General features: G+C 27.0%; 42 protein-coding genes and 1 other annotated feature (1 of these 43 only partly in view). Of the genes, 27 read left to right on the top strand and 15 right to left on the bottom strand.

The features are described 5' to 3' along the window. On the top strand, nucleotides 1–770 hold the 3' end of the coding sequence (locus AC07E4_RS18975) for a hypothetical protein (RefSeq protein WP_478217190.1). It extends 772 nt beyond the left edge of the window; 770 of the gene's 1,542 nt are visible here — the last part of the coding sequence; the start codon falls outside the window, past its left edge; its stop codon occupies nucleotides 768–770. Between the two features lie 37 nt (nucleotides 771–807). Here AC07E4_RS18975 and AC07E4_RS18970 read toward each other — a convergent pair whose 3' ends face one another. Continuing rightward, entirely contained in the window at nucleotides 808–3,789 is a 2,982-nt protein-coding gene (locus tag AC07E4_RS18970) for a vitamin B12-dependent ribonucleotide reductase (protein WP_478217189.1), read from the bottom strand. 478 nt (nucleotides 3,790–4,267) lie between these two features. Between AC07E4_RS18970 and AC07E4_RS18965 the strand changes: the two genes are divergently transcribed. From AC07E4_RS18965 to AC07E4_RS18955, 3 genes are all read left to right on the top strand, one after another. Further along, complete coding sequence (locus tag AC07E4_RS18965) at nucleotides 4,268–4,780, top strand: gamma carbonic anhydrase family protein (RefSeq protein WP_040330129.1); 513 nt, start codon at nucleotides 4,268–4,270, stop codon at nucleotides 4,778–4,780. Nucleotides 4,781–5,192: 412 nt separating this feature from the next. Next, complete coding sequence (locus tag AC07E4_RS18960; RefSeq protein WP_478217188.1) at nucleotides 5,193–5,678, top strand: GAF domain-containing protein; 486 nt, start codon at nucleotides 5,193–5,195, stop codon at nucleotides 5,676–5,678. 28 nt (nucleotides 5,679–5,706) lie between these two features. After that, nucleotides 5,707–6,546 carry a CvfB family protein gene (locus AC07E4_RS18955; protein WP_040330131.1) on the top strand — a complete coding sequence of 280 codons (840 nt, stop codon included), beginning with the start codon at nucleotides 5,707–5,709 and terminating at the stop codon, nucleotides 6,544–6,546. A gap of 30 nt (nucleotides 6,547–6,576) precedes the next feature. On the opposite strand, the gene AC07E4_RS18950 is transcribed toward AC07E4_RS18955, so the two are convergent. Beyond that, nucleotides 6,577–9,237, bottom strand: coding sequence for a cation-translocating P-type ATPase (locus AC07E4_RS18950; RefSeq protein WP_478217187.1), 2,661 nt, complete (start codon nucleotides 9,235–9,237; stop codon nucleotides 6,577–6,579). 647 nt (nucleotides 9,238–9,884) lie between these two features. On the opposite strand from AC07E4_RS18950, the gene AC07E4_RS18945 reads away from it, so the two are divergent. Together AC07E4_RS18945 and AC07E4_RS18940 are read left to right on the top strand one after the other, a co-directional pair. Further along, a complete protein-coding gene (locus AC07E4_RS18945) occupies nucleotides 9,885–11,219 on the top strand; it encodes an MFS transporter (RefSeq protein ID WP_040330133.1) in 1,335 nt (444 codons plus the stop codon). Between the two features lie 696 nt (nucleotides 11,220–11,915). Then, the gene (locus tag AC07E4_RS18940) at nucleotides 11,916–13,247 is read left to right on the top strand and encodes an MFS transporter (protein ID WP_040330134.1); all 1,332 of its coding nucleotides are present in this window, start codon (nucleotides 11,916–11,918) and stop codon (nucleotides 13,245–13,247) included. 54 nt (nucleotides 13,248–13,301) lie between these two features. On the opposite strand, the gene AC07E4_RS18935 is transcribed toward AC07E4_RS18940, so the two are convergent. Beyond that, a complete protein-coding gene (locus AC07E4_RS18935; protein WP_040330135.1) occupies nucleotides 13,302–13,823 on the bottom strand; it encodes a chromate transporter in 522 nt (173 codons plus the stop codon). Continuing rightward, a complete protein-coding gene (locus AC07E4_RS18930) occupies nucleotides 13,824–14,360 on the bottom strand; it encodes a chromate transporter (protein WP_040330136.1) in 537 nt (178 codons plus the stop codon). 221 nt (nucleotides 14,361–14,581) lie between these two features. On the opposite strand from AC07E4_RS18930, the gene AC07E4_RS18925 reads away from it, so the two are divergent. Next, nucleotides 14,582–15,004, top strand: coding sequence for a YaaR family protein (locus tag AC07E4_RS18925; RefSeq protein ID WP_040330138.1), 423 nt, complete (start codon nucleotides 14,582–14,584; stop codon nucleotides 15,002–15,004). A gap of 37 nt (nucleotides 15,005–15,041) precedes the next feature. Here AC07E4_RS18925 and AC07E4_RS18920 read toward each other — a convergent pair whose 3' ends face one another. After that, entirely contained in the window at nucleotides 15,042–15,665 is a 624-nt protein-coding gene (locus AC07E4_RS18920) for a flavin reductase family protein (RefSeq protein WP_478217186.1), read from the bottom strand. A gap of 672 nt (nucleotides 15,666–16,337) precedes the next feature. Here AC07E4_RS18920 and AC07E4_RS18915 point away from each other — a divergent pair. Beyond that, complete coding sequence (locus AC07E4_RS18915; protein ID WP_478217185.1) at nucleotides 16,338–17,075, top strand: AIR synthase related protein; 738 nt, start codon at nucleotides 16,338–16,340, stop codon at nucleotides 17,073–17,075. A 274-nt stretch (nucleotides 17,076–17,349) separates the two neighbouring features. Here AC07E4_RS18915 and AC07E4_RS18910 read toward each other — a convergent pair whose 3' ends face one another. Next, a complete protein-coding gene (locus tag AC07E4_RS18910) occupies nucleotides 17,350–18,945 on the bottom strand; it encodes a DEAD/DEAH box helicase (protein WP_430829893.1) in 1,596 nt (531 codons plus the stop codon). Between the two features lie 685 nt (nucleotides 18,946–19,630). Here AC07E4_RS18910 and AC07E4_RS18905 point away from each other — a divergent pair. The 3 genes from AC07E4_RS18905 (at nucleotide 19,631) to AC07E4_RS18895 (ending at nucleotide 23,576) form a co-directional block, all read left to right on the top strand. Continuing rightward, the gene (locus AC07E4_RS18905) at nucleotides 19,631–20,875 is read left to right on the top strand and encodes a M16 family metallopeptidase (protein ID WP_430829894.1); all 1,245 of its coding nucleotides are present in this window, start codon (nucleotides 19,631–19,633) and stop codon (nucleotides 20,873–20,875) included. A gap of 610 nt (nucleotides 20,876–21,485) precedes the next feature. Beyond that, nucleotides 21,486–22,316, top strand: coding sequence for a recombination regulator RecX (gene recX, locus AC07E4_RS18900; protein ID WP_430829895.1), 831 nt, complete (start codon nucleotides 21,486–21,488; stop codon nucleotides 22,314–22,316). A gap of 75 nt (nucleotides 22,317–22,391) precedes the next feature. Further along, nucleotides 22,392–23,576: a transglutaminase-like domain-containing protein gene (locus AC07E4_RS18895; RefSeq protein WP_478217184.1), complete on the top strand. Its 1,185-nt coding sequence runs from the start codon at nucleotides 22,392–22,394 to the stop codon at nucleotides 23,574–23,576. 15 nt (nucleotides 23,577–23,591) lie between these two features. On the opposite strand, the gene AC07E4_RS18890 is transcribed toward AC07E4_RS18895, so the two are convergent. Then, nucleotides 23,592–23,957 carry a tetratricopeptide repeat protein gene (locus AC07E4_RS18890; RefSeq protein ID WP_040330145.1) on the bottom strand — a complete coding sequence of 122 codons (366 nt, stop codon included), beginning with the start codon at nucleotides 23,955–23,957 and terminating at the stop codon, nucleotides 23,592–23,594. Nucleotides 23,958–24,169: 212 nt separating this feature from the next. Next, nucleotides 24,170–24,383, top strand: a binding site (T-box leader). Between the two features lie 89 nt (nucleotides 24,384–24,472). On the opposite strand from AC07E4_RS18890, the gene AC07E4_RS18885 reads away from it, so the two are divergent. The 3 genes from AC07E4_RS18885 (at nucleotide 24,473) to AC07E4_RS18875 (ending at nucleotide 30,129) form a co-directional block, all read left to right on the top strand. Continuing rightward, nucleotides 24,473–27,118, top strand: a complete 2,646-nt coding sequence (locus AC07E4_RS18885) for a valine--tRNA ligase (RefSeq protein WP_478217183.1) — start codon at nucleotides 24,473–24,475, stop codon at nucleotides 27,116–27,118. A gap of 500 nt (nucleotides 27,119–27,618) precedes the next feature. Then, on the top strand, nucleotides 27,619–28,938 hold the full coding sequence (locus AC07E4_RS18880; RefSeq protein ID WP_040330148.1) for a bifunctional folylpolyglutamate synthase/dihydrofolate synthase: 1,320 nt from the start codon (nucleotides 27,619–27,621) through the stop codon (nucleotides 28,936–28,938). 327 nt (nucleotides 28,939–29,265) lie between these two features. Continuing rightward, entirely contained in the window at nucleotides 29,266–30,129 is an 864-nt protein-coding gene (locus AC07E4_RS18875; RefSeq protein WP_040330149.1) for a YncE family protein, read from the top strand. Nucleotides 30,130–30,195: 66 nt separating this feature from the next. Here AC07E4_RS18875 and AC07E4_RS18870 read toward each other — a convergent pair whose 3' ends face one another. Continuing rightward, on the bottom strand, nucleotides 30,196–30,729 hold the full coding sequence (locus AC07E4_RS18870) for a DUF4364 family protein (protein WP_040330150.1): 534 nt from the start codon (nucleotides 30,727–30,729) through the stop codon (nucleotides 30,196–30,198). A 323-nt stretch (nucleotides 30,730–31,052) separates the two neighbouring features. On the opposite strand from AC07E4_RS18870, the gene pdaB reads away from it, so the two are divergent. Continuing rightward, nucleotides 31,053–31,799, top strand: coding sequence for a polysaccharide deacetylase family sporulation protein PdaB (gene pdaB, locus AC07E4_RS18865; RefSeq protein ID WP_478217182.1), 747 nt, complete (start codon nucleotides 31,053–31,055; stop codon nucleotides 31,797–31,799). A gap of 166 nt (nucleotides 31,800–31,965) precedes the next feature. Beyond that, the gene (locus AC07E4_RS18860) at nucleotides 31,966–32,691 is read left to right on the top strand and encodes a single-stranded DNA-binding protein (RefSeq protein ID WP_040330153.1); all 726 of its coding nucleotides are present in this window, start codon (nucleotides 31,966–31,968) and stop codon (nucleotides 32,689–32,691) included. Nucleotides 32,692–32,757: 66 nt separating this feature from the next. Here the strand turns inward: AC07E4_RS18860 and dapD are convergent, their stop codons facing one another. Continuing rightward, nucleotides 32,758–33,468, bottom strand: coding sequence for a 2,3,4,5-tetrahydropyridine-2,6-dicarboxylate N-acetyltransferase (dapD, locus tag AC07E4_RS18855; protein ID WP_430829899.1), 711 nt, complete (start codon nucleotides 33,466–33,468; stop codon nucleotides 32,758–32,760). Between the two features lie 568 nt (nucleotides 33,469–34,036). Between dapD and AC07E4_RS18850 the strand changes: the two genes are divergently transcribed. Together AC07E4_RS18850 and AC07E4_RS18845 are read left to right on the top strand one after the other, a co-directional pair. Beyond that, nucleotides 34,037–34,576, top strand: coding sequence for a cob(I)yrinic acid a,c-diamide adenosyltransferase (locus AC07E4_RS18850; RefSeq protein ID WP_478217181.1), 540 nt, complete (start codon nucleotides 34,037–34,039; stop codon nucleotides 34,574–34,576). Between the two features lie 32 nt (nucleotides 34,577–34,608). After that, nucleotides 34,609–35,760 carry a pyridoxal phosphate-dependent aminotransferase gene (locus AC07E4_RS18845; protein WP_040330157.1) on the top strand — a complete coding sequence of 384 codons (1,152 nt, stop codon included), beginning with the start codon at nucleotides 34,609–34,611 and terminating at the stop codon, nucleotides 35,758–35,760. Nucleotides 35,761–35,774: 14 nt separating this feature from the next. Here AC07E4_RS18845 and dapB read toward each other — a convergent pair whose 3' ends face one another. The 3 genes from dapB to AC07E4_RS18830 form a co-directional block, all read right to left on the bottom strand. Further along, the gene (dapB, locus tag AC07E4_RS18840) at nucleotides 35,775–36,527 is read right to left on the bottom strand and encodes a 4-hydroxy-tetrahydrodipicolinate reductase (protein ID WP_430829900.1); all 753 of its coding nucleotides are present in this window, start codon (nucleotides 36,525–36,527) and stop codon (nucleotides 35,775–35,777) included. 16 nt (nucleotides 36,528–36,543) lie between these two features. Continuing rightward, nucleotides 36,544–37,422: a 4-hydroxy-tetrahydrodipicolinate synthase gene (gene dapA, locus AC07E4_RS18835; RefSeq protein WP_430829901.1), complete on the bottom strand. Its 879-nt coding sequence runs from the start codon at nucleotides 37,420–37,422 to the stop codon at nucleotides 36,544–36,546. 155 nt (nucleotides 37,423–37,577) lie between these two features. Next, entirely contained in the window at nucleotides 37,578–38,576 is a 999-nt protein-coding gene (locus tag AC07E4_RS18830) for an aspartate-semialdehyde dehydrogenase (protein WP_478217180.1), read from the bottom strand. Between the two features lie 1,293 nt (nucleotides 38,577–39,869). Between AC07E4_RS18830 and AC07E4_RS18825 the strand changes: the two genes are divergently transcribed. The 9 genes from AC07E4_RS18825 (at nucleotide 39,870) to AC07E4_RS18785 (ending at nucleotide 55,192) form a co-directional block, all read left to right on the top strand. Beyond that, the gene (locus AC07E4_RS18825; protein ID WP_478217179.1) at nucleotides 39,870–41,561 is read left to right on the top strand and encodes a peptide ABC transporter substrate-binding protein; all 1,692 of its coding nucleotides are present in this window, start codon (nucleotides 39,870–39,872) and stop codon (nucleotides 41,559–41,561) included. Nucleotides 41,562–41,636: 75 nt separating this feature from the next. Beyond that, nucleotides 41,637–42,572 carry an ABC transporter permease gene (locus AC07E4_RS18820; protein WP_430829904.1) on the top strand — a complete coding sequence of 312 codons (936 nt, stop codon included), beginning with the start codon at nucleotides 41,637–41,639 and terminating at the stop codon, nucleotides 42,570–42,572. A 12-nt stretch (nucleotides 42,573–42,584) separates the two neighbouring features. Beyond that, nucleotides 42,585–43,529: an ABC transporter permease gene (locus tag AC07E4_RS18815; protein WP_040330163.1), complete on the top strand. Its 945-nt coding sequence runs from the start codon at nucleotides 42,585–42,587 to the stop codon at nucleotides 43,527–43,529. Nucleotides 43,530–43,545: 16 nt separating this feature from the next. After that, nucleotides 43,546–44,589: an ABC transporter ATP-binding protein gene (locus tag AC07E4_RS18810; RefSeq protein ID WP_040330164.1), complete on the top strand. Its 1,044-nt coding sequence runs from the start codon at nucleotides 43,546–43,548 to the stop codon at nucleotides 44,587–44,589. Next, a complete protein-coding gene (locus AC07E4_RS18805) occupies nucleotides 44,589–45,578 on the top strand; it encodes an ABC transporter ATP-binding protein (RefSeq protein WP_051540472.1) in 990 nt (329 codons plus the stop codon). The genes AC07E4_RS18810 and AC07E4_RS18805 overlap by 1 nt, the downstream gene beginning before the upstream one ends. A 540-nt stretch (nucleotides 45,579–46,118) precedes the next feature. Continuing rightward, the gene (locus AC07E4_RS18800; protein WP_430829905.1) at nucleotides 46,119–47,819 is read left to right on the top strand and encodes a peptide ABC transporter substrate-binding protein; all 1,701 of its coding nucleotides are present in this window, start codon (nucleotides 46,119–46,121) and stop codon (nucleotides 47,817–47,819) included. Between the two features lie 481 nt (nucleotides 47,820–48,300). Continuing rightward, nucleotides 48,301–50,055 carry a peptide ABC transporter substrate-binding protein gene (locus tag AC07E4_RS18795; RefSeq protein ID WP_478217178.1) on the top strand — a complete coding sequence of 585 codons (1,755 nt, stop codon included), beginning with the start codon at nucleotides 48,301–48,303 and terminating at the stop codon, nucleotides 50,053–50,055. 1,288 nt (nucleotides 50,056–51,343) lie between these two features. Next, on the top strand, nucleotides 51,344–53,092 hold the full coding sequence (locus tag AC07E4_RS18790; RefSeq protein WP_478217177.1) for a peptide ABC transporter substrate-binding protein: 1,749 nt from the start codon (nucleotides 51,344–51,346) through the stop codon (nucleotides 53,090–53,092). Nucleotides 53,093–53,509: 417 nt separating this feature from the next. Further along, nucleotides 53,510–55,192 carry a peptide ABC transporter substrate-binding protein gene (locus tag AC07E4_RS18785; protein ID WP_430829908.1) on the top strand — a complete coding sequence of 561 codons (1,683 nt, stop codon included), beginning with the start codon at nucleotides 53,510–53,512 and terminating at the stop codon, nucleotides 55,190–55,192. Between the two features lie 32 nt (nucleotides 55,193–55,224). On the opposite strand, the gene hslO is transcribed toward AC07E4_RS18785, so the two are convergent. From hslO to AC07E4_RS18770, 3 genes are all read right to left on the bottom strand, one after another. Continuing rightward, complete coding sequence (gene hslO, locus AC07E4_RS18780; protein WP_478217176.1) at nucleotides 55,225–56,112, bottom strand: Hsp33 family molecular chaperone HslO; 888 nt, start codon at nucleotides 56,110–56,112, stop codon at nucleotides 55,225–55,227. A 46-nt stretch (nucleotides 56,113–56,158) separates the two neighbouring features. Beyond that, entirely contained in the window at nucleotides 56,159–56,896 is a 738-nt protein-coding gene (locus AC07E4_RS18775) for a class I SAM-dependent DNA methyltransferase (protein ID WP_430829910.1), read from the bottom strand. A 188-nt stretch (nucleotides 56,897–57,084) separates the two neighbouring features. Next, nucleotides 57,085–57,327 (bottom strand): alpha/beta-type small acid-soluble spore protein, encoded by a 243-nt coding sequence (locus AC07E4_RS18770; RefSeq protein WP_040330171.1) that lies wholly within the window; start codon nucleotides 57,325–57,327, stop codon nucleotides 57,085–57,087. Nucleotides 57,328–57,671 lie beyond the last annotated feature (344 nt).

Genomic DNA, 57,671 nt, shown 5'->3' with positions numbered 1-57,671 from the left:
AAGTTGTGACAGAAGAAAAAATTTATGATGACATACTAATATCTCCTTTAGAAAAAGAACAGAGAAGGATTGCATTAGAAAGTGTATTGAAAACAAATAAGAGTTTTTATGCTTCAACAGAAATAAATTTCATATGTAATGACTATGTTAGTATAAAAGCTTATTCAAGTATTTTAAGCGAAGAGGGAATAGGAAAAAGTTATGAAGATATAAGTATAATACCAGTAGATACTATTTATGCTGGTGATGTAAAAGATATAACAGCGTCAAAAATCTTAAACAAGGATGGAATGAAAGTTCTTGAGAAGTCTATAATAGGAGCATTAAACCAAGGATATGATAATAAAAATGTTAACATAGAAAATTTTACAAGTATGTCAGTAGAACGAGTTCCAGGAAAGTGGTCACTTAATGGAAGAATAAGTACTACAAATAGTAACTTTGATTATGTAGATTTTTGTATACCTATAGAAATACCTCAGACAATATTGAGATATGATTCGGTGTACTTGCCATTGAGTAAGGTTAAAGATCAAGTACCTAAATTAAAGGATATAATATTTTCTCCTAATAAAAGCTTAGCAGTAGGATTTACTAATGATAAAATGCTTATTTATGAAGTTAAAGGAAGTAATATACAAGAGGAAGCATTAGCTGAAATAGATTTAAAAAGTAATGAAAAAATTATAATGGCTGAGTGGGCTACTGATGAGTATGTTGATAATTGGAGTAAAGAAGTAAGTAAAGTTACAAAAGAGTTAAATAAATAAGAAGGAAATTTTCAAATGAAAATTTCCTTCTTATTTTTTAGCTACATCCTGTAGTGGTTCCGCAATCTTGACAAACCTTACAAGTACCATTTTTAACAAGGTGAGTACTTGAACAATTGGAACAAATTTCTGAGTAAATTCTTTCACCTTCAATAGTGCTACTTGAAATTTCATCAGTAACAGTAGCCTCTAAATTAGTTTTATGAAAGTTAATTTTTAAGTTAGTAAGTTGAGGTTTTACTTGACAACGAGAAAAGTCCCCAAGTTCAATATCTATAATTTTACTTATTAAATCTGAAATAGAAGTTACACTTTTAATATAAGGATGCTTTTGAACAAATCCATAAGGTTCATATTTTTGACCACGTAACATTTTTGAAATATCTGATGCTGGAACATGATATTGTAACATCACAGATATAGATTTAGAAAGTGAGTTTAAAAGTCCAGTAATAATAGTACCTTCTCTATCTGTAGTAATGTAAATTTCAGTTATATCGCCATTAACATTTCTATTGACTGTAGTATAAATTTTGACATCATCTATTTGAGCTGGATGAGTTGTTCCATATCTTATACCTTCAGGTTTCTCACGACTAGATATATGTGTTTTAAATTCTAAACTTTTAGCTTTATTTAATAGTTCAGTATAAGTTAAGTCTTCTAAATTTAACTTTTTATCATCATTTAAAGTAGTATTTAATGGCTGGCTTGCTTTACATCCATCCCTATATAACGAAATACCTTTTACACCAAGTTTCCAAGAGTCAATAACAACTTTTTTAAAATCATCTATAGTTGCATTATTAGGTAAGTTAACGGTTTTAGATATAGCACCTGAAATCATAGGAGTTATACTAGCCATCATGAATACATGACCTTCTGGTGTTATATATCTTTCACCTGAACCACATTTATTTGCAGTATCAAATATAGCAAGATGTTCAGGTTTTAAATGTGGAGCACCTTCAATTTTGCCATCAATTATCTTTTCATATTCAAAACCATCTTCATTTACAATTTCTTTTCTTAAGATATAATTTAAAATATCATTTACTTCGTTTTTATCATATCCTAAGTTTTTAAGGCTAGCTTCAATAACTGGATTTACTATAGTCATAAATCCACCACCAGATAATTTTTTATATATAAAGTGTGAAAAATAAGGTTCAATAGACGTAGCACCACAGTCCATTGCAAAAGAAATAGTTCCAGTAGGCGCAATAACAGAAACTTGAGCATTTCTATAACCATATTTTTTACCTAAAGAATACGCATTAAGCCAAGATTCTTTCAAGCAATTACTTACGTTAGATAATCCCATTTTATCTAAAAGTGCATGATTAACTTCTAATGGAGTATAGTTTAAATCTTCATACTTAGTATTTAAAGCTTTAGCTGCTCTACAATGATTTCTAATTACTTTTAACATATGTTCTTTATTTAGTTCATACTTTTCAAATGAACCAAGTTTTTTAGCCATCATTGAAGAAGTAACATAAGAATTAGAAGTTAATATACCAATTAAACTAGCTGAAAATGCTCTAGCTTCTTCAGAATTATAAGGATATCCCATAACCATAAGTAATGATGCCAGATTAGATATTCCAAGTCCAGTTGTTCTGAAAAGATAAGTTTTTCTTGCTATATCTTCTGTAGGGAATTGGCCCCAATGGATTGAAGCTTCTAAAGCTAATTGAATAATAGAAACTAAATGAACATATCCTTCTAAATCAAAATGGTTAGTAGTTTCATCAAAAAACTTATAAACATTTATTGATGCTAAATTACATGAAGTATCATCTAAAAATGCATATTCCCCACAAGGATTAGTAGAATTAATTCTATTATATTTGGCACCATAAACACCATCTTCTCCACAAGGACATGTATGCCATGCATTAAAAGTATCATCAAATTGAGGGGCTGGGTCTGCACATTTCCACGCGCTAGTATTAAACTTATCCCAAAGAGTTTTTACTTTAATAGTCTCATTAACTCTGTTATCAACTCTTCCTACAAGTTCTATTGTTTCATCTTGATTATTAGGTAAATTGTCTACTTTTTTCATAAATTCATCACTGAAACGTATAGAATTATTTCCATTTTGACCAGAAACAGTTTCATATGCTTCACCTTCAAAGCTTGCATCATATCCCATTTTGCCAAGAGCCTTAACTTTATCTTCCTCTTTAGACTTCCATTCGATAAAGTCCACTATTTCAGGATGATTTATATCTAGTGCAACCATTTTAGCAGCTCTTCTTGTAGTTCCACCAGATTTTATAGCACCCGCATTTCTATCTAGTCCTTTTAAAAAGCTCATAACTCCAGAAGAAACTCCACCACCAGATAATTTTTCACCTTTAGCTCTTATTGTTGAGTAATTAGTGCCAGTACCAGAACCACCTTTGAATAATTTAGTTTCGGTAACATATTGCTCAGAGATAGAATGATTACCTAGCAGTTTATCCTCAATAGAAAGAATAAAGCATGCAGAAGCTTGAGTTCTAGTATAAGCATCCTTGCTTTTTAATACTTTTTTTCCTTTAGGGTCAAAATAGAAAGTATTTAGTGAATTACCATGTATGTCATAAGAATGTTTTAATCCAGTATTAAACCATTGGGGAGAGTTTGGAGCATACATTTGATTTAAAAAACAATAAGCAAGTTCATCATATAAAATTTTATGTTCATCACCTGTACTTATTAAGCCTTCATCAATTAAAGCTTCACACCAAAAATTTACAATTCTGTGAACAACCATTTTTAGGCTGTTTTCATATCCACAATCATTAGGTACTAATGCTTTTCTGAAATATTTTGAAGCTATTATATCACATGCATTTTGTGAATAATGAGAAGGAAATTCTAAATCCTTCATATCTATCAAAATTTTATTAGTTTTATAATCTTTTAAAAACACATCAACTTTTTTCCATTGAAATAAATCATATACAGTAAGTTTAGTGTTGTTTTCTAATTCTTTAGTAAAATATCTTTTTAATATATTATTCATTATCATTGCTGAATGCTAAAAATAAGCATATAACAGCATTGTCACCTCCTAAAACTAAACACACTCATACACTATATGTAGAATAAGTGATATTTGAGTGCACTACATGTTGTATTATATAATAAGGGTGATTTATAATCAAGAAATATTATTATGTAAAAATCATAATAAATAACGATAAAATAACAAAATTCGTTTAAAACCTCTTGTTTATATATAAATATAAAATAAATATATAATATAAAATGTAAATGTATAGATTTTTTTAATGTTATAAATTAAAATGTTATAGAGAATATTAAATGATATAATAAGATTTTATAGAAGTAAATTTTAAACAACACAAATTAGTTTTTACTAATATTTTAAGTCTATTCTTAAAATATTTTTCAAATATATAGTAATTTAAGAATAAGAAAGTATTTAAATCCCATTTTAGATGAAAGATACAAATTTATTAAATAAAGGAGGTTTTTTTATGATAAAATCAGTAATGGGGAAAACTCCAATAGTACATGAAAGTTGCTTTATTGCGGAGAATTCTGTGATAGTAGGAGACGTAGAGATAAATGAGGACGCAAATATATGGTATGGTGCTGCTTTAAGAAGTGATATGAGTTATTTAAAAGTTGGCAAGAATACTAATATACAAGAAAATTCAACAGTTCATAATGATTTTGGATTTCCTACAATAATAGGAGAGAATGTTACAATTGGACATAATGCAATAATACATGGTTGTAAAATTTCAAATAATGTCCTAATTGGAATGGGTTCAATAATACTTAATGATGCAGAAATAGGTGAAAATACTATAATAGGTGCAGGCAGTTTAGTTACACAAGGAAAAAAGATTCCTTCAGGTGTTTTGTGTATGGGATCACCAGCCAAAGTTATAAGAGAACTTACTAAGGAAGAAATAGAAAGTATTGATAAATCAGCAAAAGAATATGTAAAACTTTCTAAAAAACATAAAATGGGAAATTTATAGGAATACAAGTTGAAACTTAAAATTATTTTTATTTCAGTTGAGAAAGAGCAATTTGAAATTTTGTACAAAAATTAACGATGAACAATTAACAATGAAGGATAAAACTGAAGTATCAGTTTTTTAAATCAATTTTTATAATGAGTTGCAAAGCAAATGATTTAAACATCATATAAAAACATAGTTTTTAAGTATTTTTATTTTTAGATATTAGGAACAAAGAGAGTAATATCAACCATCACTTTTCACTCTTACTTCTTACTTAGTTCCAAATATAAAAATAGGAATAACTTATAACTCTAGAATTATTATTTGATAAAGATATTATTTTAAATTTGAGCTTAGAAAACTATAATAAGTGTGTATAAACTAAAAACTTATAGTTGGAACGTATATGATGATTGGGGATGGAAATATGTTTAAGCTTAGCAATATAGAAAAGATGACTAGGGAAGAAAGATATAAATTAATGATAAATTTTGTTACATCTCAAATGAGTAGTGAAAATGATATATTAGCAAATTTAAGCAATATCAGTGCTATAATATATGTTATGGTTGATGATATAAATTGGAGTGGATTTTACCTAAAAAGAGGTGATGAATTAGTTTTAGGGCCATTTCAAGGTAAACCGGCATGTAACAGAATAAAAATAGGACATGGAGTTTGTGGAACAGCAGCTAAACTAAGAAAGATACAAAGAGTAGAGAATGTAGAAGAATTTCCGGGGCATATAGCTTGTGACTGTGAATCAAAGTCTGAAATAGTAATACCAATTATTAAAAATGATGAATTGTATGGTGTTTTAGATATTGATAGTCCATTCTTAAAAAGATTTTCAGATTTAGAAGAAAAGTATCTAGTTAAGTTAGTAGATAAATTAGTAGAGTATATGAAATAGGAAAAATATAAAAATTAGGAGAATTTAAATGATAAAAATTGGAGAAATAAATAAATTAAAAGTAATAAGAAAAGCGGAGTTTGGATATTATTTAAATGCAGAGACAGGAAACACATCTGATGATGTGTTATTACCTAACAAGAGTGCATTAGGACAAAAAATAGAAATTGATGATGAAATTGAAGTATTTATATATAGAGATTCAGAAGATAGAATAATTGCAACTATGAATATGCCATTGGTAACAGTAGGAAATATAGCATATTTAGAGGTTGTTGATAAAGCTAAAATTGGTTCATTTGTAAATATAGGATTAGAAAGAGATGTGTTAGTTCCATTTAAAGAAGTTACTAATAAATTAGAAGTTGGTGAAAAATATTTATTTGCCTTATATTTAGATAAAACAAATAGGCTAGCAGCAACCATGAAGATTGACAAATATTTACATGATACAAACTCATATGATATAGGACAAGAATTAGAAGGAACAGTATATGGATTTCAAACAAATGGCTCAGCAGAAGTTGCTTTAGAAAATACTTATAGGGGTGTAATACTAAAAAATGAGTATTATGGAAGATTAAAAGTTGGAGAAGAAGTTAAAGTAAGAGTTAAGAAATATTATGAAGATGGAAAAGTTGGAGTTTCATTAAGAAAAGTTAGATTAGAAGAGAAAAAAGATTTAGAAACTCAGATATATGAATATCTTAAATCTAACAATGGATTTATGACTTTAAATGATAAGTCAGCACCACAAGATATTGAAAAGATATTTAAAACAAGTAAAAATGCATTTAAAAGAGCTTTAGGTGGGCTTATGAAAAGAAAACTTATAGTTCAAGATTCAAATGGAACAAAGCTTTTGTAATTAGGTTATTGTAAATAAGAAAACACTCATTTATGAGTGTTTTCTTATTTTAGATCTTTTAAATATTTTAATAAGCTCATTTGAAATTATTGGAATTAGGCTTATAATTATAACAAAAATCCAATCATTAATAGTAAGTCTATAGACACCAAATAAAGAAGCTATAGGTGGAATAGTTATTACAAGTAATTGAAGTAAAAATCCTAATAAAATAGCACCTATTAAGTATTTGTTAGAAAAGACACCAATTGAAAATATTGATTTACTTTCATTTCTCATATTTAAAGAATGAGCTAGTTGAGTTCCACTTAAAACGGTGAAAGCTAGAGTTTGAGCATGAATTAATACCTTGGCACTTACATTAGATAAAGTCATAGTACTACCGCCATAAACCCTAACACCATATATAAATGCAACCAATGTTAATATACCAATTAAAAATCCATTGAAAATAAGTGATAATATAGAGTTTTTAAACAGACTATCTTTAGGATTACGAGGTTTTTTATTCATTACTTCTTTATCACCAGGGTCAATACCTAAAGCAAGAGCTGGAAAAGTATCTGTAATTAAATTTACCCATAATATATGAGTAGCACTTAGTGGTGATGCCCACCCAAGTAATATTGCTAAAAATAGTGCGACAATCTCCCCAGCATTGCATGAAATTAAGAAAATTACTGATTTTTTTATGTTATTAAAAATATTTCTTCCTTCTTCAATAGCTGAAACTATAGTAGAAAAATTATCATCAGTTAAAATCATATCAGAAGCACCTTTAGCTACATCTGTACCTGTTATACCCATAGAAACACCAATGTCAGCAGCTTTTAAAGAAGGGGCATCATTTACACCATCACCAGTCATAGAAACAATATTTCCCTTTGATTTAAAAGCTTTTACAATTTTAACTTTATGCTCAGGTGAAACTCTAGCAAATACTCTTAAGCTATCAATTTTATTTGTCAATTCGTCATCAGATAAATTATTCAATTCTGATCCAGAAATTACTTCATCAATATTTTCAGCTATGTTTAATTCTTTAGCTATAGCGAAAGCTGTATTTTTATGATCACCAGTTATCATTATAGTTTTTATACCAGAATTTTTACAAAGTGCAATAGAATCTTTAACCTCAAGTCTTGGTGGGTCTATCATTCCAACTAAACCTATAAAAATTAAATCTTTTTCTATGTCTGAATCAGTCAATGTATTAAAATCAGAAATTTCTTTAAAGGCTGCACCTAATACTCTTAATGCATCATCTGACATTTTATAAGATGCATTTAAAATTTCTTCTTTAAGAGATTCAGTAAAATCTAAAATATCATTATTAATATAAATTTTATTACACAAATTTAAAAGGTTATCTGTAGCACCTTTTGTAAAAATATAGTAAGCGGAATCATACTTATTTATAGTGCTCATAAGCTTTCTATCAGAATCAAAAGGTAATTCTCTAACACGAGGATGTAGATTATTAAGTTCAGATTTTTCTATATTGTAATTATTACCCACATCAATTAGAGCGACTTCAGTTGGATCACCAGTTTGATTGCCATTATTAGATGTTGCATCATTACATAAAACTAAGTTTTCAATTAATAATCTTTCTATAGAATTATTAAGATTAAGACTGTTAATATCTTTTAATAAATTGTTAGCATAAAATTTTTGTACAGTCATTTTATTTTGTGTTAATGTTCCTGTTTTATCAGAACAAATTATATTTACTGATCCTAGAGTTTCAACAGCAGGAAGCTTTCTAATAATTGCATTTTGTTTAATCATTTTTTGGACACCAATTGCAAGTACTATAGTAACTATAGCAGGAAGACCCTCTGGGATTGCAGCTACAGCTAAACTTATAGAAGTTATAAACATATCTAACATGTTTCTTCCTTGAATCATTCCAACAATGAACATTAAAACACTTATGCCAACAGCTAAGAAACCAAGGTATTTCCCTAGTTGCTCTAATTTTATTTGAAGTGGTGTTTGTTCATTTTCACTTTCATCTAACATTTTAGCAATTTTGCCAATTTCAGTATTCATGCCAGTAGAAACTGCGATACCGATTCCTCTGCCATATGTAGCAAGAGTTGACATGAAAGCCATATTTTTTTGGTCGCCTAAAGGAACATCATCACTACTCAATGTTATATTTGCGTCTTTATTTGTAGGAACAGATTCTCCAGTTAGAGCAGATTCTTCTATTTGTAAATTTGCACTTTCTATAAGACGCAAATCACAAGGAATATATCTGCCAGCATCTATTATAACTATATCACCCGGAACAACTTCTTCAGATGGTATTTCATATATAGAATTGTCTCTTTTTACTAGAGCCTTAGGTGTAGATAATTCTTTTAAAGCTTCCAATGCTTTTTCAGCTTTAGATTCTTGAATCATACCAACTATGGCATTAATAAGAATTACTATAGCTATAATTATAGTATCACTGACCTCGCCAACTAAAAAAGATAATATAGCTGCTATTATAAGTATATAAATCATTATGTCATTTAGTTGAGCAAAAAACATTTGAAGTTTTGTTTTAGATTTTTTGGTAGAAAATTTGTTTAAACCATATTTAGTTCTTTGTTCTGCAACTTGGCTAGATGTAAGTCCCATATCTAAATTTGAATTTAAATCTTTAACTACATCTCCAATACTTTTTTTAAACCACATTAAATAATCACCTCTATTAATGGTATTTATTATATCTTATGATTGAAATAATATTATTAGCATAATATTTAGTATCAACTAAAAAAAGAAAAATATTTATAGATTAAATTATATGTTGTATTAAATTTTGTATTAATTTTTAATTCATAAATTCAATACAATATATAAAATATTGATTAGTGATGGGTGAAAAACAAATAAATATTAATAAAATATTAACGGACTTAAAAAGAAGATTAAGTTTAATTTAATATTTAAAAGAAAATATTATTTTAAAAAATTAAAAATAATAAAAAAATATAACACAAAAAACCCTAAGAATATAGAAAAATATACTAAAATAGCCAAAAAAATAATAAAATAAGACATAAAAAGTCAAAAATACAGAAAATTATTAATAGTATTAATTTTTTTTAATGTGTTGCTTTTATAAAAAGTATGTATTATATTATTAATTGTGAGATTGATATATTAACAAAATGTTAATAAGAAAAATAAAATTAATAATTTTCTTTTGGCCAAAAAATAAAAATATTAATTACATAAAATAAAGCAAAATAAAATCAATTACATAATAACATTTTGAATAATCTCAATATTTATAAAAGAAATTATAGTTTTAATTCGAACAATAGGAGGAATATTTAATGAACGAAGATTTACAAAAACGTTATAAACATAACAGTAATATGTTTTTAATTAGTTACATATTCATGGGAATAATGAGTGGTATGGCTTTTGACGTACTAGTTACATTCTTAAACCAAGTAGCTCCAACAGTTGCAAAAAGTTATTCAGTTTGGATGGGTGCTGCAACATTATTAACAGCTTTAATGGTTGCATTAGCTCCAAAAATTGGTTATAAAAAAATAATAATATCAGGACCAATTATATCAATAGCGGCACTTGTATTAGTTAAATTTTCAGATAATACATTTTCATCAATAGCAATAACATTAGGATTATTAATAGGTGTTGTATTATTTGATGCTATATTACCACCATTTTTAACACAATATACAACGGTAGAAAATAGAGATAAAGTTTTCTCAAGAGTTATGTATACTAACGTTATGGGTATGGCACTAGCTAGTTTTACAGGCGGTATGTTAGTTGTTTATAGATTTGCAACAAGATTAGGTATATCATACTCAGAAGCAAAAGCATTATCAGGAAAAATTGCAGAATTTACAAAAGAGCAAAACTTAGGATATACACTTGCACATAAAGATGCATTATTAATGTTTATAATAGTATCAATTGCAGCATTAATACCACTATTCTTATTAAAAGAAGTAAAAGAAGATTATGCAGCTAAAGAAGAATCTGGTAAAAAGAAATTTGATTTAAAAGTACTTGCAAACAAATATGCATTATTATACTTAGTTTATAACTTCTTAATAAGATTTGGTGCAGGACTTATTACTCCATATTTCGCAATATTCTTAGGTAGTTTAGGAATAGATAGAGCTACAGTTTCAATGCTTGTTACATTACAAACATTAGCAATGTGCATATTCATGATGTTCTCACCATGGCTTGTTAAAAAGTTTGGTAGAGTTGTATCAATTGGAGGACTTGCATCAATATCAATACCATTCATGTTAATCATAGGAAACGGAGATAAATTTGGTAGCATGATGGTACTTGCAGTAGGAGCAGGATTATTCTTTAGATCAGGATTCATGAACGCAGCAAATCCAATAGTACAATCATTACCAATGGAATTCGTTACAAAAGAGTTAAGACCGGCATATAGTTCAATAATATTCGTATCACAATCAGTTGCAACTACACTTGCAGGTTTCTTTACAGCAGGTTTCTTATTTAATGATAAGTTCTTTGGAAACTCAGGATATAGAATAGCATACTATGTAACAGCTGTAATGTATACTATAGCTATAGTAATTATGCTAACTCAATTTACTAAGAAGTTTAATAGACCACAAACAGACGATAAAAAAGAAGAAAAGGCAGCATAATAATATATATTATTATGAAGCAATAAAAATTTGATATAGTTCACAACGTTTACATTGTTTTAAAAAATACCAATCATTTTGATTGGTATTTTTATTTTATGGAAGTTTAAACTTTTACTAATAAATCAAAATGTAATTAAGCATTGAAATTAATATATCTAAAATTAGATTATAAATGTATAAAATGAAAATTTAGAATAGAATTTTATAATGCTTTAATATAAGATAGCTGCAATAAAAAACAGAAAATTAATAAAAAAAAATAAATTTATAATATAATTAAAATTTTTAATATAGGTAAAATATATTTAAGTTCAATTACATCATATTATTGTAATAAAACTAAATAATTGGTAGTGATTACAGTGATTTATATGAAATATAATAATTTTAATAAAATTAAGTGTAAGGATAAAAAAAGAATATAAAAGTTTAATTTATAAAAACACAAAGAATAAAATTGAAAATTAAGAATATTTTTAATTTTAAATAATGTCTTGATTTTAGCATTTGTGTATATTATATTACTAATTGAGCGAAATTATTAATAAATTATGAATTATTTAATAATATGTATACAATTCTGGCCGGAATTTTATAAAAATTTAATAAAGGTTAATTTAAAAATAAAAATTAATTAATAGTAAGCTTAAAATTAGAAATTATTAATATCTCATAAAGCAGGGGGAGAATTTAATGAACGAAGAGTTATTAAAGCGTTATAAACATAATAGTAGAATGTTCTTTTTAAGTTATTTATTCATGGGTATATTAAGTGGTATTGTTAATGATACATTAATAACATTCCTAAAACAAGCTCAACCAGGAATAGCAAACAGTTACACAATATATTCAGGAATAGCAACTTTATTAGCAGCAGCATTAGTTGCAGCAATAAGTAAAGTTGGATATAAGAAAATATTAGTTTTTGGTGGAGCAGTTTCAATAGCTGGATTAGTACTAGTAAGTTTTACTAGAAGCTGGATAGCTGTAAGCTGTATAACACTTGCATTATTATTAGGACTATTATTATTTGACTGTGTATTGCCACCGTTCTTAACACAATACACAACAGAAGAAGAAAGAGATAAAATGTTCTCAAGAACTATGTACTCAAACGTTGCAGGTATGGCAGTAGCTAGTTATACTGGCGGTATGCTAATCGTTTGGAGATTTGCAGCAAGAATGGGAATAGGATATGCAGAAGCAGAAGCTTTATCAAGTAAAGCAGCAGAATTTACATCAGCACAAAATACAGCATACATATCAGCACATACAGATATACTATTAATATTTGTAGTAATGGCTATTTTAGGAACAATTCCACTATTACTACTAAAAGAAGTAAAATCAGACTATAGAGCTGAAGGCAAAAATGGTGAAAAAGTTAAAACTGATTGGAAAGTTTTATGCAATAAATATGCATTATTATACTTAATATACAATAGTTTAATAAGATTTGGTGCATCTCTTATAGTTCCATACTTTACTATATTCTTAGGAACTCTAGGAATTGGTAGAGCGGTAGTTTCTAAACTTGTTGCAGTACAAACACTAGCAATGGTTATATTTATGGTATTCTCACCATGGTTCTCTAAGAAGTTTGGTAGAGTTACATCAATATCAGTATTATCACTACTTTCAATACCATTCATGTTAATCATAGGAAATGGTGATAAGTTTGGTAGTATGATGGTACTTGCTGTAGGAGCAGGATTATTCTTTAGATCAGGTCTTATGAATGCAGCTAACCCAATAGTACAATCATTACCAATGGAATTCGTTACTAAAGAATTAAGACCAGCATATAGTTCAGTTATATTCGTTTCTCAATCAGTAGTAACTATACTTGCAGGTTTATTCACAGCAGGATTCTTATTTAATGATAAGTTCTTAGGAGCTTCAGGATATAGAATAGCTTACTATGTTACAGCAGTTCTTTACCTTATAGCAATAGGAGTTCTAGCAACTCAATTCACTAAGAAATTTAATAGACCACAAAGTGAAAATAAAGAAGACGTAGCATAATAAAAAATGAAAGCAATATCAAAAAGAAAGTAAAATCTTTTTGATATTGCTTTTTTAATAAAATATTATTCCTAAGATAGCAGAAAATACAATTATTAATATAGGATGTATCTTGGTCTTGAATAATAGAATAGCAATTATTCCACCAATAATTAAACTTTTAAAATCTATATATGAGGTTTTACTAAGAGAAATAAAAACTCCAATTATTAAACCTATTAAAGCAGGTTTCATTCCAGAAAGTGCAGAAGTTAATAATTTAGATTCTTTAAATTTCTCAAAAAAGATATATGCAAGTGTTACTAGTATGAAAGAGGTTGTTACAACACCTAAAGTAGCAACTATACTTCCGAGTACACCATATACTCTATATCCAGCAAAAGTAGCACAATTTATAGCAACAGGTCCAGGCGTCATTTGAGAAATACCTATTATATCAACAAACTCACTAGAACTAAGCCAATGATTGTTTGTAACTACTTCTTTTTCTATAAGTGATAATATTGCATATCCACCACCAAATCCAAAAGTTCCAACTTTTAAGAAAGCTAAATAAAGTTTTAAAAGAATAGGCATTTAAGACACCTTCTTTCTATTATAAATTATGCCATATATAGCAGATAATATAATAATTATTACAGGGTTAATATCAAATAAAACTACTAAAATTACAGTAAATATAATTATAAGTATATTATTGATGTTTTTCTTTATAGATTTACTAAGACTGACAACTGCAACTAACACTAATAATGGAACAGCAGCATTTATACCTTTAAACATTCTTTCAACAATATGTAAACTTCTAAATTTTTCAAAAAACATTGCTATAAGGACTATTATAAAAAAAGATGGTAATGAGACCCCTAATAATCCTAGTATGGCTCCTGGAAGTTTGCCTATCTTATAGCCTATAAAAGTACAAGTATTAATAGCAAGAGCACCTGGGAAGCTCTGAGCTATAACTAGTATATCTAGAAATTCTTCCTTGGTAAGCCAGTTATGATTTTCTACAACTTCTTTTTCAATTAAAGGAATCATTGCATAACCACCACCAAATGTAAAACTTCCTATTTTGAAGAAAGTCCAAAACATTTGAAATAAATTTTTCATAAAATAATTCACCGCCTTTTATAATATTATTTACTAATGGTAATAAAAAAATGAACATAAAATAATAAACATTATATACCATTTTGAAAAAAATTACCAACAACATATTTTTTTATTAGCTTTCAATTAATAAAAGTTTTGTATATAAATTAAAATACCTATATAATATATGTAAGAATACAATCTAAAATTTTATTTATACATATAAGTGGAGGAGTTAAATGGAAATATCTAAAGTAAGGAATACACCGCAGTTGCAACAAGAAAAAAGTAGAGTTAGTAGGCAAATGGATTTTTCACAGAATTTTAACTTTGCACAACAAAAAAAATCAGAAGAAGAATTAAAAAAAATGCTTAAGGGCATAAAAAACAAAGGATTAAAGTTGGTGGCAAGTAAAAGTTATGCTGATGTTAAAGCATATAAAAGAGAAATAAAAGCATACTTAGAATCTGTTTTGGCATTTATGTATTCAGTTAAAAGAGATACAAGCTTTTGGCAAACTCAATATTTTTTAACTGTTGAAACTATAGATAAAAAATTAGAAGAATTAACTATAGCTTTAATAAATGAAGAAAAAGAAAATTTAGATGTGGCAAGCACTGTAGATGATATAACAGGATTGATAGTAGATGTATATAAATAAAATCAATGACATACTCAAATGAAGTATGTCATTGATTTTATTTATGCTTAGAAGTTTTATTTTTATGTTTTTCTGAGTTTTTGCGTTTAGCTGTTTTCTTTTTCATAACAGAATATCCAAAAGAACCTAAAGAATTAGGTTTTATTTCAAAGTATTCTCCATGAGCATATGTAATTAAATTTGCCTTTTCAAAGTGAATTTTCCCTTTTTCATCTATTAATGTATCATCAACATAAGATGACAGTATTTCAGCTAAAAATAAATCATGTGTACCTAGTTCTGTAATGGATTTTACTTTACATTCAAGTGTAATAGGACAAGATTCAATCATATCAACACTGATATTATCACAAGGAATCATATTAAAGTTACACGCTTTTATTTTGTCTATAGATCTTCCAGAGCGAACTCCACAAAAGTCTACTTCTTTAACTAAGTGCTTTGAAGGGATATTAACAACAAATTCCATTGTGTCCTTTATATATTCATAAGAGAGACGTTCTTTTCTAATTGCAACAGTAATCATAGGTGGCTTAGTACATGCAGTTCCAATCCAACCAACAGTAAAAACGTTTTGAAGGCCAGCTTTATTTTTACAACTAATAAGAACTACTGGCACAGGATTAAGCATAGCACTTCCTTTAAATTTTGTTTTGTTCAAGTTTTTCACATCGCTTTCCATTTGAAAATTACAAATTAGATTATAACATACAATTAATCGGAATACTTATTTTCAAAGAAAAGAATATTTGATATATTTGAATTCAATGGTGTAATATAATTATACTATTGAATTTAAAGAAGCTAACATATATAGGAAAGCAAGATCAAATGAAATTACTTTTATTTCAGTTAAGAAAGAGAGCGTTAAAGTATTGCACAAAAATTAACAATGAAGGATAAAATTAAAGTATCAGTTTTTAAAAATTAATTTTTATAATGATTTGTAAAACAAATTATTTAACGAGTATATAGAAACTTAGTTTTTACAAAATATCCAAAGTAATATTTATATTTACTATTAAACCTATATTTAGTCAGAAGATTATAATGGGGAATTTATTCTCCAAAATGAATTTTTTATGGATAAATATTATATTAATTTTATTTGAAGTACAAATAAAACATTGTAGCGGGGATTTCAATCCCAAGGATATTTACCATCATTGTTAATTGCTAACTGTTAATTGGTTCAAAACATAACAATGGAATAAACTGCAATATTAGTAGTATCATTTGAGAAAGCTATTATTTTGAATTTAAGCTTGGAACCCTATATATAAGAACAAACAATTTATTAGAAGAATTTATAGGCATGAAAGTAGGAGATTATATGAAAAGCAGAAAAGTAAGAGATTTAGTTATTGTTGATATAAATGAAAAGGAAAGAATGGTTATAGCTTGTGATAGTTCAGGATCTATTGGAAATAAAAGATATGATCTACTACAAGTAGAACCTTTTATTACAGGAAAGTATACTGTTAGAGTAGGATTATTAGAAATTTTATGTAGTGGTGCAGAAGTCATAACAATAGTTGATAATGTTTGTGCTGAAATGGAACCTACAGGGCGTGAAATTATAAGAGGAATTAATAGTGAACTAAAATTAGCTAAAATTGATGATGTACCTTTAACTGGTAGTACAGAAGAAAATTTTGAAGTATTTGCTACAGGGGTAGGAATTACTGTGATAGGTATAATAGATAAAGATAAGTTAAAAGTTAATAATATAAAGTCAAATTCGGTAATATATTCCATAGGTATTCCTAAAGTGGGAGATGAAATTGATTTTTATAATGATAATGATATATTTGGATATGAAACTTTGTATGAAATAAAAGACTTAGAAGGAGTATATGAAATAGTTCCAGTAGGATCTAAAGGTATATTATATGAAGCTATTGGTCTAGCTACTAATAATGGAAAAAAATTCATTCAAAATGAAAATTTAAACGTGGATATAAAAAGAAGTTGTGGGCCAGCTACAGTGGTAATAGTAGCTATTGATAAATCTTTAGAGGATTATATAAAAGGAATAAAAAATTCTTGTAAAATTGGAGAAATAATATAAAAAAATAATCATACTATAAATTTAATACAAGCATGATTATTTTCCTAAAGTATATAATATGAATACTAATATGTATTCTAATATAAGTGTAATTGTGAGAATAAAAAATAACTTTTTAAAAATTTTCATACATACCTCCTAGTATAGAATTAAAATTATATAATCCTATATTATAAGGTATGATATTTAAGTTGAAAAAGTTACTTAATATGTAAATTTAAATGTAACAAAATTTTAAATAAGGATGTTATCAAATTTGATAACATCCTTATTTTTATCTTCTATGAGAAACTTCTATTCTCACTTTTCTCATATTATTAATTTTTTTGCCAGAACTTTTTTCGATTATTACATCAACTAATTGTGATGGAACATCTATAAAAGTAAATTTATCTAATATATCAATTCTACCAAGTTCTTTAGATTTTACACCAGCTGTATTATCTAAAAACTTAACTAAATCTAAAGTGTTCACTTTATCTAATCTACCAACAGATAAGAATAAACGAGAAATATCAGCATTATTGGCATTATTAGTAGAAGTATTATTTTGCATAGTATCTTCTGTGTAATCAAAGTTTGATTCTTTATCGAAAATTAATTTGATTAAAGAAGCAGAAACATCTTCAGCACCATATTCAGTTATAAGGTCTTTAGAAATTTGTATGAATTGCTCATATGAATTAGCTTCTAAAGTTTCCTTTATAGAATCTATTATAGCTTCAGATTTTGATGCATATATGTCAGCTAAAGTAGGTATTTGTTTTCTTAACATTTTGCTTTTTGTTGTATTTTCAATTTGTCTTATCATAGACATTTCTTTACGACAAGCAAAACTGTAAGCAGTACCTTCTTTATTAGCTCTTCCAGTTCTACCAATTCTGTGAACATATGATTCAGAGTCTTGAGGTAAATCATAATTTATAACATGAGTTACATCTTCAACGTCTATTCCACGAGCAGCAACATCTGTTGCAACTAAATAGTTTAATTTTCCAGATTTAAACTTATTTAATGTGTTTAATCTTTGGATTTGTTTCATATCTCCGTGCATACCTTCAACTATGTAACCTTTACTTTGCATAGATCCAACTAATTCATCTACACCTTTTTTCGTTTTACAGAAAAGAATAGCCGATTTTGGAGCATCAACATCTAAAATTCTGCAAAGTGCTTCAAGTTTATTTTTAGGACTAACTTCAAAGTAATATTGTTCTATTTTAGAAACTGTTAAAGACTTTTTAGCTATAGCTATATGTTGTGCATCTGGTTTCATATAATTTTTAGCTAAGTTTTTGATTTGTCTTGGCATTGTTGCAGAGAATAACATTGTTTGTCTAGTTTCTGGTAAGTTGTGGATTATTGCTTCTATATCTTCAATGAATCCCATATTTAACATTTCATCAGCTTCATCTAAAACTAAAAAATTAGCATTTTCAAGTCTTAAAGTTTTTCTGTTTATGTGATAAAGAACTCTTCCAGGAGTACCAACAACAATGTCAACTCCTTTTCTTAAAGGTGCAAGTTGTTTATCTATAGATTGACCTCCAAATATTGGAAGGATTTTAAACTTAGTATATTTATTAAGTCTTCCTAATTCTTCACTAACTTGTATAGCAAGCTCTCTTGTAGGTGCTAATATTATAGCTTGAACTTTACCATTAGAAGGCTCCATACGACTTAAAAGTGGTGCTCCAAAGGCTAAAGTTTTACCAGTACCGGTCTGAGCTTGACCTATAAAATCTTGTCCCTCTAAGCTTACAGGAATACTTTTAGCTTGTATATCCGATGGATTTTCAAATTTCAAATCATTTATTGCCTGTAAAACATCTGGGTTAAGATTTAATTCTTCAAATTTTATTTTATTCATTAACATTCCTCTTTCTATTATTGGTTTAGTATAAAAATTTTAAATAAGTTATTATCAATTAAGTAAGGGTATGACGTTGAAGTTCTAATATGAATTTTCAATATGAAAAGTTACCCTTTAGAAATCCAACAAAATGAATAATTAAACTTTGAAGCCGGATTTCTATATATGAAAATTTACTAATGAAATTTTTTATTTAAAGTTAACATACAATTCATAGTACCACAATATTAATATAATAGCAATCAATATATTTAAAAATATTAAAAAAATACAAGAAAAAATATGGCATATATGAATATAAGTGCTATATTTTTAGAGTGTAGATTACGTTGATTTACTATAGCCAATATATTATAGTATTCTAGAGAGTAATTTGCTTAAGACATTTCATTTATAGAAAAGCAAATTTAAAAATTAACTTAGTATATTTAAGTTAAAATCAAAAATTAGAACTAATGTTTTTTTTATTTAGGTTCAATTATTATATAATGTAGAGTTTAAAATAAATCTTTTAAATTATTAATTTCCAAACTTGGACACTATTAATAGTGAATTTAGCTTAGAAATATTTTTACTACATATATATTATATTGTTTCTAAATATTAGTTTATTTATACATTAAAGTTATATTATTTATAAATAAATTTTATTAGAAGATTTAATCTAAGAAGAGGAGGCAGTATGGCAACTTATAAATTTGATACAAGAGATATTATATTAGAAAATGGAATAAGACTTATAACAATAAAAAGAGATACTCAAATAGCATCTGTTCATGTTGGTATTAATATAGGAGCTTTATATGAAAAAAAGGATATGAGAGGTATTGCACATTTCGTAGAGCACATGCTATTTAAGGGAACAAAAACTAGAAGTAATGAAGAATTAAATTATGATTTAGAGTGCTTAGGTGGAGAATATAATGCATATACAGATTATAAATGCACTGTATACAATACAACAACATTAAATGAAGAGGTAGAAAATTGTATAAAAATTCTAGGAGATTTGGTTACAAATTCTATCTTTCCTGAAGAACAAATTGAAAAAGAAAGAAATGTTATTATATCTGAAGTGAAAAGTGGAAAAGATGATTTAGAAGACTTAAGTTTTAATAAAATAAATAATGCAGCATTTATTCATAGTCCATTAAAATGTGATGTTATAGGAAAGGAAAGTCACATAAAAAAATTTAAAAAGAAGGATTTAATTGATTTTTATAAGAGATATTATGTTCCTAATAATTGTGTTATATCAATTGTATCTAATTATGATCATGACTATATAAAGAAAGTGGTAGAATTAGAATTTGGAGGATGGATTAAAAATAATTTTGAAAGACCGGAAGTTAGTTTTGAAAAAAATGCAAATAAAACAATTGTAAGTCATAAAAAAGATATAGAACAAAGTACAGTAGTATATCTTTTTGCTTTTGATAAACTTACTAAGAAAGAAGAATTAGCACTTAGAGTTTTAAATCATAAATTAGGTGAAAGTGGAAACTCAATATTATTTAGAAGGTTGAGAGAAGAAAAAGGACTAGCTTATGATGTATATACTTCTTTAGATTTAAGTGAAAAATTAAAATCACTATATATTTATACTTCAATTTCAGAAGAAAATGTAAATGAAACATTAGATAGTATTGATGAATGTATTGATGATATTATAAATGAAAGAATTTCTTTTGATGATAAAAGTATAGAGCTTATGAAAAAAGTTTTTAAGACAGCAGTAGCATCTACTTTAGAAGATTCAACAGATCTTGGAAATTATGTTGTCCATCAAGCTATGGAAGGTGAAAACATCTATGAATTTGTAGATGAAATGGAGAATTTGAACAATATAAATCAGGATGACTTATATGATGTAGCTAGAAAAATATTAAAAAAACCTACTATTCATGTATTATTAAGGGAAGAATAGAGTATAACTTAGAGATGTGTGCGTAAAGTTAAATTACAAAGATTTCATAGAACAAAATAAATAAATTAATTTAATTGAAAAAATTGATTTTAAAAGTGATATTGAAGATTTTAATTCTCCGTGATATTCATTAGTATTATTAACTGTTAGTTTAGTTAAATATAAAAATATGAATAATTATGGACAACTTTACGCACAAAGGGCTATGAAAATAGGAATAACTTGTAACTCTAGAATTATCATTTGATAAAGATGTTATTTAAACTTCAAACTTGGAACTCTATATAGGAATTCAAATTAAAACTTTAAGGCATTCATGTTTCAGTTGAGAATTTTAACTCTAAGTTTTAATCTATATTTTTAAAATTAGCAATTGACATCGGACAGCTTTAGATATTAGGAACAAAGTGAGTAATATCAACCATCACTATTCACTCTTACTTTTTACTTGGTTCAAAATATAAAAACAAGAATAAATTATAACGCTACCAATATCATTTGATAAAAGGATTACTTTGAATTTGAACTTAAAGCTCTATATAATATAACGATTATATAAGTTTAAAATTAAATATTGAATTCTATATAAATTATTAGAAGGAAAGATGTTATGGAAAGTAAAATTACAAAAATTGAAACACAAAAAAATAATAAGGATAGAGTAAATATATATATAAATGAAGAATATGCATTTTCATGTAGCTCAGAACTTGTATATTATCATAAATTAGAAAAGGGAAAATTAATAGAAGAAAAAAACTTAAATGAAGTACTTAAAGAGGATGATTATATTAAAGCTAAAAGTGCTGCTTTAAAGGTTATAGAAAAATCATTTAAGACTGAAAAAGAAATTTATAAAAAACTTAGTAGTAAAGGATATAATGATGACATTATTGAAAGAGTACTAAAGTTTTTAAAGGAATATAAGTTTGTAGACGATAAAAAGTATACAGAACTATATGTTAAGGAAAAATCTAGATGTCAGGGTAAGAATAAAATTAGAAATTCACTTTTAAATAAAGGTATAAATGAAGAGTTTATAAATGACAAAATTTCAACAGTATCAGAAGAAAAGGAAGTAGAAGTGGCGCTAGTTCTAATTAATAAAAAATACAAAATATTGATAAAAAATGAAGATAATATATTAAAAGTAAAAAGAAAGTTATATGATTATTTGATTAGAAATGGATTTAATGGAAATGTTATAAACAGTGTTATATTACAGACTGTTAAAGAAGAAGATTTCATAAAAGAAGAAAATGAAGAAGATAAAGAAAAAAGTTTAAATGAATTATATACTTTAACAGAAAAAAGATTAAAAATAGTACAGAAATCTGAAAATGATGAACAAAAAATAAAAAGAAGAATATACGATTATTTATTAAGAAGAGGATATAAATATGATGATATAAAAAGAGTATTTGAAGATTTGTATTCTTAATCTTTAAATTTATGCTATACATTGTAGATTTTACAATTTGTGCAATTCAATATGTATGGGGAAAGGGGTGGATTTTTGAAATATAATATAATTACTATAATTTTAGTGGCTTTTTTTATTTACCCTATAATAAAAGGTTTTTTATTTAAATATTCAAGCAAAGCATTAAAGAATACAATAAATTCTATATTTGGAAGTATTGCATTGATTTTATCTATTATAATAACAAGTAAAAATATAGGAAAAGTATTTAATTTAAATAACATAGGAAAGTTTGATAAGTTTTATAGTTATATTCCACAAAAAATATTAGAGTTGGCAAGAGAGAATCCGTTAATAACTAGAATAATAGTAACAATATTTTTTATATTATTGATACAAGGAATCATAATTTTGATTTTTTATATGTTCAATAGTATTATTTTTTATCCATTATTAAATCTTATGGATGAAAAGTTGAAAGGGAAAAGCAATATAACAAGAAGAATATGTGGAGCTATATTTCAACTACCTAAATCAATATGCTATATAATATTAATTACTTTTCTGTTAACAATTACAGGCATGTTTAATAGAAATGAAAACTATTTAAAGGCTTTAGAGGATTCTGAACTATATACTTTGATATCTGAAAAAGTTGTGAAACCAATTACTAAATCAGATATAGTAAGAAGTCTTCCAAAGGTAGTTAATGATTCATTAAAAATTATAGTTGAAAATGATGATGTATCAAAAAAAATAGATAATAATATTTTAGAAAATTACTTAGAAAAGAAAGTTACAGTATATTATAATGGTATAACTTTAGATGAGGGGATAAAATCAAACGATACTATAAAAAACAAGACTTTAAGTATAACAAATAGTAAAAGTAGTACGTATGACAAAGCATATTCTATATATGAATGGATAGGAAAAAATATAGATTATGATGATGGAAAGGCAAATGATGTTATAAATAATAGTAAAGATGTTAAATCCGGTGCTATTGAAGCTTTTAAAACAGGTAGAGGTGTTTGTTTTGATTATGCATGTTTATTTGTGGCTATGTGCAGGGAAAGTAATATAAAAGTAAGGATGGTAATAGGAGAAGGATTTAATGGGAAAGAATGGGTGAATCATTCTTGGAATGAATTTTATGATGATGATAATAATAGGTGGATAAATGTAGATTCAACTTTTTACTCTGGTGGTAATTATTTTAATAATAGTGATTTTAGTAATGATCATAGAAATACTCAAGTTGTTGGTGAATGGTAAAAAAGACTTCTAATATTAAGAAGTCTTATTTTCGTTAAGGTAAGTATTTAAAATTAAACTTATTGCTTTCTCACATTCATTATCATCACCATTTAATGACCATGCTATATTAAAGTAATTTAATGCTTTCCTTTTGTCATTTAGCATTGCATAGCAATAGCCTAAATTGAAAAAATAGGAACTTTCTTTCTTTAGCTTTATTGCATTAAGTAAATATTGAATTGCATTCTCAAAATCTCTTAACTTGATAAAGCACACAGCAGTATTATAAAGAGATGATGATTCATTATCATTAAGTTCCATAGCTTTTTTGTACATATCTATAGCATGTTTATATTGCTTTTGATTATAAAATTCATTAGCTTTATCAAAATAGTTCATTAAAAAACCTCCAAATATAGTAATTTATATTTGTAATCATTGACAAAAAAAAGATTTATATACAATAAAGACTTTAATATTTACAAGAGTTTAAATAAATTGAAAAATAAAGAGTGAATTGTATAGATAATTAGAAATAGGGAAGAATTAAAGGTATAAACGGCTATTGACTTTTCAATCAGTGTTTATTATAATTAATTAAAATTTAATAGTAAAAAGCAGTGAAAAAGAGGAGTAAGACTTGAAAGTATTAAAGAGAGGAAAACTTATAGCTGAAAGGTTTTCTATATAGAATTGTCTGAAGGTAGCTTTGGAGTTTCTTTATTGAATTTTTAGTAGATAGAGACGGTTGTCAAATCGTTAAATTAATGAGCCTATTATTATGATAGGAAAAAAAGGTGGTACCACGAGCTTTTCGTCCTTTTATGGAGAAGAGCTCTTTTTTATTGCATAAAAATATATGTAATTAATAATTTATATATTTATATTAGTTAGTAAACAAGGGAGGAATAGGTATGGAAAATAATAAAGAATTAGCAAAAAATTATGATCCAAAAGAATTTGAAGAAAGATTATATAAATGGTGGGAAGAAGAAGGATTTTTTACTCCAGAAGTAGATGAAAATAAAAAGCCATATACAATTATAATGCCACCACCAAATATAACTGGACAATTACACTTAGGTCATGCTTTAGATAATACTCTACAAGATATAATAATAAGAACTAAAAGAATGCAAGGTTATAGTACTTTATGGTTACCAGGACAAGACCATGCAAGTATAGCAACTGAAGTTAGAGTAGAAAAATCTCTTTTAGAAAAAGGTCTTAATAAAAAGGAAATGGGAAGAGAAGCTTTCTTAGAAAAAGTTTGGGAGTGGACTGAAGAATATAGAGAAAGAATTAGAAAACAACTTAAAAAAATGGGATGTTCTGCAGATTTTACTCGTGAAACATTTACAATGGATGAAGGAGTAAGTAAGGCTGTTAAAGAAGTTTTTGTTAAACTTTATAATGAAGGACTTATATATCAAGGAAATAGAATAACAAACTGGTGTCCAAAGTGTATGACTGCCATCTCTGATGCAGAAATAGAATATGAAGAGCAAGGGGGAAATTTCTGGCATATAAATTATCCTGTGGTTGGAAGTGATGAAAAAATAGAAATTGCAACTACAAGACCAGAAACTTTACTTGGAGATACAGCAGTTGCAGTTAATCCAAAGGATGAAAGATATGCACATTTAGTAGGGAAAACCCTTAAATTACCATTAGTAGGAAGAGAAATTCCAATAGTTGCAGATGATTATGTTGATATGGAATTTGGAACAGGTGCAGTTAAAATAACACCAGCTCATGATCCTAATGATTATCAAGTTGGAAAAAGACATGATTTACCAGAAATTGTGGTTTTAGAGGAAAATGGAACTATAAGTGAAGGATATGGAAAATATTCAGGACTTGATAGATATGAAGCAAGAAAACTTATGGTTGAAGATTTAGAAAAAGAAGGTTCATTAGTTAAGATTAGAGAACATGTTCACAATGTTGGAACTCATGATAGATGTAATACAGTTGTAGAACCAATGTTATCTAAGCAATGGTATGTAAAAATGGAAAAACTAGCTGAGCCAGCAATAAAAGCTGTAAGAGAAAAAGAAACTAAATTTATACCAGAAAGATTTGAAAAAATTTATTTCAACTGGATGGAGAACATTCAAGATTGGTGTATTTCAAGACAATTGTGGTGGGGACATAGAATTCCAGTTTGGTACTGTAAAGATTGTAATGAAATAATTGTTTCTGTAGATGAGCCAACTGTTTGTGATAAGTGTAAATCTACTAAGTTAGTGCAAGATAAAGATGTTTTAGACACTTGGTTTAGTTCAGCATTATGGCCATTCTCAACACTTGGTTGGCCAGAAAAATCAGAGGACTTAAAATATTTCTATCCAACTAATACATTGGTTACAGGATATGATATTATTTTCTTCTGGGTTGCGAGAATGATATTCTCTGGAATTCATAATATGGATCATGTTCCTTTTGATAATGTTCTTATACATGGTATTGTAAGAGATGATCAAGGAAGAAAAATGTCTAAATCATTAGGTAATGGTGTAGATCCATTAGAAGTAATAGAAAGCTATGGTGCAGATGCATTAAGATTTTCACTAGTAACTGGAAATGCTCCAGGAAGTGATATAAGATTCTATGAATCAAGAGTTGAAGCAGCAAGAAACTTTGCAAACAAGATTTGGAATGCATCAAGATTTGTTATGATGAATTTTAATGAAGAATTAATGGAAAAATATAAGGATTGTAAGAATTATTCAATAGCAGATAAATGGATATTATCAAGAATGAATACTGTTGCAAAAGAAGTTACAGAAAATGTTGAGAAATTTGAACTTGGTGTAGCACTTCAAAAAGTTTATGATTTCATGTGGACAGAATTCTGTGATTGGTATATAGAACTTGTAAAACCTGTATTATATAGCGAAGAAGAAGAAGCTAAAGGTGTAGTTTTAAATGTTTTAAATACTGTTTTAGTAACAGGATTAAAACTTCTTCATCCAGTTATGCCATTTATAACTGAAGAAATATATACTCATTTAAAAGTAGATTCAGAGTCTATTACTGTGGCAAAATGGCCAGAATTTAATAGTGAACTACAAGATGAAAAAGCAGAAGAGTATATGAACTATATAATAGATGCTATAAAAAATACAAGAAATGCTAGAAGTGAAATGAATGTACCACCTTCAAGAAAAGCTAAAACTTATATTTTTGCAACTGAAGCATTAGAAGCATTTAAAGAAGGAAGTCAGTACTTTGAAAAAATGGCATCAGCTAGTGAAGTAATAATATTGAATTCTAAAAATGATGCTCCAGAAAATGTTGTAACAGTAGTATCAAAAGGTGCAGAAATATATATGCCACTTTTAGAATTAGTAGATTTAGAAAAAGAACTTGAAAGATTAGAAAAAGAAAAATCTAAATTACAATCAGAAATAGATAGAGTAGAGAAAAAACTATCTAATGAAAGATTTGTATCAAAAGCACCAGCAGAAGTAGTTGAAGAAGAAAAAGCTAAAGGTGAAAAATATAGAGAAATGTATAACTCAGTAATTGAAAGTATAGAAAACTTAACTAAGTAATATTAAGTTATTCTATTAAAATAAAAATAACCTTCAAAAAGTGAAGGTTATTTTTATATATAAATGTAAAAAAATGTGATAACATTATTATAATGAAATAGAACTATAGGAATTCAAGTTAAAACTTTAAGTTATTCATGTTTCAGTTGAGAAAGAGTAGTTTAAAGTTATGTAAAAAATTAACAATTAACGATGAATAATTAACAATGAAGGATAAAACTGAAGTCTCAGTTTATTTGAATCAATTTTTATGATAATTTGCTAAACAAATTAGTTAAAGCATATAAAAAACTAGTTTTTTTATATTTCTATTTTAGATATTAGGAACAACGTGAGTAATATCCACCATCATTGTTAATTGCTAACTGTTAATTGTTAATTGTTAATTGGTTCCAAACATGATAATAGAATAAACTGTAAGCTTAATAGTATCATTTCAGAAAGAGAACTTTAAGTTTGGAATCCTATAGTGATTAGTATTAATTTAGGGGGGTATATATATGAATTATAATGAAGCGATTACGTATATAAAAGAGACTGCAAAATTTGGTAGTAAATATGGGCTTGAAAGAACTGAGAAGATATTAGAGTTCTTAGGAAATCCGCATAAAAAGATAAAATGTATACATATAGCTGGAACTAATGGAAAAGGATCGACAACAGCTATGATAACTTCAGTGCTTATGGAGGCAGGATATAAGGTTGGTAGTTATACATCTCCATATATTGAGGAGTTTGAAGAGAGAATTCAAATTAACAGAGAAAATATAGATAAAAACGATCTTTCTAATATAGTAACAGAAGTTTCAAAGGCCGTAGAAAAAGTATGTCAATGTGGATTTGGAAATCCGACAGAGTTTGAGATTATAACTTGTTGTGGTTTTCTATATTTTTATGAGAAAAATGTGGATTTTGCAGTAGTGGAAGTAGGCTTAGGTGGCAGATTAGATTCTACAAATGTGATAACACCAATGTTGAGTGTTATAGCATCTATAAGCTATGATCATATGCAATATTTAGGTGATACATTAGATAAAATAGCTTATGAAAAAGCTGGAATTATAAAGAATAATGTTCCTACAATCTTATTTCCACAAAAAAAACTTGTTGAAGAAGTTATAGAAAGAATAGCAGATGAAAGAAATAGTAAACTTGTTAAAGTTCCTAAAAATGAGGCTGTTTATGAAGGTACATCTAAACGTATAATTAATGGTAAAGATGTGATGATGCAAACTATAACAATTAAAAATAATAAAATAAATGGAATAGAGAAATATGATTTATCACTGTTAGGAAAACATCAAGTAGATAATTCTGTTACAGCCATATATGCCTTAAATGAATTAAAAGGATTAGGGATTAACATAGAAAAACAGCACATATTAGAAGGTTTTAAAAAAGTTAAATGGCCAGGAAGACTTGAAGTAATGAAATCAGAACCTTTAGTTGTAATAGATGGTGCTCACAATATAGATGGAATAGAAAAATTAACTGAAAGTATAGATATGTATTTTAAGTATAATAAGTTAGTGCTTATTTTGGGAATATTAGCAGATAAACAAGTCAATGAAATGATAAAAATGATAGCACCAAAGGCTACTAAGATAATTTGTGTAACACCACATAGTGATAGAGCGGAACTTGCATCAGAATTGAAAGAAGCTATAGATAAATTAAATATAGATTGTAGTGTAGAAGCTGTAGAAGATTATGAAAAAGCTTATACAAAGGCACTAAATTATTGCGATAAAGAAGATTTATTGTTAGTAAGTGGTTCTTTATATATGATAGGTGATATGAGAAAAATAATAAGAGAATAAAAGCTAGTCTTAAAAAAGACTAGTTTTTTTTAGCATTAATATGACAAAAACTGTATCATATTAACTAACATTGTCATAAGATATATGGTAAAAGTTAATTCAAACAAACAATCAGACATATTGAGAGTTTAAATATAAATCTATATTTGAAACATAGAGAATATAGCCAAGCCATTTAAAATCAATGGTAAGGCTTTTTCTATCCCAAAATTGTATAAAGTGTTATTAAAAAGTTTAAAATCATGATAATTTTGGTTTGTATTATTTTCCTTTATTAAAATGTTACTAGAATATGTTTATGAAAAATTTAGTTAGGAGGTGATTTTTTTGAAAAATCTTTATGTTTGTAATACCGCTAGAGATGAAATCGAAAAGTTTGATTTAAAAACTTTAAAAGTTGTAGATTCTATAAAATTAGAAGGAAAAGAAAGAGTTTGGCCATATAGAATTTGTGTAAATAATAAAACTCTTATAATTTCAAGTTATAAGAATAATGCAATATTTTTAATTGATGAACATGGGGTGGTTGAGGAATTTTATTTAGGTAGTGGATGTACAGACATGAAAATTGTAAACAATTATTTATATGTTGTTTGCGAAGAATCTAATACTGTGGTATGTTTTGATATTATTTCTAAGGAAATAATAGAGGTTATACCTTGTGGAATATCACCTCGTAATATAGATTTTTCAAAAGTGAATAATAAGTTTATAGTATCCAATGCTTTGAGCAAAAATGTTACTATTTTTGACTTATTAGAAGGTGGAAGTATTCATAATATAAATGTAGATTCAAATCCTGTAAAAGCTATTTGGAATGTAAATGGTGAAAGTATTTTTATTTGTGAAAATAATGTTGGAATAAAAAGAAAAGGAATTTTAAGAGAAATATCATTATATACTAAAAAAGAGAGAACTATAGAAGTTGGAAATATTCCCGTAGATATGTGTTATGATGGTGAATATTTTTATATATCAAATTGGGGAGATGGAACTATAAGTATTGTAGATGCTTATAGGTTTAAAGAGATATCACGTCTTAAAGTAGGTGGCATGTTAAAAAAAATACTGATTGATGATAAAATTATATATGTATCTGAAATTCAGAAAAATAATATTATACGAATTGATAATAATAGAAAGAAAACATTATCTTTGGATTATGAACCACAAGGTATAATTATTCAATAATAAAATTTAATTTATAAATTATATGATGAAACATAAGAGATATAAAATAACTAGTAAAAAAATTTACTAGTTATTTTCATCAATTAAAATATTAATCATTTTATTATAAAGTTCTGATGAATTTGACTTCCATTTATAACATAATTCACGAGCTTGTTTATTTGAGGCAACACTTATTTTTATATCTATAAGTGTTGTATTATTTTCAGAGGCTATTAAATTAACTAGATAACTATTTTTGTTTTCTATAGTATAATCTGCAGTTACAGTTAGTTCCTTTTTTATAGTTGATAGTTTATTAGAAATATAAGTATTTATTAAATCTAATTTATCTTCTGAAATTCTGTTTTCAAATAAAGCAAGAACTTTTATACCTTCATCTGTTATAACTAACCTATCTTTTTCATTTTTAGTTATATGTCTTAAAAGATTTGAAGTAGTTAATTCCACTATATATTGTTGAAGTGTAAAATAACTCATAAAATTATTTTCAAGAACAATATCTGTTATCTGTAAATTAGAAATTGGAAGGTTTATTTTATTAAATATATATAGTAACAGAAGCTTATTTTCTGCTAAATTCATAGAGTCTTCAAACATTAAATTTCCTCCTCCTAATAAAATAAAAATTTTTTAGGCATATGAAAAATAGGCAACAAAATAAATAAGAAAATTTGAGGTAAGGCTAATGAGTTATTTTTATAATAATAAAGTATTTTAAAATTAGATTAACTATATGTTACACAAATTTATCTATAAATTTTGTTTAGTATTTTTATATATATCTTACTATAATATTATATCAATGATTAATAAATTTTTCATTAATAAATCATATAAAAATTTAAATAGGTATAAAAAGTAATATATATTCTTCTTTGTGAATATGATTTATTAAAATTAAGAAATTGTAGGGGGGATATATGAGAAAGAAGAATTTTATAATACCCTTTGTAGTTTTAATTTTAGCTTCTTTATTGATTATAGGAATTAGTAGTACAAGCACTATGCAGGCAATATCACAAAAAAATAAAAAATTACCTATATATTGTGTTGATACTAAGGAAAAGAAAGTTGCTATAACTTTTGATACTACATGGGGAGAAAAAAATATTATAGAAATACTAGATGTTTTGGACAAGTATAATGCAAAAGCTACATTCTTTGTAGTAGGACTATGGATAGATGATTTTCCTGACTTTATAAAAGAAATAGACAAGAGAGGACATGAAATAGGAAATCATAGTAATAAGCATCCTAATATGACAACTATAACAAAAGATAGAATAATAAAGGAAATGGATATAACAGATGCTAAGTTAATAGATACAATAGGAAAAACTAGTACTATTTTTAGATTTCCAGAAGGAGCATTTAATGATGATGCTATTCAAATAGTTGAAGATACTGGTAGAAAGTGTATACAATGGGATGTTGATAGCATTGATTGGAAAGCACAAGGTGAAAAAGTAGAATATGAAAGAGTTATGAAAAAAGTTAAAGATGGGTCAATAATATTATTTCATAATGCTAAATATACACCTAAATCTTTAGAATTAGTATTAAAGGAATTAAAGTCACAAGGATATGAATTTGTAACTGTATCAGACCTTATTTATAATGAAAACTATAGTATAGATGGAGAAGGAACTCAAAGAAAAAATAAATAATTATTGCATAAGTGCATAATATGTATTATAATGGAAGAAATTAGAATTGAATGAAATTTGAGAAAATTTATAAAAATATTTATGGATTTAGTCATAGTTTTAAAAATAACATAGTATATTATGATATAAAATATATGAAATTAAACAAAGGGAAAGAGGGGTTACTATGGACAATACAATGTTGAACAACAAAATTTATTTAGAGGGAAAAGTTATTTCAGATTTAGAATTTAGTCATGAAATGTATGGAGAGGGTTTTTATAATTTTAGATTTGAAGTATCTAGATTAAGTGATACAACTGATATTTTAACAATAACAGTATCAGAAAGATTAATAACAGGTATAGATATGAACATAGGTAGGGAGCTTATTGTTGAAGGACAACTTAGATCTTACAATAAGTTTATGGATGGAAGTAATAGACTAATACTTACTGTGTTTGCTAGAGATATTAGAGAATTAAAAGAAAGAAGTAAAAATCCGAATCAAATATTCCTAGATGGATATATATGTAAAGCACCAATATATAGAACTACTCCTTTTGGTAGAGAAATAGCTGATATGCTTTTAGCAGTTAATAGATTATATAATAAATCAGACTATATACCAACTATTGCTTGGGGAAGAAACTCAAGATTTTGTAGAAGTTTAGAAGTAGGAGACAATATAAGAATTTGGGGAAGAGTTCAAAGTAGAGAATATCAAAAAAGAATATCTGATACAGAAGTTATTAAAAAAATAGCATATGAAGTATCAATCTCTAAAATGGAAAAAGTTGAAGATGATGAATTTGACATTGCAATAGATGAATCAGTAAAAACAAGTGAAGAAAGTCAATGTGAAGAAAACAATGATTGTAAAGAATCTGGTGCGATAGGGGAAGTTATATAAATAGATTAAATTAATAAAAAAGTTCCAAATTTAACTTGGAACTTTTTTATTATTTAAAATTATAAATTATTTTCTAAGGTCATCTAAAATTTCTGTTTTATCTTTAGTCTTATTATCTACTTGTTTTATTATTTTAGCAGGACAACCAGCGACAACAACATTCTCGGGAACATCTTCTGTAACCACAGATCCAGCTGCTACAACTGAGTTAGCTCCTATTTTAACACCTTCAAGTATTACCGCATTTGCGCCAATTAAAACATTATCACCTATTTCACATGGTGATTTGCTAGGTGGTTCTAAAACACCAGCAACAACAGCACCAGCACCAAGATGAACTCTTTTACCTAGCTTTCCTCTAGCACCAATTACTGCATTCATATCAACCATTGTTTCTTCGCCAATCTCAGCTCCGATATTTACAACAGCACCCATCATTATAACAGCATTTTTGCCTATAGATACTTTATCTCTTATTATAGCACCTGGCTCAATTCTAGCATCTGCTTCTTTCATATCGAACATAGGAATTGCAGAATTTCTTCTATCATTTTCTATTTTAAAGTTTTTAATTATTTCTTTATTTTCATCTAGAAATACTTTAACTTCATCATAGTTACCAAATAATATGTAAAAATTTCCCTCGCCATAATATTCTATGTTATTAAAGTTACAGTTGGCTAAATTACCATTAACATAAACTTTAACCGGTGTAGCTTTTTTTGATTCTTTTATAAATCTAGCTATTTCATAAGGATCTGTTAAATTATAATCCATTAAAAAAACTCCTCTCCATTTAAATCTTAGAATTTAAAATTAAAACCTATAAATTTATAATAAGTTTTAATTCTAAATTTAAATCATATGTTTAAGTAAAAGTAGTTGAATCTACTTATTACATAAAATATATTACCATATAAATGATATAATAAAATAGTATTTAAATAAATAGTATATAGATATTTATTTGTTTTTTATGAAAATCTTATTCATAATCAATAAAAGAACAAGAGTTTGATATAATAATATATAAATAGAATAAAAATTAGCAATTAACAATGAGGGAAAAAACTGAAAGCTCAGTTTTGTTAATGGATTTTTAAAATAATTTGTAGAACAAATTATTTAAGGATTATATAAAACCCTAGTTTTTATGGACTTCTATTCAAAAATATTAGGAACGAAGTGAATAATATTAACCATCATTGTTAATTGCTAACTGTTAATTGTTAATTGGTTCCAGACATTATAATAGAATAAACTGTAAGCTTAATAATATCACTTGATAAAGAGATTATTTAAATTTTGAATTTGGAACCTTATATTATAGAAAGGAAATGATTGTATGAGCAAGTTAAAAGAAGGATATGTACAAATTTATACTGGAAACGGAAAAGGAAAAACAACAGCAGCTGTAGGATTAGCTACTAGAGCAGCTGGAAATGAATATATGGTATATATGGTTCAATTTCTAAAAACGGGGGCAACTGGAGAGATAGAAAGTGCAAAAAAACTTGCACCATATTTTAATATATTTAGATTTCAGGAGGTTAAGGGCTTTTTTTGGAATTTAAATGAAGAAGAAAAGAAACAATTAAAAATTGAAGTTAAAAAGACTTTTGATTTTTGTTTAGATGCAATAGAAAATAGAAAATGCGATATACTTATAATGGATGAAGTTATGGGAACGCTAAGTAATGATCTTTTGAGTGAGGATGAGATTATAGCACTTATAGATAAAAAGCCAAAAGATATGGAATTAATTATGACAGGTAGGAATGTTTCAGAAAGAATAGCTGAAAAGGCAAACTTAATAACTGAGATGAAAGAGGTAAAACATTATTTTAAAGAAGGTGTACCAGCTAGAAAAGGTATAGAATTTTAAAAAAAGTTGTAAAGTAGAAGAGGTGGGTAAAAATGAACAATATTTTTTCGCAACAAGTGGAAAAAATTGAAATATCGGGCATAAGAAAATTCTATAATAAAGTGTCAGGTATTGAAGGAGCAATTTCATTAACATTAGGTCAACCAGATTTTAAAGTTCCTGATGTTGTTAAAGAGGCTATGATAGAAGCTATAAACCATGATAAAACAGTATATACACCTAATGCAGGGATAATTGAGTTAAGAATGGAAATTAGCAAGTTTTTATCTAAGTACAATATAGATTACAATGAAAATGAGATATGTGTAACGGTAGGTGGTAGCGAAGGTCTTATGAGTTCATTTATGGCTATATTAAATAAGGGGGAGAAAGTTCTTGTACCATCCATAGCTTATCCTGCTTATGAAAGCATAACTACTATGTTGAATGGCGAAATAATAAATTATGACTTAAATGATGATTTTACTATAAATATAGAAAATTTAGAGAAACTTATTATAAATGAAGAACCTAAAGTATTAGTATTATCTTGTCCAAGTAATCCTTGTGGCAATATATTGACTTTAGAAGAAAGAGAAAAATTACATAAAATAATAAAAGAAAGAGAAATATTAGTTATAACAGATGAAATATATGCACCGCTTTGCTATAGTGAATATTATTCCATAAGTCAATGCAATGATATAAAAGATAAAATTATATATGTAAGTGGTTTTTCAAAAATGTTTTCTATGACAGGACTTAGAGTTGGATATGTTTGCGCATCAGAATACATTTTGAAAAATATATTAAAAGTTCATCAGTATAATGTATCTTGTGCCACATCTATAAGTCAATATGGTGTTTTAGCGGGGTTGAAACATGGAATGAAAGAAGTAAGTGATATGAAGGAAAGCTTCAAAAAAAGAAGAGATTATATCTATGATAAATTAGTGAGGATGGGGTTTGAAGTTAACAAACCAGAAGGAGCATTTTACATATTACCATCTATAAAAAAATTTAATATGACAAGTGAAGAGTTCTGTGATAAATTGCTGAAAGAAGAAAAAGTGGCTATAGTTCCAGGAACTGCATTTGGAAAAGGTGGGGAAGGTTATATTAGAATTTCATATTGTTATAGTCAAAATGAATTAGATGTTGCTTTAAATAAATTAGAAAATTTTAAAAAAAAGCTAGGGTTTTAATCCCTAGCTCTTTTCTAATTATTAACTACATTATCCATTGAATATAGTCCTTTTTCTTTATTAAACATAAATGCACATGCTTTTAAAGCTCCAACTGCAAAAACTTCTCTTGATATTGCAGAATGTTTTATAGATATAACTTCACCAGCACCAGCAAATATAACTTCATGCTCTCCGATTATATTACCACCACGAATAGTATGAATTCCTATTTCTTTTTCATCTCTTTTAGCAATTCCTTCTCTGCCATATATGAAATGTGTATCATCTTGTATTGAATCTTTAATAGTATTAGCAAGTAATAATGCAGTACCACTAGGTGCATCTACCTTTTGATTATGATGTTTTTCAATAATTTCTATATCAAAATCATTGAAAAGAGTGTTGCTAATATTTTTAAGAATTGAATTTACTATATTTATACCTATAGACATATTTGCAGAATGGAAAACAGGAACTACTTTAGATAGTTCTAAAATTTTATTTTTCTCAGATTCGTTGTATCCAGTTGTACAAAATACTACAGGCTTATTATTTGTTTTTACAAATTCACAAATTTGATTTAGTGTAGCTGGTCTTGAGAAATCTAAAACAACATCTATATCTACATTGCAATCATCGATATTTTCAAATATAGGATAACCTAAAGAAGTATCATTATTTTTATCTACTCCAGCAGCTATCTCTAAATTTTCAAAATTTTTAACAGCAGAGGAAATCATTCTACCCATTTTACCGCTACATCCAACTAAAAGTATTTTTGTCATTGTATCCTCCTTAAAACTATATTAGTTTATGATTAATTAAAGTATCTTCTAAAACCTTCTTATTAGATTCTTCCATATCTACAAGTGGAAGTCTTAGAGGACCAACATTTTTATTCATTAAGTTAAGTGCTACTTTTACAGGAATAGGATTTGTTTCAATAAATAGATTATTGGCTAAATCTAAAGTATTTAGTTGAAGTTCTAATGCTTCTTTGCACTTACCCTCTTCAAATAATTTACAAATATTATGAACTGTTTCAGGTATAACATTTGCAAGAACAGAAATAACACCTAGTCCACCCATAGCTAAAGTAGGAACTATTTGATCGTCATTTCCAGAATAAATATCTAACTTATCTTTACATAAAGCTTTAATTTTAATAATTTGGCTCATATCACCACTAGCTTCTTTAACTGCTGTAATATTTTTTAGTTCACATAATTTTTCAAGCATTGAAGGTGAAATATTCATTCCAGTTCTAGATGGAACATTATAAACTATAATAGGAGTGTTCACACTGTTATCTATAGCTTTAAAATGTTCAAATAATCCTTTTTGACTTGTTTTATTATAATAAGGATTTATAACAAGTAAAGCATCTACACCTACAGATTCTGCATATTTACTCATTTCTATAGCAGCAGCAGTATTATTGCTACCTGTACCAGCAATTACTGGTATCCTTTTATTCACTGTATCAACAGTAAACTTGATAGTATCTTTTTTTTCTTTTTCTGTCATAGTGGAGGCTTCACCAGTAGTTCCACAAATTATAATAGCATCAGTATGATTTTTTACATGCCATTCTAATAATTCTTTTAATTTTTCAAAATTTACTCCGTTTTCATTAAATGGTGTTACAAGTGCTACACCAGATCCTTTAAAAATACTCATAAAAAACATCCTTTCTAAAATTAATCAACAAATATAATTTGATATTAAAATATTTCTTAGTAAAATATCTGTAGATTTATTTGAACGCATTTAAAATTAATAAATTAAAATTCCTATAATTAAATAATATCAAAGTGTATTAAATACTACAAATTTTAGATAAGTTTCTTTTCTATAAAACATTCTGCTATTTGAATAGCATTAAGAGCTGCACCTTTTCTTATATTATCAGCTACAACCCAAATGTTAAGTCCGTTGTCTAAACTAAAATCTCTTCTTATTCTACCAACATAAACTTCATCTTTTCCAGCGATGTCTATAGGCATAGGATATATATTATTACTAATATCATCTTTTAAAACTATACCATTAGAAGAATTATATAAATTAAAAATATCTTCTATTTTAAATGAAGTTTTAAGTTCTATATTTATACTTTCGCTATGACCATGATACACAGGAACTCTTACTGTAGTAGCTGTAATTTTTAATGCATCATCATGAAATATTTTTTTTGTTTCATTAATCATTTTCATTTCTTCTTTAGTGTAGCCATTATCTAAAAATGAATCTATTTGAGGTATTACATTAAAAGCTATAGGTGAAGTAAATTTTTGAGGAGCTTTACCAGTAACACCTTCTTCTAAATCCTTAAATCCTCCCATACCGGCTCCTGAAACAGCTTGATAAGTAGAGTAAATAATTCTATTTATACCATAATTATCATAAAGTGGCTTAAGTGCAACCATTGCTTGGATAGTTGAACAGTTGGGGTTAGCTATTATTCCTTTGTGATTTAATATATCATCACCATTAACTTCAGGAACAACTAATGGAACATTAGGATCCATTCTAAATGCGCTACTATTGTCAATTACTATTGCACCATATTTAACAAAAAATTTTGCAAAAGCTAAACTAGTATCTCCACCAGCTGAAAAAAGAGCAAAATCTATTTTTTTATTTTTAATATTATCTTCATTTAATTCTTCAACTGTTATATCTGTATTTTTGAACTTTAATATACTTCCTGCAGATCTAGAAGAAGAAAAAAAGTAAATATTATTAATTGGAAAATTCCTTTCTTCTAATATACTTATAAATTGTCTACCTACCATTCCAGTAGCACCTACTACAGCAACGTTATAACTCAAAATAATCACTCCTTAAAAATTTTTAAAACATTATCTTAATATAATATGAAATAAAATTAAATTATATCAATTTTATTATATATGGAAATAAGGTACAAAATAAATGTTAAATATAAAAATTTAGCACTTTAATTAATAAAATTAATTTTGAAACATATTTTATATTATTACGATAAATTCACTAAAATAAAATAAATTTAAAATCATTATAAAAACTGAAAATCTTATACTAATATTATATTTTAAATTTTTACCATGAATATATCTAAAAAGTGCTTAAAACATAGTAAAAAATGCTAATGGATATATTGCTAAGAAGAATTTTGTAATATTTATTTATATTATAAGTTTTCAATTTTAAATGACATTTTATTAAATAATAAATCTAGAATTGCAAGTTGTTTCCATTATAATATTGGGAATCAATTAAGAACTAAGAAGTAAGAGTGAAAAGTTAGGGTATATATTACTCACTTTGTTCCTAATATCTAAAATAGAAACACATAAAAACTAATTTTATGTAGTCTTTAACTAATTTGCTTTGTAAATTATTATAGGGATTGATTGAAAAACTAATACTTCAGTTTTATTCTTCGTTGTTCATCGTTAATTTTTGTACAACACTTTAAATTGTTCTTTCTAAATTGAGATAAGAGTAATTGCATTTTAAATTTATATTCTTATATAAAGGTGTATTATTTGCAATTAATAATTTGTCGCTGTATATTTATAAAAAAATTAAAAAAATGAAGCGAGAATATTAAATTATCTATATAGCATATATATAATTTATATGAATAAAGTATACAAAATAAACTGAAATATAAATCTTGGTATACGTATTCATTCAATTTAATAAAAAATCTTACCAATGTAAAATACCGGGAGAGTAAAATGCTAAGTTTGAAATATTCACACAATGTTAATAAAATATACCATAAAAATGAAAAAATATAAGAAAAAGATTAATTAAATGTGAAAAAAATGAAAAAAGTATTAAAAAATGTAATAAATAACAAACAAATAAAACCAAAATTGTTTGACAATTGAAAGGCTATATGATAATATTAAAAAAATAAAATTTTTAATAATTTTATTTGAATTAATAAAAAGTTAAGTATGAAAGTTTGCAAAAAATAAAAATCAAAATTTAGTTATTTGTTAAATTTTGAATTGCAATTATTTAGTTTAAATTTTAAAAGATATTATATAGGGAAAATGAATTGTCTAAAAATTCAAAATTAAAAAATAATTAGGGTTTAATTTTTGCATTCTAATAGGGGGAATAAGAAAATGAAAAGCAAAAGAATGTTGTCAACATTATTAACAGTGTCATTAGTAACTTCAATGGCGTTGGTGGGTTGTGGAGGAAATAATAGCTCTGCTACAGCTACTGATGGAGAAAGTACAGGAGAAAATGGTATTGATAAAGAACAATACTTAAATGTTTTAACAAAGGAGCCAAAAACTTTAGATGTATCTAAAGCAACTGATGCTTATGCTTCAGATATTCTTGTGGATGCAATGGATGCGTTAACAAGAATAGAAAAGAAAGGAGATGGGCCTGAAGAACCAGCTCCAGCGGCGGCAGAAAGTTGGAAAACTTCAGAAGATGGTTTAACATGGACGTTTAAAATAAGAGAACATAATTGGAGTGATGGAAAACCTGTAACAGCTAAGGATTTCGAATATTCATTAAAAAGAACAATAAAACCTGAAACAGCATCACAGTATGCATTTTTATTATTTCCAATAAAGAATGCAGAAGCAATAAATGCAGGAAAGATGAAAATTGATGATTTAGGTGTAAAAGCAATAGATGATCGTACATTAGAATTTACTTTAGAAAATCCATGTGCATACTTTTTAAATTTAACTTATTTTAAAGTTATGCAACCACAAAGACAAGACATAGTTGAAAAGTATGGCGATAAATATGGTTCAGATGTAGAAACATTAATATTTAACGGGCCATTTAAGATTACTGAGTGGTCTCATGATCATCAAGTAGTTCTTGAAAAAAATGAAGAATATTGGGATAAAGATAAGGTTAAATTAGATAAAATTACAATGAGAATAATAAAAGAAGAGCCATCTAGAATGGCTGAACTTCAAAATGGTACATTAGATACAGCTGGAGTAACTAAACCAGAATGGATTAAAAAAATGGATGAAACAGGGAATTTCAATGTAATAAATGCTTATGATGGAGCTACAACATATGAAATATTTAATACACAAGATAAGTATATGAAAAATGCAAAGATAAGAAAGGCATTCATAATAGCATCTGATAGAGAGGGTTCTGTTAGTACATTATTTAAAGGGATGGCTGAACCTGCTAATGCTTGGTGTCCACCAGCAGTTAAAGCTGGAGAAAAGACTTTTAGAGAGCAATCAGAGGATTGGATTACAAAATTAAAAGAAGAAAATCCTGATCCTAAAGAGTTATTAAAAGAAGGTTTAAAAGAAGAAGGATTAGATCCAGATCCAGCAAAGCATACATTTAAATATTTACAATCTGGAACAAGTGCCAGTGATAAAGAATTTGCAGATTTTGCTCAACAAAACTTTACTAAAGTTTTAGGAGTTCAAGTAATAGCAGAATTAGCAGATTTCCCTACATTCCAAAAGAGAACTCAAAGTATGGATTTCCAAATAGCTGGTCAAGCATGGAGTGGTGACTATAATGATCCAAGAACATTCTTTGATTTATTTTTAAGTAATTCAGGGGTATCTCATACTGGTTGGAAAAGTGAAAAATATGATGAAATAATAGCTAAGACTGAAAAAACTATGGATCAAACTGAAAGGGCGAATTTATTTAAAGAAGCAGAAAAAATGCTTATATATGATGAAGGTGTTATTTCACCGGGGGTTTATAGAAAAAGAAATACTTATGTTGCAAAATATGTTAAGGACATGATGTATCCATTATTTGGGTCTAATGAATACAAATATGTTTATACTTCAGGTAGAAAATAAACATATTAAAAAATAAAATTGCAACGAACTGTTAGTTCGTTGCAATAACTTTATATTAAATGGAGGGATGATGTGATGTTAAAATTTATTTTAAAAAGATTCGGGTATATGATTGTAACACTTTTTATTGCAATTACGATTACGTTTATGTTAATTCATACTATACCTGGAGATCCACTAGCTGCAATGGCTAGAAATTTACCGCCACAAATAAAAGCAAACTATTATGAACAACATGGATTAAATAAGCCAGTTATTGTTCAATATCAAAAATTCCTTGAAAATTTAATAGTACATCGTAGCTTGGGTGAATCATTAGCTTATCCAGGAAGAGATATAGCTAAAACTATAGGAGAACATGCACCTATTTCAGCAAGAATAGGTATACAAGCAGTTGCTCTTGGATTTACCATAGGAATTATATTGGGAATTGTGGCAGCATTTAATAGGGGGAAATGGCCAGACTATTTAGTTATGTTCATAGCGATACTAGGAATTTCAGTTCCAGGATTTGTTGTAGCATCTTTATTACAATTAGGATTTACTGTACACCTTAGATGGTTTCCAACTACAGGATGGGGAACATTTAAACATACAGTATTGCCTAGTATAGCAGCAGCGTTTGGAGGAATTGCTACTTATGCAAGATATATGAGGGCAAATTGTTTGGATGTCATAGGACAAGACTATGTAATTACAGCTAAGGCTAAAGGTGTTTCTAAATTAAGTTTAATATGGAAACATATTATCAGAAATGCAATATTACCAGCAATAACAATTTTAGGACCTCAATTGGCTATGATTTTCGTAGGAGGATTTGTTATTGAAACTATATTTGCAATACCTGGACTTGGACAATATTTAGTTTCAGCTATAAATGATAGAGATTATCCTATGGTTATGGGACAAACAATGTTTATATCAACATTGCTTATAGTATCATTATTTGTAGTTGATATAGTATATGGATTAGTTGATCCAAGAATAAGAGTATCTAAAGGAAGTAGATAGGGGGGATAGTGCATGGCTGAATTATCAAAAGAGAAGTTTAAAATTATTGGTTGTGATGAGAGTAAGTCTAATGAAATTTTGAGACCGAGTATAACTTATTGGCAAGATGCATGGAGAAGATTAAAACAAAATAAAGTTGCAATATTTTCACTTTGTATATTAATTTTTATGGTTATAATGGTTGCCATAGGACCAGCATTAGGAAAGGCTATATCTGGTGTGAGTTTTGAAATTACAAATAATGATTTAATAAATCAAGGCCCAAGTTCTAAATATTGGTTTGGAACTGATCAATTGGGTAGAGATACATTTGGAAGAGTTTGGAAAGGTGGAAGAATATCTATATTTATAGGTATTGTTGGAGCAATAATTGATACAGTTATTGGTGCTATCTATGGAGGTGTATCTGGATTTAAGGGTGGTCTTGTAGATGATATAATGATGAGAATAGTAGAAATATTAGCTAGTATTCCATATTTAATAATAGTAATTCTTATTTCTTTCTATTTTAAAAGTGATAAAAGTAATAGTTCATTAATGCCATTGATAGTTGCTATGACAATTACAGGTTGGACTGGTATGGCTAGACTTGTAAGAGGACAATTACTACAAATAAAAGAACAAGAATATGTGCTTGCAGCTAAAGCTCTTGGTGCTAGTTCATCAAGAATAATAGCAAGACATTTAATACCAAATACTATAGGCGTTATGATTGTTGCTATAACTTTTGATGTTCCAGGTCTTATTTTCTCAGAAGCATTCTTAAGTTATATTGGATTAGGTGTACAATCACCAAACACAAGTTGGGGAGCTTTATCATCAGCAGCACAACAAAACTTGATATTCTATCCAGAGCAGCTATTATTCCCAGCACTTGCGATTTCGCTTACGGTTTTATCATTCCAACTTCTTGGAGATGGACTTAGAGATGCTCTAGATCCGAAACTACGTCAGTAATAAGGGGGGGACAGTAATGGAAAAAAGAGGAAAAACAGAAAGAATATTAGATATCAAAGACTTAAGAGTTTCGTTCCATACTTATGCTGGCGAAGTTCAATCAGTAAGAGGGACAACTTTTCATTTAAATAAAGGAGAAACTTTAGCTGTTGTTGGTGAGTCAGGATGTGGAAAGACAGTAACATCAAAAGCTATAATGAGATTATTACCAGAACCTATGCCAGCAGAAATAAAAGAAGGTTCACAAATAATGTTTGATGGAAAAAATGTATTGGATATGAATGAAAAGGAACTTAGAGAACTAAGAGGTTCAGATATTTCAATGATATTCCAAGATCCTATGACATCTTTAAATCCAACTATGATAGTTGGTAAGCAAATAGCTGAAAGTTTAATTATTCATAGAGGCATGAATAAAAGTGAAGCTATGGCAGAAGCAGTTAAAATGTTGGAGCTTGTTAATATTCCTAATGCAGATAAAAGAGCACGTCAATATCCACATGAATTTTCAGGTGGTATGAGACAAAGAGCTATGATAGCTATTGCACTTGCTTGTAATCCTAAGATATTAATAGCTGATGAACCTACAACTGCACTAGATGTTACAATTCAAGCACAAATTATGGAATTGATTGGTGAATTACAAGAAAAATTAGGCACTGCTGTTATATTGGTAACACATGATTTGGGAGTTGTTGCAGACGTTGCAGATAGAATTCAAGTTATGTATGCAGGACAAATAATTGAAAGAGGAACAGTAGATGAAATATTCTACAATCCACAACATCCATATACTTGGGCGCTTTTACAATCAGTTCCAAGACTGGGAACTAAAAACAAAGATGTGCTTTATTCATTGCATGGTACACCTCCCGATTTAATAAAACCACCAGTAGGTTGTCCATTTGCAGCTAGATGTGAATATTGTATGGAAATATGTAAAGAAGCAATGCCAGAAGTTACAGTGTTGAGTGATACACAAGAAGTATCTTGTTGGCTTAAACATCCTATGGCTCCAAAAGTTGAGGTACCTGAAATATTGAAGAGAGGTGAAATGTAATGGCAGAACAAAAAATTGTAAAACCTAAGGCACAAGAAAAAGAAGTGTTGATAAAGGTTAAAAATTTAAAAAAATATTTTGTTGTTGGAAAAAATGCTGTACTAAAAGCTGTCGATGATGTTTCATTTGATATATATAAAGGGGAAACTTTAGGACTTGTTGGAGAATCAGGCTGTGGGAAAACAACTTGTGGAAGAACTGTAATGGGACTTTATGGAGCTACTGATGGAGAAATATTATTTGATGGTCATGATATAAGTAAATTTAATAAAAAAGAGAAAAAAGATTTTACTAGAAGAGCTCAAATAATATTCCAAGATCCATATGCTTCATTAAATCCAAGAATGACTGTTGGAGATATAATTGGTGAAGGTATTGATGTTCATGGATTGTATAGTGGTCAAGAGAGAACAAATAAAATATTTGAATTATTAAAATTAGTTGGACTTAATAAAGAACATGCGTCAAGATTTCCACATGAGTTCTCAGGTGGACAAAGACAAAGAATTGGTATAGCTAGAGCACTTGCTATAGAGCCAGATTTTATAGTTTGTGATGAACCTATTTCAGCTCTAGATGTATCAATACAAGCTCAAGTAGTTAATTTACTTATAAAATTGCAAAATGAGTTAGGATTAACATATTTATTTATAGCTCATGATTTGTCAATGGTTAAGCATATATCTGATAGAGTAGGAGTTATGTATCTTGGATCTATGGTAGAACTTGCATCTAGTCATGATTTGTATGATAAACCATTACATCCATATACTCAGGCATTACTTTCTGCAATTCCTATTCCAGATCCAGAAGCAGTAAGAAGTAAGAATAGGATTCAATTAGAAGGTGAAGTTCCAAGTCCTATAAATCCTAAACCAGGATGTAGATTTGCTGGAAGATGTAGATATGCTAAACCAATATGTAGTGAAAAGACTCCGAAATTTAAAGAAGTTGAGCCATTGCATTTTGTTGCATGCCATTTAGTTTAGAATGATAAAAAACACACTGAAATTATTAATAATTTCAGTGTGTTTTTTTATTTGTATTTTTGTTTATTAGAGAATAGAAATTTTAGAAGTTGTCTTTCTATATTAAAAAAATGAGCTATTAGAGGTTTGTTCTGTATCTAAATATTATTAGAATAATAAAGTGAGTATAAACAATTTATGTTTGTGCAAAATTGTAATGAAAAGATATTAATAAAAAATGAATTAAAGAAAGTTATTTTTTATTAAAAATTAAATTAAAATTAAAAAATACTTCAAAACGCGACAAAAACATTTAAAAAAAGACAGAAAATTTAAAAATATAAAATATTTTTTATGAAACTATTTCAATATTCATAAAAAGTTAACTTGAAGAAGAATAGAAATCAGTTTAATCTATATACATAAAATAGAATAATAAAAATATAAAAAATAGATAAAAGAAATGTTGAATATTGTTTAAATTAAAAGAAAATAGTCTAATCAAGTTACAATATTCTACAAATTTGAATTTAAAATTAATAGATTTTAAGGGGGATTATTATGAAAAGTAAAAAAATATTATCATCATTAATTGTTTTATCTTTAGTAACGTCTATTGGATTAGTAGGATGTGGTGAAAAAAATAATAGTAATGATGGAAATTCAGAATCTGCATCGTCAGATAAGAGTATGGATAAAGATCAACATTTAAATACTATATTAGATCAAGAGCCTAAGACAATAGATCAATCTAAATCTACAGATTCGTATTCTTCACAAATATTAACTAATATAAGTGAAGGGTTAACTAGATTGGAAGCTGATGAACAAGGTAATACATCTATTGAAGCAGCAGGTGCTGAAAGTTGGGAGACATCAGAAGATGGATTAACATGGACTTTTAAAATTAGAGATATGAAATGGTCTAATGGAGATAAGGTTACAGCAGGAGATTATGAATATGGAATAAAAAGGACAATAAATGCTGAAACAGGATCACAATATGCGTTTCTATTATTTCCAATAAAAAATGCAGAAGCAGCAAATAGTAAGAAAGTTTCTTTAGATGAAGTTGGAGTTAAGGCTGTAGATGAAAATACTTTAAAAATTACATTAGAAAAACCATGTCCATACTTTCTAAAACTAACTTATTTTAAAGTTATGCATCCTCAAAATCAAAAATTCGTAGAAGAATGTGGAGAAAGATATGGAAGTGAAGCAGATAAAATGATTTATTGTGGACCATATAAGCTAGCAGAATGGTCTCATAATAATAAGTTAGAATTAGAGAAAAATGAAGATTATTGGGATAAGGAAAATGTAAAACTTGATAAGGTTACAATGAGAATAATAAAAGAAGAATCATCAAGAATGAATGAACTTTATAATGGAGCTTTAGATATGGCTGGGGTTAGTAAACAAGAATGGATTAAAAAGCTGGATGAAACAGGAGAATATAAAGTTATTAAGGGATATGATGGCTCTGCAACATACACATATTTTAATCAAAATGATAAGTATTTTAAAAACCAAAAAATAAGACAAGCATTTATGCTTGCAGAAGATAGGCAAGGCAGTGTGGACACGTTATTTAGAGGATTAGCTGAACCGGCAATGGCATGGTGTCCACCGCAAGTTGCAGTAGGAGATAGTGAGTTTAGGAAGATTGTAGGAGATGATTTAATATCTAGTATTAAAGAAAAAAATCCAGATCCGAAGGCATTACTAATAGAAGGATTAAAAGAAGAAGGATTAGATCCAGACCCATCAAAACATAATATAAAATATCTTCAATCTGGAACAGATGCAAGATCAAAAGAATTTGCAGAGTTTTCTCAACAAAATTATAAAAATGTTTTAGGTGTAAATATACAACCAGAGTATTGTGAGTGGGCAATATTCCAATCTAGAACTGATCAAATGGATTATCAAATAGCATCTCAAGCGTGGACAGGAGATTATAATGATCCAAATACATTCTTTGATATGTTCTTATCAAATGCAGGAATTGTTCCAAGTGGTTGGAAAAGCGAAAAATATGATAATTTGATAGAAGAAGCTAATAATATAACAGATAATCCAGAAGAAAGAGCTAAAAAGTTCTTAGAAGCTGAAAAGATTTTATTAGATGAAACAGTAATATCACCAGGTGTATGGAGATTTAAAAACACATATGTAAGAAATTATGTTAAAAATTACACACCAAAGATATTTGGAACAGTTGATTTTAAAGGAATGTACATTTCAGGAAGAAATAAATAACTAATAAAATATTGAAATTATTAATAACATAAAAGGCTACAAAATAATTATTTTGTAGCCTTTTATATTATTAATAATTAAGTCGTTGGAATTATAATAAATGAAATTATAATTTATAAAAAAGTGGTATTTGAATTTCAGAGACGTTGACTATATTTATTAATTTAAAGTTGAAGAGTGTATAAAAATATTAATAACATGTAAATTAAAACAAACAATAAAATATTAAAAATATAAAAAAAGTATAAAAAATATAAAATAAAATTAATATATAAACCTTAAATTAAGAAAAAGTTAAAAAAGTAAAGTAATAAATAAAATTATTACATTACATATTATGGAATATATTAATAAAGAATTAATTATACAATTAAAGTTAACAATGGAAAACATTGATAAAATTATTCAAAAGATGTATTTTATATACAAGGAGATTTTAAAAATCAAGAATATTACAAAAACAAATAAGGGGTTGATTTATTTGAAAAGCAGAAAATTAATGGCTGCGCTATTAACTATTACAATGGCTACATCAATACTAGCAGTTGGATGTGGAAACAAAAAAGACAACAATAAAAATGAAAATAGTAAGAAAGAAGAAAAGAAAGAAGATAAAGAAAAATCAGATGAAAAAAATAAAGATAGTGCAAAAGAAGATAAAATGGATAAAGAACAATACTTAAATGTTGTTGAAGTAGAGCCTAAAACTTTAGATCAATCAAAATCTACAGATTTATATTCATCTGATGTATTAACTAACGTTAATGAAGCATTGACAAGAGTTAAATCTGAAAAATATGGAGAAGAAAAAAATGAACCAGGTGCGGCAGAAAGTTGGAAGGTTTCAGAAGATGGACTTACTTGGACATTTAAGTTAAGAGATATGAAGTGGCAGGATGGAGAAAAAGTAAAAGCTCAAGATTTTGAATATGGCATAAAAAGGACTTTAGATGCCAAAACTGCATCAAGCTATGCATTTTTATTGTATCCTATAAAAAATGGAGAAGCATATTTTGAGCAAAAGGCAAAGGCTGAAGATGTAGGGGTTAAGGCACTTGATGATAATACATTAGAGATTAAGCTAGAAAAAAAATGTCCATATTTCTTAAAATTAACTTCATTTAAAGTTTTTCAACCACAAAGAAAAGATTTTATTGAAAAATTAGGAGATAAATATGGAACAGATGCAGATAAAATGATTTGTTGTGGTCCATTTCTTTTAAAAGAATGGTCACATGATAATAAAATTATATTAGAAAAGAATCCTGATTATTGGAATGCTGAAAATGTAAAATTAGAAAAAGTAAATATGAAAATAATAAAAGATGAAAATTCAAGAATGACAGAGCTTTATAATGGCAATCTAGATATGAGTGGAGTTGATAAACCAGAATGGATTGATAAATTAGATAAAACAGGCGATTATGAGTTGCTTAAGGGACCATCAGGATCAGTAGCTTATACTATGTTTAATCAAGATAATAAATACTTTAAAAATGCAAAAATAAGAAAGGCATTTTCAATTGCAGTAGATAGAGAAGGAGTATGTAAGATTTTGCATCATGGAATTAATGAACCAGCTACTGCATGGTGTCCTCCTAAAGTTTCTATAGCGGATGGAAAAGAGTTTAGAGAATTAGCAGGCGAAGGAGCTATGGAAAAATTAACAAAAGAAAATTCAGACCCAAAAAAATTACTACAAGAAGGATTGAAAGAAATTAATGAAGATCCAGACCCATCTAAACATACATTTAAATTATTAACTCCTGGAACATCAGCTAGATTTAAAGAGATTGGAGAATATTACCAACAAAATTATAAAAATGTATTAGGTGTAAATATAAATGTTGAATATTGTGAATGGGCAACATTCCAAACAAGAACTAAGGAAAGAGATTACGAGCTTGCATCTTTATTATGGGGTGGAGATTATGATGATGTAAATACATTTTTTGATTTATTTATGACTGGCAATGATATAATTCATACAGGATGGCCTGGAAATAAAGAATATGATAAATTAATATTAGAAGCAAATAATATTACAGATAATCCAGAAGAAAGAACTAAGAAAATTGCAGAAGCTGAAAAAATATTAGTTTATGATGAAGCAGTAGTATCACCAGAGTATTGGACAAATAGAAACACATATATTCGTAAATATGTTAAAAATTATATGCCTAAGGTATTTGGATCAGCAGATTTCTCAACTGCATATACATCAGGACGTGAGTAGTTTATATAAATTTTAATAAGAAATAAAATTATAAACTATAATTAGTAAATTAATAAAAATATAAAAGACTATTGATAAAATAAAGATATCAATAGTCTTTTGGTATATTGAATGGCATTAGTTCAACTAGTGGTTCTAAAAAGCTTATATCTATGATTAGAAAAAAAGAAAAATTATTTTCTAGAATTATAGAAAAAGGAATTTTAAGGTGAAAAAATTGCATAAAGACGTTGTCGTATTTTAAGTTGCAATAATATTATTACAACAAGAAAACGGTTAGTATATTAACGGTTAGTATATTTAAGATGAATTAAGAAAACTAGGGTTAAATTAATAAAGATATAATAAGCTAATATAATGTAAAATGAATGGTTTTGTTAAAAAGAAAGGTCATTACAATAATATTAATAAATTCTTTAAAGTGTTTAAATTACATTTTATATTAAAAGAATAGGAGGGGGAAATATTAAAATTTAATATGATTATATAGAGATTTTAATAGCATTTACATTTCAGAAAGAGAAAATAATAAATATTAAATGTAAATTTATAAATTAAAAATTTAGATTAGAATTATACAAATATAAATAAGGTTATTATAAAGTGAATTTAAAAAGTAATTTTGTAATGATTTTATTTTTTTTATAAAATTATTTTTGTTTGTGTTAACAAATTACTAACTTTATATCAAAGAGTTTTGTCTAATTTTTAAGGGATACAAATCTTATGATTAACAATTTTATTTTCAAAATTCAAATTTCTAATAACAACATGTCAAGGTATTAAAGTTATAAATTTATTGTACCTAAATTTATATATGTAATTAAAAGATATAGTATCTGTTACTGAAGATATTACTTTGAACTTGAATTTGTAACATTATAAAACAAATATTAGGAATATTTTAAAGGGATGATTAATAAATATAGTATTATAGAAATAAAAATGTATTTAATCATAGTGATGATTCTAAAGTAATTTATAGATATAGAAATTCATTTAGAAACATTGAAATTATATTAAAAAAATATGAAAATAATAGTAAAAATTAACATAAAGTACATTTATATATAAAAATTTCATGGAATATTATGATATATACTTAAAATAGCTATACAAAACATAAAAAAATATATAACTTAAATATTAAGAAAGTGTAAAAAGTACAATTAAAATTAACATGGTAAATTATTGATTTTAAACAATGAAAGGGTTATTCTTATATCCAAGGATAAATTGGAATAAACTTAAAAAAATTACATTTATTATTTAAGGGGGTTGATTTATTTTGAAAAGCAGAAAATTAATGGCTTCATTGTTAGCAGTGACAATGATGACTTCAAGTATTTTAGTTGGATGTGGAGGAACAGACAATAAAAAAGACAATAATAAAAAGGATGCTAGTGCACAAGAAGATAAAGATAAAGATAAAGATGGGGATAATAAAGAAGCTAAGCTTGATAAAGAGCAGTATATTAATACTTTGTTAGGTGCAGAGCCTAAAACAGTGGATCCATCTAAGGCTTCAGATACAATATCATCTGAAATTTTTACAAATACAATGGAAACATTGACAAGGCTTGAAGAAGATGAAACTGGAAAACTAGTTGTATCAGAAGGAGTTGCAAAAGAGTGGAAACAATCTGAAGATGGATTAAAGTGGACATTTACTTTAAGAGATTCCAATTGGAGTGATGGTAAACCAGTTACAGTAGATGATTTTATATATAGCTTTACTAGAACGTTAGATCCTAAAACTGCTTCACAATACGCACAAATATTATACTACATTAAAAATGGACAAGAATTTAATAAAGGTAAAGCAAAAGCAGAAGATTTAGGGCTAAAGAAAATCGATGATCACACTCTAGAAATTGAACTAGCTGCGCCATGTTCATATTTCTTAGATTTGACATATTTTAAAACTTTAGTACCACAAAGAAAAGATATAGTTGAAAAATATGGAGATAAATATGGTACTGATAAGGATAACCTTATATACAATGGACCATTTATTATAAGTGATTGGAAACATGATAATGAATTAGTTCTTGAGAAAAATCCAGAATATTGGGACAAAGATGCTGTAAAATTAGATAAAGTAACTATGAAAATAATACAAGAAGAAAGTTCTAGAATGAATGAAGCTTTAAATGGAAATCTTGATACTCTTGGAGTAACCAAACCTGAATGGGTTGAAAAGTTTGAGGCTACTGGTGAGTATAACGTAAAAAATGATTTTGATGGTGGAAATTGGTATATGGCATTTAATCAACAAAATAAATATTTTAAAAATGCTAAAATAAGAAAAGCAATATCACTAGCATTAGATAGAGAAGGATATGTTAAAACTGTAGATAGAGGCATACCAGAGGTAGCTACAGCATGCTGTCCACCTAGAGTTAATATTGGTGAAGATGAATATAGAGAGGTTGTAAAAAAGGATTATATTGAAGAATTAAAGAAAGAAAATGAAGGAAAAGCTCCAAAAGATTTATTGGTAGAAGGATTAAAAGAAATAAAAGAAGATCCAGATCCATCTAAAGTTACCATAAAATTATTGGCACAAGATGGTGGTGGAGCAAGATCAAAAGAAAGTGCAGAATATATGCAAGCTAATTTAATGAAAGAATTAGGAATAGATGTAAAAGTTGATTTGCAAAAATTTGCTATATTCCAAAAATTGATGGATAATTTGGACTATGATATGGTTTTTGCTGGATGGCATGGCGACTATAATGATCCTAATACATTTTTCGAGATATTTAAATCCGATTCTACTATGCAAAGAACAGCTTGGAAAAATGAAGAATATGATAAGTTATTGGATAAAGCTGCTAGCACAATAGACCAAAAAGAAAGATTAAAAATATTTGAACAAGCTGAAGAAATATTATTAGTTAAAGATGCAGTAATTTCGCCTATGACATTTGGTAGAACTAACACTTATGTAAGAAAATATGTTAATAAATATTCAAAACCAACTTGGTCACAAAGAGATTTCAAACACACTTATACTTCAGGTAGGGAAAAATAAAAAATTATTAAAAAAGATTATGATGAACATTATGTTTGTCATAATCTTTTTATTTAAAAAAATAAGGAAAAATAAATTACAAAATAGGTGATAACGTTGAATATTAACATAGAATTAATATATAATTAATATAAGTAGTAAATTTAAAAAAGTAGAAATACATATTATTTTATGATTCAAGTTGAGTTTAACACTAAGTTTTATAAAATACATACAAATAATTAGCATTTAAAGATATTTAACAAAAAGTTTAAATGCTGATTATTATAGGGTTCCAGGTTGATATTTATAATTATCAATTTTAAAATTTGGATACTCGTAAGCTTGAAACATTTGAAAAATAGTTTCAAGATTGAATAGGGCTAGTTTAAATTAGAAAAATTGAAAGCCTTATATATTATTCAAGGAGAAGTTTTAATGATTATGAAGATGAAAAAAATGTTAAAAATTATAATTAGTTTAGTCATGGCATCTATGGTACTTAGTGCTTGTTCAACAAAACAACCTAAAAATATTAAAGAAAATCAAGGTGATGAAAAAGAAAAACATAAAAGCAATATCAATGTAATGATAGAAGCAGAACCTAGAACGTTAGATCAAGCAAAAACTATAGATACGTACTCATCAGATGTATTAACCAATGTGATGGAAGGGCTTACAAGAATTGAAGTTGATGAAAATGGAAATGATGAGATAAAAGCAGCTGGAGCAGAATCTTGGAATGTTTCAGAAGGTGGTAAGGTTTGGACTTTTAAGTTAAGAGATATGATGTGGAGTGATGGAAAAAAAGTAATACCTGAAGATTATATATATGGTATAACAAGAATGTTATCACCTGAAATATCATCAGATTATGCCTTTTTATTATTTCCTATAAAAAATGCAGAACAATTTAATTCTGGACAAGCAAGAGCCGAAGATTTAGGGATAAAAAAAATAAGTGAAAATGAATTACAATTTACTTTAGAGCAACCAACAGCTTATTTTTTAAAATTAACATATTTTAGAAGTATGAATCCTCAGAGAAAAGATATAGTAGAGAAAGAAGGGGATATGTATGGTAGTAATGCAAATAATATGGTATATACAGGACCTTTTGTAATATCTAAGTGGGTTAGAAATTCTACTATTGAACTTGTGAAAAATGAAAACTATTGGGATAAAGAATCAGTTAAAATTGATAAGATAACAATGAAACATTTTGAAAATGAGAATGATAAACTTAATGCATTTTTAGATGGAAGTATAGATATAGGTGAAATTTATAATAATACATCTAGAAATAGCCTAGATGAAAATGAAGAGTTTATAAAAAAGGAAAGATATGAAGGTTCTACTAGTTATACTCTATTTAATCAACATGATAAATACTTTAAGAATGAAAATATAAGGAAAGCATTTATAATTGCATCAGGAAGAGAACAAATGCCTAAAGAAATGTCTAATAATTTGGGTAAACCTGCTACAGGTTGGTGTCCTCCTGGTGTGAAAGTTATATTAAATGATTATAGAGATAAAGTTAATTATTTTCCTGTTGAAAATTTAAAAAATAGTTATGGAGATCCTAAAGAATTGTTAGAAATAGGATTAAAACAACTCGGGTTAGATGAGACAACATCTAATCATACATTCAAATATTTGCAAGCAGAAGGTAGTGAAAGAACTAAGCAATATGCGGAACATGAAAAAAATATTATTGAAAAAACTTTAGGAGTAAATATAGAAGTTGAATATGTTGATTGGAGTATTTTTCAACAAAGGACGAGAGAAATGAAATATCAAATGGCTTGTCAAAGTTGGACTGGGGATTATGATGATCCAAGTACATTTTTTGATATTTGGGTATCTACATCAGGTATAGTTCCAACGGGGTGGTCTAATGCAAAGTATGATGAATTAATAAAAAATGCTAATAGAAGTATTAATGAAGATGAAAGAACAGAACTATTTAAACAAGCAGAAAAAATATTAATAGAAGAAGATGGTGTAATAAGTCCATTGATATGGAGTAAGAAAAGCACTTATATACGTAAAAATATAAAAGGGTTTATGAAACCTATGTGGGGAAACATGGATTTTAAATATGTTTACAAAGAATAATAAAAGAGACTTGGAGTTTATCCAAGTCTTTTTTAGGACGATTTAGCTTCTTTTAATAATTTACCTATGTCATCTTTAGTAAATTCATATTTAGTATTACAAAAATGACAGTGAATTTCTTCAGTTTTTCCATCATCATAAATTTCTTGTAAATCTTTTTCTCCAATGCTTAGAAGTACTTTTTCTACTCTTTCTCTAGAACAATCGCATTTAAAATTTACTTCTGTATTTTCTTCGTAAATCTTTAAATCCATGTCATCGAAAAGTGCATTTAAAATATCTTCAATAGATTTACCTTCGTTTATCATAGTTGTAATAGGTGGTATTTCTTGTAATCTATAAGTAAGTATATCAGCTAAAAACTCAGAAGCATCAGGCATCATTTGTATTATAAAACCACCAGCAGCTTTTATACTTAAATCTTTATCTACTAACACACCTACAGCTACGGCAGAAGGTGTTTGTTCAGAAACAGTAAAATAGTAAGCTAAATCATCTCCAATTTCTCCAGTACATATAGGAGTTTGACCAACATAAGGGTCTTTTAGTCCCATATCTCTTATGATTTTTAAATAGCCATTTTTACCGATTGCTCCACCTACGTCTAATTTACCCTTAGCATTTAATGGAAGGTCTACATTAGGATTGCCTATATAACCCTTTATATTTCCATCGGAATGAGTTGTTACAGTAATGCCTTTAGCATCTCCACCACCATCAATTTGTAATGTTAAGCTATCGTTTTCTGATTTTAGCATAGCTCCCATTAAACTACCAGCAGTTAACATTCTACCAAGAGCAGCTGAAGCTGTTGGTGAACAGTTATGAATTTTAGAGGCTTTTTCTACCATTTCAGTAGTAATTGCAGCTATTATTCTAATATCACCATTATTAGCTGTTGCTCTAACTAATTTGTCCATTTTGAATCCTCCTATTATAAATAAAAAAATATAAAAGTAAATAGGTTTATTTTCTTACTATATAAGTTATTCTTTCGCTTTCTTTTGTATATGGAGTGTTGTTGTAGCAATCTACAATGTTATATATAGTAAAACCTATTTCTTTTAGAATAGATATGATTGTATCTTCGGTATATGCTTTTTCTGTATGCTCTTCATCAAAGCGATTGTATACTTGTCCGTTTTTTACGAAAAAAGTAAGATACATATTTACGATATCGTTGTCTAAATAATTTTCCCATATGTAGGTAACATCTTCACTATCATAGTTAAATGTATTATTTCCTAATATATTAGCAAGTTTATTGTATGAATTCATATCAAAAATGAATACGCCATCATCTTTTAAAAGTTTATACACACCAATAAAATAATTTTTTAAATCATCTTCATCAATTATATAGTTGGTTGAATCTAGCGCACAAGTTATTAAATTAAACTGATTTTTTATATTAAGACTACATATGTTTTGGCAAAATACCTTTGAACGAATATTTTTTTGCCTTAATTTTTCTTCTGCAATAGAAAGCATTTCTTGAGATAAATCTACGGCATAAGTATTTAAAAAGTATGGTGCAAGTTCTATTGTTAAATTTCCTGTTCCACAGGCCAAATCTAAGTAGTTCTTTCTATCGATGTTTAGATTGTCGCAGATGTTTAATATTTTTAAAGCCCAGTCTTTATAATTAACATCATCATATATTAGTTCATCATAAATACTAGCGAAGTTCTCATAACAACTCAAAAAAATCCCCCTTCCTTAGTAATATTATCAAATTTATATAAAGCGAATAATACTATTAATAATATCATTAAATATTTTAATAAAAAATAAATATTAGTCAATATTTAAGAGTTTATTATATTATATTAAAGCTTTTAAATTTATTTGTCCAAGATTTTATATGTTTACAGTGTATTCAAATGGTATTTTTAAAGTATATCATCGTTTTTTGGAAGTTTCATAAGCTTTTTCTTTTTAGTCATAAGTCCACCTATTCTACCAGTTTCTTCAGTTGTGAGGCTACTCCAGCCATATTTATTAACTTTATCTATTAATCCTATTTCTTCAGCAATTTCATACTTCATTTGTTCACGTAGTTTTTCGTAAGGTGTTAATTCTCTATTGCTTTTAAGTTTTGCTTTAATAACTTTTTTTAATGGTGTTTTTCCCAAGTGTACCCCTCCTATTCATATTAAATATTTTGTGCTTTAAATGTTTTTTTATTCATAGTGAAGGTTTTTTATATTGATTTTTTTATATATTTCATAGTAGGGGAGTAAGTCTAAAAGTATATCATTGGAAGTGGTTTTGAAATTTAATGTAGAAATCTAAATTTACACTCTAAGTTATTCATGTTTCAGTTGAGAATTTTAATTTAGATTTTTTTAATGAAAAAAGGATAATTGATATTGAATAGTGAATGTAAAAAACAAAGTATTTAAGAGCAAAAAAGTTTAAAATAAAGCATAGTAAGAATAATTTGAAATAGGGATAAAAAATCATGTTGACAATTAAA

This window comes from Clostridium amazonense (genome assembly GCF_056431285.1).
The sequence above is the reverse complement of the archived record's forward strand: the minus strand, read 5'-3'. Positions and strand labels throughout refer to the sequence as shown.

Excerpts from the sequence above, each read along its gene's own strand:
- AC07E4_RS18970 (WP_478217189.1), bottom strand. The coding sequence starts at position 3,789 with ATGAATAATATATTAAAAAGATATTTTACTAAAGAATTAGAAAACAAC.
- AC07E4_RS18965 (WP_040330129.1), top strand. The coding sequence starts at position 4,268 with ATGATAAAATCAGTAATGGGGAAAACTCCAATAGTACATGAAAGTTGC.
- AC07E4_RS18960 (WP_478217188.1), top strand. The coding sequence starts at position 5,193 with ATGTTTAAGCTTAGCAATATAGAAAAGATGACTAGGGAAGAAAGATAT.
- AC07E4_RS18955 (WP_040330131.1), top strand. The coding sequence starts at position 5,707 with ATGATAAAAATTGGAGAAATAAATAAATTAAAAGTAATAAGAAAAGCG.
- AC07E4_RS18950 (WP_478217187.1), bottom strand. The coding sequence starts at position 9,237 with ATGTGGTTTAAAAAAAGTATTGGAGATGTAGTTAAAGATTTAAATTCA.
- AC07E4_RS18945 (WP_040330133.1), top strand. The coding sequence starts at position 9,885 with ATGAACGAAGATTTACAAAAACGTTATAAACATAACAGTAATATGTTT.
- AC07E4_RS18940 (WP_040330134.1), top strand. The coding sequence starts at position 11,916 with ATGAACGAAGAGTTATTAAAGCGTTATAAACATAATAGTAGAATGTTC.
- AC07E4_RS18935 (WP_040330135.1), bottom strand. The coding sequence starts at position 13,823 with ATGCCTATTCTTTTAAAACTTTATTTAGCTTTCTTAAAAGTTGGAACT.
- AC07E4_RS18930 (WP_040330136.1), bottom strand. The coding sequence starts at position 14,360 with ATGAAAAATTTATTTCAAATGTTTTGGACTTTCTTCAAAATAGGAAGT.
- AC07E4_RS18925 (WP_040330138.1), top strand. The coding sequence starts at position 14,582 with ATGGAAATATCTAAAGTAAGGAATACACCGCAGTTGCAACAAGAAAAA.
- AC07E4_RS18915 (WP_478217185.1), top strand. The coding sequence starts at position 16,338 with ATGAAAAGCAGAAAAGTAAGAGATTTAGTTATTGTTGATATAAATGAA.
- AC07E4_RS18910 (WP_430829893.1), bottom strand. The coding sequence starts at position 18,945 with ATGAATAAAATAAAATTTGAAGAATTAAATCTTAACCCAGATGTTTTA.
- AC07E4_RS18905 (WP_430829894.1), top strand. The coding sequence starts at position 19,631 with ATGGCAACTTATAAATTTGATACAAGAGATATTATATTAGAAAATGGA.
- recX (WP_430829895.1), top strand. The coding sequence starts at position 21,486 with ATGGAAAGTAAAATTACAAAAATTGAAACACAAAAAAATAATAAGGAT.
- AC07E4_RS18890 (WP_040330145.1), bottom strand. The coding sequence starts at position 23,957 with ATGAACTATTTTGATAAAGCTAATGAATTTTATAATCAAAAGCAATAT.
- AC07E4_RS18885 (WP_478217183.1), top strand. The coding sequence starts at position 24,473 with ATGGAAAATAATAAAGAATTAGCAAAAAATTATGATCCAAAAGAATTT.
- AC07E4_RS18880 (WP_040330148.1), top strand. The coding sequence starts at position 27,619 with ATGAATTATAATGAAGCGATTACGTATATAAAAGAGACTGCAAAATTT.
- AC07E4_RS18870 (WP_040330150.1), bottom strand. The coding sequence starts at position 30,729 with ATGTTTGAAGACTCTATGAATTTAGCAGAAAATAAGCTTCTGTTACTA.
- pdaB (WP_478217182.1), top strand. The coding sequence starts at position 31,053 with ATGAGAAAGAAGAATTTTATAATACCCTTTGTAGTTTTAATTTTAGCT.
- AC07E4_RS18860 (WP_040330153.1), top strand. The coding sequence starts at position 31,966 with ATGGACAATACAATGTTGAACAACAAAATTTATTTAGAGGGAAAAGTT.
- dapD (WP_430829899.1), bottom strand. The coding sequence starts at position 33,468 with ATGGATTATAATTTAACAGATCCTTATGAAATAGCTAGATTTATAAAA.
- AC07E4_RS18850 (WP_478217181.1), top strand. The coding sequence starts at position 34,037 with ATGAGCAAGTTAAAAGAAGGATATGTACAAATTTATACTGGAAACGGA.
- AC07E4_RS18845 (WP_040330157.1), top strand. The coding sequence starts at position 34,609 with ATGAACAATATTTTTTCGCAACAAGTGGAAAAAATTGAAATATCGGGC.
- dapB (WP_430829900.1), bottom strand. The coding sequence starts at position 36,527 with ATGACAAAAATACTTTTAGTTGGATGTAGCGGTAAAATGGGTAGAATG.
- dapA (WP_430829901.1), bottom strand. The coding sequence starts at position 37,422 with ATGAGTATTTTTAAAGGATCTGGTGTAGCACTTGTAACACCATTTAAT.
- AC07E4_RS18825 (WP_478217179.1), top strand. The coding sequence starts at position 39,870 with ATGAAAAGCAAAAGAATGTTGTCAACATTATTAACAGTGTCATTAGTA.
- AC07E4_RS18820 (WP_430829904.1), top strand. The coding sequence starts at position 41,637 with ATGTTAAAATTTATTTTAAAAAGATTCGGGTATATGATTGTAACACTT.
- AC07E4_RS18815 (WP_040330163.1), top strand. The coding sequence starts at position 42,585 with ATGGCTGAATTATCAAAAGAGAAGTTTAAAATTATTGGTTGTGATGAG.
- AC07E4_RS18810 (WP_040330164.1), top strand. The coding sequence starts at position 43,546 with ATGGAAAAAAGAGGAAAAACAGAAAGAATATTAGATATCAAAGACTTA.
- AC07E4_RS18805 (WP_051540472.1), top strand. The coding sequence starts at position 44,589 with ATGGCAGAACAAAAAATTGTAAAACCTAAGGCACAAGAAAAAGAAGTG.
- AC07E4_RS18800 (WP_430829905.1), top strand. The coding sequence starts at position 46,119 with ATGAAAAGTAAAAAAATATTATCATCATTAATTGTTTTATCTTTAGTA.
- AC07E4_RS18785 (WP_430829908.1), top strand. The coding sequence starts at position 53,510 with ATGATTATGAAGATGAAAAAAATGTTAAAAATTATAATTAGTTTAGTC.
- hslO (WP_478217176.1), bottom strand. The coding sequence starts at position 56,112 with ATGGACAAATTAGTTAGAGCAACAGCTAATAATGGTGATATTAGAATA.